Consider the following 55,455-nt stretch of genomic DNA (forward strand, 5'->3'; position numbering starts at 1 on the left):
CGGCTCTACCGGGCCGAGGATGGGCAGGAGCGGATGCGCCACGACCTGCACGCGGCTCAGCGGTCGGAGGCCCGCTCCCGGCACGAGGTGCAGCGGATGGACGCCGACCTCCGGCTGACGAAGAAGGCCCTGATCGAGACCACCTGGGACCTGGTGCAGGCCCGGCACCGGCTGCGGGTGCTGGAACGGGTGGGGGCATGACCATCACCGAGATCCTGAACCTCGCGGAGGCCAAGGAGCGGGAGAAGGCCCTGCGCGAGTGGAACGAGTGCCTGACCGACGTGGTGCTGGGGGTGACGCGGGCACACCAGACCAGCGGGGCGCGGCAGCCCACGCGGGTCGTCTACCGGGCCTACGGGCTGTGGGAGATCCGGTGCGGTCGCCGTGACTTCGGGCTGGTCGGTCCCTCCGAGCACCTGGCGAGCGTCATGCAGCACTGCGCCGAGTCCGGTTGGCGGGTGGAGCGCGAGGCCCCCAGCTGGTGGGACCGCCTGACCGGGCGCCCGGCGGGTTGGCGCGTGGGGGTGATGCCGTGACCCTCCAGGCCATCACCCTCGCTCAGCCCTGGCCGCGCATGATGCTGCTCGACGATCAGCCCAAGCGCATCGAGAACCGCGAGTGGACGCCTCCACGCAAACTGATCGGTGGGTATATCGCCCTGCACGGCGGCCGTCTCCCGAAGAGCCCGAAGGACTTTGCCGACTGCCGAGCGACCATGGACTGGGTCAACGACCGCATCTGGGGCGGCGAGGAAGACCCCACCGACTGGCTCTCCGACGAGGACATCACGGCCCTGTGCGTCCCCGGCATCTACGCGGTCGCGCGGATCGCGGAGGTGGTCACCTCCAGCGACAGCCCCTGGTTCACTGGAACCTTCGGCTGGGTCCTGACCGACTTCGTGCCGATCACCCCGGTGCCGTGTAAGGGCAGCAAGAACCTCTGGCCGGTCGAAGACGAGCTGCTCGCCAAAGTGCGCCGGGCATGGAAGGCGGCCAGGACGGGCACCGCCGCGCCGGTGGACGAGGTCACCCCCAGCCCGGCGGAATCTCGTCCACTCGTGGCGACCGGGGCCGACCTGCGGATTCCCGGCCTCTTCTGCCCGGGGACGCCGCTCGCCGTCCTGCCCCCGGACACCCGCCAGCGCCACGGCCTGGAGCAGGGACGGCTCTACGGCCTGCCGGTCGCCGGGGACTGGGTCACGGTGCGCCGCGAGGGCGACGCCTACGCCTGGTGCTCGCGCCGGTCGGGCGGGATGGGCCAGGGCAGCCGCGCCCAGTTCGAGGCGTGGCTGAGCAGTCTCCGGGCGGAGGTGGCGGCGTGAAGGCCGGGTTGGAAAGCAACACCCCCAGCGGGGGACTGGCCCGCGTGGCCGGATCCAACCCGGTCTGGCCGCACGGTGGGGACATGGCCACCGAACTCCCCACCACCCTTCGCGTGCAGGCGAATCCCGAACGCGTTACACTGGCGACCAACCCGGCGGCTGCAACCGAGCACAACAGCCAAAGGGCCACCCCCCGGTGCGCGAAGTTTGGCGACCAAACGCATTCGAGGGGTGTACATCAAAACTCTGAGTTGTCTTTCGGCGTGGGCACGCCGAAGGCATCGGCCTGTGCCCAGGATACGCGCCTGGGCATGCCCGGTCAACGGACCGGGAGGGTACGCCGTACCCAGGGACGCGCAGGAGTGCAGTCGTGAGCACGGCCAAGGGGCGCCAGGAGCGCCAGGTTCAGATCGACACCAGTGAAATGAATGTCCTGTTCGTCCACAGCGCATTGGACGACTACCCCCTCACGCCCGAGGAGTTCCGACTCTACGGGCACATCGCGCGGCGGGCCAGCAGCGGGGCCGCCTACCCCAGCATCGAGAACATGGCGAAGGCCTGCCGGATGCACCCCGACACGGTCCGCCGCTGCCTCGGCAACCTCGTGACGTACAAGCTGCTGGAAGCCCACGAGCGCAAGGGCCGGACCACCCTTTACACCCTGACCAAGTTCAGCCGCTGGGTGAAGCCCGAGGTGGTCCTGGCGATCCAGGCCAAGCAGGAGGCGGAGGGCAAGGCCAAGCGTGCCGAGAAGAAGGCCCGCAAGCAGCAAGCACAGACCAACCCCCCCGAAACGGAGGGAGGGGTCCGTCAGGAAGACGAGACTGCAACCCCCCCGAAACGGAGGGAGGGGTACCCCTCCGAAATGGAGGGAGGGGACCCCCCCGAAACGAAGGGAGACGAAGGTAACCCCCTAAGGGAATCCATTGAAGGAAGTGGTGTATTAGACGTAGTAGGTGACCCGCGCGAGGACGCGCAGCCCGCTGCCGCGCCGGTGGCCGAACCCAGCCCAGACCCGCGCACCACCTTTTCGGCTTCGCCTTCAACAGATGAAGCCATGCCACTCACTCCCGCCCTGGGGACCCTGATCACCTCACCTGCGGTCGTCCCGGGCGTGGCCGTGCTCGAACCGCCTGTCGGCGGCGCCGCTGACGCGGCGGAGGACGAGGACGCCATCTCACTGGAGGAATTCGAGGGGCTCCTCGAACGTGGGAAAGGTCAGGCTACCGACACGGAAAATGTTCCGGGCGGCGGCGCGGCGGGCGCGGCCCCGGCGGTGGAGGCCCCGCGCGGCGCCCTGCTGCCGCCTGTGGCCCTCGGCGTGGCCCATCTGGCCCCCGTGCCCCGGGACGAGCTGCTGAGCCGTCCTGTGGCCTCGCTGGACAGCGAGCAGATGCGGACGATCCGGACGATGGTGACCGGCAAGCTGATCCGCGACGGGTTGCTCGATCAGCTCACGCCGACGGGGGGACTCTCCCGCGAGGACTGGCTGCGCTTGACGCTGGAGGAGCTGGACCTGGTGAAGCGGGCCGCGCAGGCGGACGCGAAGGCGAAGATCGGCGGCTTCACGACCCGGGTGATCGACGGCCTCGACCGGATGATCGGCGGCGGGCAGCAGGCGAAGGCGCAGCCCGCAGGGGTGCATGGGGGCGGGGCGCTGGCCCCGGCGAAGAAGCCCGAGGTGGACACGACCCCCGAGGAAGGCCGCTACCGGGTCGGGGCCTGCTGGCGCTGTAAGAAGACCGGGCGTGAGGTGAGCATCGTCGGGACGGTGGAGGTCAGGAGCCGCAATGGGGTCGGGGCGCGCTACGTGCTCAGCGACGAGCAGCAGTTGCCCGCCCTCAACCTGGTGCTCGGGTACGAGTTCGTGGGGTCCGCGTGAACCGCCGCGCCCCCCGGATCCCGAAGTACCTCGGCACCTACCCGGCGCACCTGGCCACGGCGACCGAGCTGGACGCGCAGGGCCTGAAGGCCGGGACCGACACCCCGGTGGCCCTCCTCGAGTACCGCGAACCGGGGCGCTCCGGCACCTGCGGCCTGTTCGAGCGGGCGGCCGCCGTGCCCCGCGAACGGGAGGCGTCGTGAGCGCCCCAGTCGTCGATCACGTGCCCGAAGGCCTCGCCACGAAGACCACGCTGCTGAAGCAGGGCCTGCGTCCGGGCGGGGAACCGGCGGCCACCTGGCGCTGGTACAAGCACCGGGGTGGGGACAGCGGCTGGCAGAACACGCCCCTGTTCCGCATCGACGAGGCTGTGCCGCCCACCCCCGAGGAACTCGATCAGGAGCGCGCGGCCCGTCGCGAGGGCGCCCGTGCCCGGCGGCAGGCGAAGCGGGATCTGGAGGCGGCCGTGCTGACCCGCTACCAGGGGCACCACGCCGAGACCGTCGCCCTGTTCCGGCAGTGGGCCAGGTCCCCCGACGCCGTGGTGCTGGACACCGAGACGACCGGCCTGGAGGGGCACATCATCGAGATCGCGGTGTGCACCGTGGCGGGCGAGGTGCTGCTGAACACACTGGTGCGCAACGCGGTGCCCATCGAGGAGGGCGCGCAGCGGGTGCACGGCATCACGGAGGAGATGCTCCGGACGGCGCCGACGTTCCCCTTCCTCGCCCCGCATATCCGGGACGTGGTGCGGGGCAAGACGGCCCTGATCTACAACGCGGACTTCGACTTCCGGCGCCTGCGGGCCACCCGCCGGGCGCATGGGCTGGAGAAGGGCGTGCTGGGCCGCTCGGCCACCGCCTGCGTGATGGAGGCCTACGCGGTGCTGCACGGGGACTACGACCCGGAGAGCGGGGACTACACCTGGGTGAGCCTCGCCCGCGCCTGTGGGGCGATGGGCGTCACCCCCCAGGGCCAGGCGCACCGGGCGGCCGGGGATGCCCTGACCACCGCCGCCCTGATTCGCGCGGTCGCAGGACGTGACTGGCCAGTGCCGCAGGTCGCGCCGCCGGGGATGCTGGCCGAGATCCTGGAGCGCCGCTAGACCCTCCCCTCCCCCCCATCAGCCCCTGATCATTCCCGCTGCGTAAACGTATACGTAAACGTTAGACTGACTGCACTCCTATGACCGACGCTGCCCCTGCCCCCTGGCTGATCGCGCTGCTGCGCGAGCTGTACCCCCGGCGACTGCCCCGGCTGCCGCTCGTGACGGTGCGGCTGTGGGTGGCGGCCGTGCAGATGGACCCGGTGAGCCGGGAGCACGAGGGGCAACCCGACACCCCGGATGGCTGGGGTGAGCTGTTCATCGGCGAGGTGTTTGAACTGGTGCCCCAGGTGTACGCGGACCGGCCCGGGCAGCGCGCTCTCCCCCACTGGCGGTGGGTGTGACCCGTCGCCGCGCTGCTTTGGGACCCGTGCGCCACAAGTACGGGGCGGTCGCGGTCGAGCGGGAGGGCATGCGGTTCGACAGTGGTTTGGAGGGTTCCTACTTCGACCACCTGCGCCAGCTCCAGCAGGTGGGTGAGGTGGTGGGCTTCCTGCGGCAGGTGCCCTTCCACCTCCCCGGCAACGTGCGGTACGTCTGCGACTTCCTCGTCTTCTGGGCGGACGGCACCGTGACCTTCGACGACCCGAAGGGCAAAGAGACGGACCTGTACCGCCTGAAGCGGACACAGGTCCAGTCGCTCTACCCCTGGGCGACGGTGCGTGCCCTCAAGCGGGTGCGCGGCGCGTGGGTGGCCTCGTGAGGTTCAGCCCCGGCGACCGCGCCGCACCTCGCCCAGCATCTGGTGCCACTGGGCCTGCGTCTCCGGGTCGCGCAGCATCCGCACCAGGGCTTCCAGGGCGTCTTCGGTGGTCACCCGCCGCACCCGCAGGTGGGTCTCGGCGTCCATCTTCTGCCGCTGGAACTCGCGAAAGATGCTGTCCGGCACCCGGCCGCCCAGCATGCGCATCTCTTCGGGGACCGGAGCGTCCACGGGGGCCGGGGCCGGAGCGGGAGTGCGCGACGCGGGGGCAGGCTCTGGGGCCTGTGGCTGCTGGGTCGCGGCCACGAGGTCGGCGAACTTGTTGGGCTTGCTCATGCCTGCCCGCCGATCGCGAGCAGCTCGCGCATGACCTTGCGGTAATCCTCCCAGGCCATCTTGCCCGGCGTGCTGCCTACCCGGTGCACCAGGGTGCCGCCGCCGCTCGCGTGCCGGAAGGCCACGGTGTCGCGGATGGTCGCCTCCAGCACGTGCAGCCCCGCGCCCTCCAGCGCCGCGCGGGCTTCGGCCGTCGCCTGCCCCTGCCGGGTATCCATCGTGAGCAGCACCGCCGCCCGATCTCGGGGCACGCCCGCCTGGTCCAGGACCTGCACCGTCTGCATCAGGCCGCTGACCGCCTGGGCCTCCGGGATGGCCGGAAGCACCAGCACGCTGCTGTGCCGCCCCAGGGTGCTGATCTCCTGCTCGCTGGGATCCGCCTGCGAGTCGATCACCGCCGCGTCGTACTGACTGACCGCCATCAGCCCGCCCACCCCGTCGACCTCGAAGGGCATCTGCCCGCTGCGCGCCCAGGTCGTCGCGTACCCCCGGTCGTCCCCATCGATCAGCAGGGTGCGCCGCCCGCTGTAGGCCAGGTGGGCCGCGAGGTGAATGGAGGTAGAGGTCTTGCCAACGCCACCTTTCCGTCCCACTACCGCCACACGGAAATTACTGCCTGCAATCATGCAGGCAACATAACAGGCAGCAAAATCTCTCTACGCCAATCTCTACATGTAGGTATGTATACAAATCTACAGAGGCAGGCATGACAGGCGGAGGTCAGGCCTGCCATGCCTCCCTGCTGTGGCGGCCTGCCTTCCGGCACCACCCCCACGAGGCCGCCGAGTACCGGCCCTACCGCCCCTGTGCCGACACGCTGCGCCCCGCCTTCGTGGGACGGCAGGCGATGAGCGTGTCGGGCCGCCTGCTCACCGCCCCGGACGCCCGCTGTGATCACTGGGCGAGCAGGGGAGAGGAGACCCCGTGACCCGCAAGGAACGTGTCCGCCCCGCCTGCGCCGCCCGCCACGCCGTGGAACAGGCGAACGTCCGCACCCTGCGCCGCGAACTGGGGCGCGCCGCCCGGGTCACCCCCGACCCGCAGGAGGCGGCCCGCCTCGCCGCCGGACGCACCCGCCTCCTGATCGGCTTCGTGCCGCTGAACGACCGCACGCCGCACTACCTGTGCGACCTGGGCCTGACCCCGCCTGGGGAGGAGCCGTGAGCCGCCTCCCCCTCAGCCTCGACGACCTGCTCGCCCACCTCGAAGACGAGGGCTGGGGGGTCAAGCTGGTGAGTCAGCCGACCCTGGGCGGCCGGTCCTACAAGGCCTCGGTCTGGCGGACCGACGAGCCGGGCGTGATCGCGGCCAAGGAGCGGGCCGGGTCTCCCCAGGCCGCTCTGACCCTGGCCCTGGAGGAGGCCGAGGCGCGCCGCCGTCGCCTGCGCAAGGGGCGGGCCTCCCGCGCGGGGGAGGGGAGAGGGTGATGGCCGTCCTGGCGCCGCTTCCCCGCTTGCAGACCAGTCCCTGCCCGCACTGCGGCGCTCCCCTCTCTCTCGCCTCGCCTCAGGACGGCGAGCGCGGCCGCTGCGGGACGTGCCGCCAGCCCACGCTCTGGTTCCGGGGAGCACTCCACATCGCCGAGCCGATCGGGCTGCCGAACGAAGGCGACGAGGCCGTCCTGTTCGCCTGCCACCTCTACCACTGACCCCTCTGGAGACGCCATGCACCCGTACTCGAAGACCACCCTTTCCATCAGCGCCGACGACGGCCAGACCTGGAAGGACGTGCCGTTCACGACCTCGAAGGTCAGCGACCCTGGTGGGTTCTGCATGGACACCGCCTGGCAGATCGGCCGCACCTTCAGCACCAGCGGGACCGTGTCGATGAGCTTCACCCTCCCCACCCCCCGCCCCCTGCCCCGCAGCAAGGCCAGCGCCCGCCTGCGCCGCCGCTGACCTCCTCCGCCCTCTCGCCCTCCGGAGACCTGCCCTTGCCCCACCACCAGCCCCTGCCCGACACCTACCGCCTGCTTTCCGTTCTGTCGGGCATCCCCCTGAAGACGGTCCCGGCCCTGAAGCTGGCCGGACTCTGGACCCAGGACGACGCCGCGCCCATCACGGACGCCCAGCGCGCCCTGCTGCGGCAACTGACGACCGACGGGCGGGTGCGCTGGGTGACCTGGGGGCCGGACGGAGAGGGCTACGTCCTGACCGGTTACGGGGAGGCGGCCCTGGACGTGTACCACCAGCGCTACGGCCCGGCGAACGCCCCCCGGCGCGGCCCGGCGCTGGCGAGCGTCATCGAGGCCCGGCTGCTGGAGGCCCTGACCGTCACCCCGCAGGCCCCCGCGCAGGTGCTGGTGGCCGCTGGGCTGCGCCCCCCTGGGAGCACGGACCCCATCAGCCCCACGCACCGCACCATGCTCCTGGGCCTGCTCGCCCAGGGTCTTCTCGCAGCTACCCGGTCAGGCCTCGATGTGGTCGGCCCCGATCAGGAACTGCGGCGCACCGAAGAGGGGACCGCCGCGCTGGAGGCGTACCGTCAGCAGCACGAGCCACACCGCGAGAAAGCGCAGGCCCAGCCGTGAAGCCCGAGCGCACCGAATTCAACGACGGGCAGAACTGGAAGCGGCAGGCCGACGCCGAAGCCCGCACGGTCGCCCGCCGTGAGGCCCACAAGCCCCGCAAGGTGCTCCCGAAGCGCCTGACCACCCTGGCTCCTGGCGACGTCGTCTGGTACCAACCCCGCGACTCGGCCCGGCCCCACGCCCACGAGCGGGCCACGGTGCGCCGCGCTCCCCGCCCTGACGTGCGCACCCCCAGCGTGCGGCTGGAATTCGCGGACGGCACCCTGCTCACCGTGCCCCTCAGCCAGGTCAGCCGCGTGGAGCCCCGCCCCGACCCCGCCCCCCTGATCGACGAGGCCCGCCGCCTCCCGAGCTGGAGGAAGCTGGTCGCGGAGGTCGAAGAGGCGGACCACTGCGCGGCCACCAGCGAGCCGCACGCCTGCACGTTGAGCCAGGAGGCCGAGCAGCGTGCCCGGCAGCTCGCGGGCATGGTCGCTCCCCGCCACACCCCCGCCGCCGCGAAGACCGACCTCGCCCGGCTCCTGCTCGAAGCCGCCCGCGCGGACGTGGCCGCCGCCGCCCTCCGCGCCGCTGGCCGCGCCGGTCACGTGCCCCCGCCGCCCCGCCATCTGCCCGTCCCCACCGACGAGCTGGCCACCCTGCGCCTGACCCAGGACCAGCGGGCGATGGTCAACCGCATCGCCCTGAGTCTCCACCGCCGCTACTTCCTGTCCGACCGCGAGCTGCGCGCCCTGAGCGAGGACGACCGCGAGCAGGAGCGCGTGCGTGGACTGATCGGCACGTTCATCGGCCGCGCCCAGCAGGACGCCGGACTCGCTCCAGTCAAGGACACGGGCAAGGGCAAGGGCAGCGAGCTGCACGCCCAGGCGCACGACAGCCTCGCGCGGGCCTACCCCCTCGCCCTCGAAGCCTGCCAGGCCCTGATTGCGGGCAAGGCGGACCACGCCCTGACGCTGGCCCTCCAAGTGCAGGAGCTGCGCCTCACCCACGTCGCCGCCCGCCGCGAGCTCGACCGCGCCCGGGTCAAGCACCACACCGGCCGCTACTTCCACGGGGACGTGCTCTCGGTCCGCGAGGAGCACGTGGTCCTCGACGAGGACGGCGAGTTCGAGCGTTACGAGGGCATGACCCAGTACTACGTGCGGCTGATCGTGCTGTACGCGCCGGACGGGCACAGCGTCCTCGTCGCCAACACCGCCGAACTGGAGAGCGTGACCGGCACCCGCGTCCCGCCCCAGGCCTGGGCCTCCCTCTGCCGCTGGATCGAAGACCTCAGCGAGCGCGCCGGAGGTCGCAAGCAGGGCCGCCGCCACGAGGACGACGGGCACCTGATCTACCAGGACCACGACGGGCACCTGGAACTGCGTCCCACCCTGGAGCGGTACCCGGATCTGCTGCTGGCCTTCGAGGTCCTGCGCCGGGCGCTGACCACCACCCTCCAGGCCCAGGACATCACCCCGCCCGAACTGGGGGACGCGCCGGAGCCGGGCTTCCACGCGCCGCCCGATCCTGCCCAGAAAACAGGGGGGCTTGACAATTCGTCCCATTAATTCGCTTAATTTTGGTCAAGCTGCACCACGTCTACCCAATGCCTGAGCGCCCCTGCCTTCCCGGTGGGGGCGCTTTCGCGTGGGGCCTGCCCGGGTGCCGCAATCCACCGCTGGAGGTTCAACTTGAAGAAGTACTTCTACGCTGCTGCCACCCTCGCCCTCTCGCTGCTGTCCGGTGCCGCGCATGCCGTCTGTTCGTGTTGTGGACTGGCTGTGAGCCGCCGCGAGTACTTCGAGGCGCCGATCGCGGTCCTGACCGCCTTCAACGAGCTGCGCCGGCGCGACCTGCTGCTGGGCCGGATGCCTGAGCAGGCCGCCCCCCGCGAGCAGGCGACCCGCGTGACCCGTGACCAGCGCCCCACGCTCCGGAGCTTCACCCTGCCGCGCACCGACTTCGCCTTCCCCGGCTGAGCGATGGCCCTAGGGTTCGCCCGGCACCCCAAGCCGGGCTGTACAGGTTGCGCGCAGGGACGCGCTCAGGACTCCAAATCCAGAGAGGCCCGGCTCGACACCGGGGCAACCTGCCAACCGACTGGCCCGGCCCGCTAGCCTGAGCCGGTGACCAGCAAAGCCGAGAAGAAGCTCGCCGCCGACCCCCTCCGCGACGCCGCCCAGGGCTACCTGTGGGTGGACGGCGAGTTCGACGACATCTTCGTCAGCTACGTGATGGCGTTGCAGGCCCGTGCGCGGGACGCGGACGATTGGGGCATCGTGGCGACCACGGCCCTGGGCCGGGAGCTGTTCCTGGCCAACGCCAGCTTTCCAACCGTGGAGGCGGCCACCGCCTATGCCGAGCAGCTCGCCGGGGTCATCAAGGACCGGCTGCAAAAGCACCCCCCGGCCTGGCTGGAGGGCATCCCGCCCATGAACTGATAGCCCCGCCCGCAGCGCCCGCCCTTACCCGGCGGGCGTTCGCTTTGGCGTGGGCAGGGGTGGTGCACGGCGCGGGGCGGAGGTTGGCCACCGACTGTGCACGGCGCGGGGCGGAGGTTTCCGCCAGCCCACAACAAAGAACCCCGTGGTGGTGCACGACGCGCCGCCGCACAGCGCAGGGGCAGGAACTCCCGTGCATTCCACCCAAAAGGAGGTGACCCCTATGAGCCGAAAGTCGTCCAGCCCCCGCAACCCTAAGGAGCACCGCGCCGCCCCGGAACCCTCGCGTGACGTGACTCACCGCCCCCGTGTGGAGAGCAAAACCCGCGTCAAGCCGCTCCAAGACGGCACCGACCCCACCGAGGGCGGGAAGTACTGCGGCTCAGGCCTACGTGGGAAGCCGGGCCGCCATTGCCGCCAGCCTGCCGGGGCCGGGACGGACCACCTTGGCGAGGGCCGGTGCAAGCTGCACGGGGGGCTCACGCCCATCCGCCACGGGCGCTACAGCTCCCTGACCACCCGGCCGAGGCTGCGCGAGCTGCTCGACCGGCTGGAGGGGGACCCCGACCCCCTGAATCTGCTGCCTGAACTCCAGCTTCTGCGAGCACTGGTGCTGGACTTTATCGAGCGCTACGACGAGATGAGCCAGGCCCTGATCGCCTGGCACCTCAGCTTCGACAAGGAGTTTCAGTCTGACTGGGCCGATTGGCTGGAGGATGAGCGTTTCCGGCTCCTGGACGGGGGAGCACCGGACGACGGCGGGGCCGAAGACATGCCCGACCCCATGAGCTACCTGCCCAAGCGGCCCTTGCAGATCGTGGACATCGCAGCGGCAAGCAGCATTGCGGCGCAGATCGGGCAGATGGTGGACCGCATCAACAAGCTGCGCGAGGACAAGACCTTCTCCATGACGACCATCGGCCGACTGTACGAGGCGATGGGGGCCGACCTGGAGCAGAGCGCGAGGGAGGTGATCACCGATGACGGCATCCGCGAGACGCTTCTCGACACCGTGGAGCAGCGATGGAAGCTTATCCAGCTCAGCAGCCTCACCGGGGCACGCCCTCGCGGGGGCGCGGACTAAGGCCAGGAAGTCCGACTTCCGCCGCTACCAGCGGGAGATGGTCCGCTTTTTCCGCGATGTGTTCGGGCTGGAGCCGTGGTCCGGGGAGAACGGCACCGCCGGGCAGCTCGAAATCCTCCAGGACATGCAGCAGAGCATCCGTGATCAGCTCGACGGGAAGGAGAACGTGCCGTTCATCTTCCTGGGCGAGGCCGCGCACGGCCTGGGCAAGACCTTCGTGCTGGAGGCGGGCACCGCCCTGTTCTTCCACGAGTGCTTCCCGCCCGCGCCGGGCGAGTCCAGTGTGGTGCTGTCCACCGCGCCGACGGCCACCCAGGTCAACGACCTGCTGTGGAAGGACATCCGCAAGCTGATCGAGATGGCGGCCGAGCGGGGCTACAAGGTGGGTCAGGGCATCCTTCCCAGCGAGGCCCGCATCAACAAGTCGGGCACGCACTTCGCCGTGGGCCGCACCACCAGCGACAGCGGCGGCAAGGGCGCGGAGCGATCGCAGGGGCAGCACAACACCTATCAGGCCACCCTCTTCGACGAGGCCGAGGGCGTGCCGGACTTCTTCTACAACGGCATGAAGCGCCAGTTCACCGGCAACCGCGTGAAGCTCTGGGTGCTGATGGCCAACCCCAAGACCCGCACCAGCCGCTTCCAGCGCATGAAGCAGCAGCGCGGCGTGAAGGTCTACCGGCTGAGCCTGCTGAACTTCCCCAACGTGGTGCATGGCCGCGAGATCGTGCCCGGCGGGACCAGCCGCGAGACCTTCGAGGACTGGCTCTTCGACTACGAGGACTTCGGGGCGCACCCGATCGACGCGGACGACCCGGCCCGCTACACCTTCCAGACCCCCTGGGAGATCACCGGCCCGGACGGCACGGCCTACCCGCCCGGTCAGTGGTGGCTCCCCCAGCGCGGCTTCCTGTACGGGGCGCTGGGCATCCCGCCGGAGGGGGGCGACGGGGACACCTTCATGACGGCCAGCCAGTACGAGGCCGCGACCCAGCGCCCGCCCCGGCCGAAGACGACCAGCCTCGCCCGCATCGGGGTGGACGCGGGCCGCTTCGGCAAGGACAGCGGCAAGGTCTACCTGGACCTCGACGGGAACGTGCAGCTCGTGGGCACCATCCAGTCGAAGGACGGGTGGGCCTACTTCCGGGTGATCCTGAAGGCCGCGCAGCTCGCGGCGGCGGCCGGCTACACCGAGGTCAGCATCCGGGTGGACGGCGGTGGTGGGTACGGCAGCTCGCCGATCGACATCTGCCGCGCCAGCCAGGAGCTGAAGGACCTGTTCCAGCGGGTGACCCTGCACGAGGTGCACTTCAACGGGGAGCCGCACACCCCGGAGAAGTACGCGGACCTGATCACCGAGCTGTACGCCCTGGCGGGACAGACCATCGGGACAGTCAGCCTGCGCGGCACCAGCCCACGCACAGAAGAGGACCTCACCGACCGCAAGTTCGGGTACGCCGTGAAGAACGTGGACGGGGTGCGCCGCGAGGTGAGGCAGCTCGAAGCCAAGGAGAAGTTCAAGAAACGCCACGAGGGCCGCAGCCCCGACGACGGGGACGGGTACGTGCTGGCGGTCGCGCCGGAGTTCGTGTTCGTGACGACCAGCGATGACCCCTCGGCCCGGGCGGTGGCCGCCGCGTTCCGGGGCGCTGCCCGGAGGAGGACCCCGTGAACATCCTGCAAGCCGCCCGCGCCCTCTTCGGGGGGCAACCCCCACCCAGCGCCCCCGTCAGCAACGCCGCACAAGCGGCCGCCCGCAGCGTCCGCGCCCGGCTCCAGCGCGACCCGAATGGCCGCGTCAGCCGGGACCCGAACGACCTCGCGGGGCTGCTCAGCTTCTTCGAGGACCACCTCGCGGGCTACCCCGGCGACAGCCGCCGCCGCATCGTCACCGTCCTGCGCGCCCTCGCGGAGAGCGACGACGACGTGAGCGGCAGCCTGGGTGACCTGCAATCGCTCAGCGGCGCCGGGTTCACCCTCGACTACACCGGCGGGGCACGGGCCGTGAAGGCGGCGGAGGCCGAACTCACCGACTGGATGGGGGTCAACTGAGCAAAGGAACAGCGGATTACTTTAGTAACCAAGACTACAATTTCGCAGATATTGTGCAAGCCAATGCCACCAAGTCAAGCTTCGCAATAGGGTTTCGTGGTGCGGAAAATACGTGTCCTCCGCACAAACGGAACGGACTCAAAAACAACCATTTCCGCTGGATCGCAGTTCGGTGGGCCGAAGTGTGTATCAGGTGTGGCCGCACGACACCGCCGGGCTGGTGATGCTGTACCTGCGCCTGACCTTGCAGGGTACGCAGCGCTCTCGGGCCTTTGTCATCGAGCCCCCCTAGGGAGTGACGCCCCTTCAGTTCTGGGGCGGCGGCTCACGCCAATGGGCAACGAACGTGCTCTGCTGGTGGTCCGCAATGTGACACTTGATCAAGAGTTGAAGGCCACGGCGTCCTTTACGGAGCAGCACACCGCCCCCAGCGGGAAGCAACCAGGATCAAACATGCGCCAGCAGGACTACGCTGGACCGCTTGACCGTGACAACCTGAACCGGGTGAAGTGACTGCTCAGGCTCTCCGGGGCAGCGTGAACCCGAAGGTCGCCCCACCTCCCAGCGTGCCCTGCGCGAACACCGTGCCGCCATGCCGGGTGACGATCCGCCGGACGTTGGCCAGGCCCACGCCGGTCCCCTCGAACTCGTCGGCGCGGTGCAGGCGCTGGAACACCCCGAACAGCTTGTCCGCGTAGCGCGGGTCGAAGCCCACCCCATTGTCCCGCACACAGATGGCCCAGGCGTCTGGACGTTCCTCCGCCCAGACTTCAATCACGGCCTGACTGTTCTTGCGGGTGTACTTCAGTGCGTTGGACAGCAGATTCGCCAGGACCTGCCGCAACAGGTCCTGATCCCCCATCACCAGCGGCAACGGGGCAATTCTCCAGGTGCTATGCGGCGTCCATACCTCCGGTGCCAGTTCCGCCTGGACATCCGTCACCAGGGTGCCCAGATCCACCAGCCTGAGATGCAAGGGTTGCCGTGAGGTGCGGGACAGGTCGAGCATCGCGTCAATCAGGGTATTCATGCGCTGTGCCGCCTGATCAATCACCGCGAGGTAGCGGACCGACTTCTCGCTGAGCTGATCCCCCAATGAGGTCCGCAACAGGGTGTTGAACCCCGCGATGTGCCGCACGGGGGTCCGCAGGTCGTGCGACACGCTGTACGCAAAGGCTTCAAGTTCCTCATTGGCGTCACCCAATGCCTGGGTGCGGACGTCCAGCGTATCCCGTTGCGAGGTCAACTGCTGAATATGCTCAGCCCGCTCCAGCGCCAGGGTTAGGCTCCGCAGCGTCGTCTCCAGCACCGCCTTGTCGGTCCCGGTCCAGGCCCGCTGACGAAACAGACCAATCCCAAAGATGCCGATGGGTGTTCCCTGGACGAACAGGGGCAGTGTCACGACCGCCTGAATATGCTGCACCACCTCCAGCGGGGTATCCGCGCCTTGCAGGTACACGTCCTGGTAGAACGGCTGCCCCGTCGTGAATGGGAGAGCCAAGGTGGGGCGGTCTTGCGGCAGGCCCGCCTCGACCAGGGCTTGCAGCGCCGGGTGGCCCAGATCGCCTACCTGCGCTCTCATCCGCCACAGGCCGTCTTCGAGTTCGTAGTACACGGCGTACCCGGACGGCAGCAACTTGAGCACAATTTCCTGGGCACGCTGAATCAGGGTGTACCGGTCCGTTTCGGAGACCAGATCGCGCGACAGCTGCGCGAAAGCTTCCAGGGCCTGATTGCGGCTTTCGGCCTCGGCCTTCTGTGCCCGCAGGGCGCTGGCCTGTTCGGCGCGTTCCAGGGCGAGATTCAAGCTGCCCATCACCGTTTCAAGGAGTGCCCGGTCGGCACGCGACCACTGCCGCCCGCGAAGGAGAGCGAAGCCCAGCACCCCACGCGGTTGCCCCCCCACTGAGATGGGCAGGGTCACCGTGGCCCCCGGGTACGCTCCACTGCCCGTGAGCTGGTCGGCGGCGTGGTCGTAGACCTCCTGGTAGTAGGCCTCCCCGCTGCGCCACGGAATCAGCAGATTCGGGGTCGCCTCAAAGGCCAGGCCCGCGCCCACCTGGGCCTGGAGTTCGGGGGTGTTGGTCTGGCCCACCTGCGACCGGATGACCCACAGCTCACCTTCAGGCTCGTAATACTGCGAGAAGCCGTCCGCAAGCAGCTTCAGCACCACCTCCTGCGTCTGACGAACCAGCCCCAGGGGGTCGCTCAGCACGCTCAGGTCCTGGGTCAGGTCACTGAACGCCTCGAGCATCTTCGTGCGCGCCTCGAGTTCGGCATTCTGCTCCCGTAGGGTTTCGGTGAGCCGGGCGCTGTGCAGGGCGCTCGCCACCTGACCGCTGAGAAGCTGGAGGAAATCTCGGTAGGGGTCGTCAAGGTGTTTGCGGGGATTGAGGCCAATCACCAGCAGACCCAGGGGAGAGACCTCATTCGGATGGGCGAGCGGGAGCCGGACCATCCGGGTTACGGGTTCCGGCCAGGGCCGGACGGTGAGGGGAGGACTGGGCACCACCTGGGCCTCCCCCAACGGCGTCCAGGCTTCGGGGGGCGTGTTCAGCAGCGTGGTCTGCGCCTCATTCAGCCCCGCCGAGGCCGACAGGGCCAAACCACCATCGGCACTCGGCAGGTACAGCATGGCGAAGGGCAGGTCATGGGGGTGGTCCTGCGTGCTCTGCATCACTGCTGCGACGACCTGGGACGCTTCCGTTGCGCCCAGGAGATGAGCCGTGAGGCCCGCGAGGATCTTGGTGCGGCGCGCCCCGAGGACCCGCTCGGTGGTCTCGTTGACCGTGGCGAGCATTCCTTCGACCTGGATCTCGCCGTGGACCGGGGTATAACCGACGTCGAAGTAGCACTCTTCCAGGTAGCCGTGGCGAGCCAGGGGGACCAGAAGATCCACGAAGGCGACGCTCTCGCCACGCTCCAGCACGGCGTCGAAGTAGGGCTTGAGGCTGGGGTAGCCGTCATCCCCGAAGATGTCGGCGGTCCGGCACCCCAGCGCTCCTGGATGCTTGTCAGCCCCCAGGACCGGGCGATAGGCGTCGTTGTACAGGGCGATCAGCTCGTGGGTCCAGCCGAGATACATGGGTTGCTGGGAAACGAGCATCAGCCTGACGTAGGTCCGCAGCGGTGCAGGCCAGGTTTCGGGTGACCCAAGCGGGGTGCTGGCCCAGTCGAACGCCTGCATCCGGGCACCCATCTCGCCCCCACCGTCGAAGAGCGTCCCGTTCACGGGGGGTGCAGGGCCGCCTTCCGGGGTGCGCATGCCCGGTTTTTAGCAGGTCCGGGCATCTTCAGATCGGGGTCATCCCACTTCTCCCACCTCGATGAGGAAGACGTCAAGATCAACGTGGAGGCGTGGCTTCGGCAGCGCGGCATGCAGGGTTCACCAAGCCCACTCGGACGAGTCTTTCCCAGGGAAAACCTTGCAGAGAGAACAAAGAGCACTTTTCCTGCGGGCCGCCGACCGTGTGAGCCAGAACCTGTGGGCCAATGCCTCCCCGCCACCTCGACAGCAGCGCTGCTCCGACGCACGGTGACACCGCCCTAGCCGGGCTGGTGAGACGCACAACCGGATCTCCCGGACCGCTGCTCCCGTGGGGCGGAGACTCCGCACGCGCGCCAGCTCTGGCCCGGCGTTGTTTCCACAGGACGCTCAAGAGGGGAGGCCGTGGTAAGGACGATGTTAAAAATGACCAGCAGGGGCGGAGCGTGGAGGGACTCCTGGGGGGACATCTGGCCGGGCGCTCGTGGGCAGGCGCGGCGCCCCCGCAGGTGGGAGTCTCCCTGACCACCTTCTTTCCTGCCTGAAGCCCTCTTGTCTGCTGTGCGGCAGAGGTGGCAGCATTTTCAGGGTGAAGCTGCCCCTCGTCTCGTCTATGCCGCGTCCCCTGACCCTGATCCTGCTGCTGTTCGGCATGATCGGCACTGTCGTCCTGAGCGTGGGGTGGTATTTCGCGGACGCGCTGGTCTGGGCACCCCCGGTCCGCAGACGGATTCCGGCTACCCGTGTTCTGGGACTCCAGGGCGATCAACAAGCCCCGGACCTCGACGCCCGGACTGCACAGGCGCAAGCTCCCCGGCTGACCCTGACCCGCAACCCGGCCACCACCCGGCCCGGCGTGCTGGGGCTGGAATGGGACGGCCCGGCAGGCCGACAGGCCTTTGCCCAGCTCGGCCCGGTGCTGGCGCAGACCCGCCGCACCGTCACCCGCGCGGTGCAGTGGCAGGAAGCGGCGCTGGCGGTGGGCCAGGAGGTCCGCCCCAGCACGGTGGGGCTGGGCACGCCCGCGTCGCGGGGCCTCAAGTACCAGGACGTTCTGGTGCCCGCCGAACACGGCCCGATGCCCGCCTGGCTGGTGCCGGGCGGCCCTGATGGAGAAGTGGCGGGCACCGACTGGGTGATCGTGACCCACGGCTACAAGGGGCTGCGGCAAGACGCCCTGCGTATCCTGCCCGCTTTTGCCCGGCTGGGCCTGTCCAGCCTGACCATCACCTACCGCAACGCCCACGGCGCGCCCAGGACGCCCCAGGGAGTCTACCGGCTCAGCGCCGAGGAATGGGAGGACCTGGAAGCCGCCGTGCGCTTTGCCCAGGTCCAGGGCGCGCGGCGGTTGCTGCTGATGGGGTTCAGCATGGGAGGCGGCATCACCCTGGCCTTCTTGCGGTACAGCGCGTTGGCCCCCTTGATCTCCGGGGTGGTGCTGGATTCCCCGCCGCTGGAGTGGCGTTCGCTGATCCGTCACTTCGCCCGGCGGTATTACATGCGGCCCTTCGCGCGCTTGGTCGAGCAGCTGACGGTCCTCAAAAGTGGACAGGACTTCGACGCGGTCGATCACCTGAGCGTGATGGACCGCTTCCAGACGCCCATGCTGCTCTTTCACGGCAGCGCGGACCGGACCGTGCCGGTGGCGCATGTGGAGCGCTTCGCCCACGCCCGGCCGGACATCGTGGAGTATCACCGGGTGGAGGGGGCCGAACACGTCCGGCCCTGGAACATGGACCCCGAGAGGTACGAGCAGGCCTTGACCCGCTTCGTTCAGCGGGTGCTGGCGGACTAGCACGTCTGAATGCGAGACGTAGCGCAGCAGGAATAGGCGTTTTGAATGCCCTGCACGCTCCCTTCTAGGGTCACGGCACAGATCGATCCTGACTCGACGCCAAGGGTGCGGAAACGAACGTTTCCGCACTGGCCGTGATGCCCTGAATGAAAGAGCTTCCTCGCGTTGCAAAACCCTGTTGCACAGCCTCGGGCAATGGCAATAGGTTCAAGCAACCCCAGGAGGCCCCATGCACATCGGTTACGCCCGTGTCAGCAAAGCCCAGGATCAGGACACCGCCGCGCAGCTCCGCGCGCTCAAGGACGCCGAGGTGGCGCGCGTGTTTACCGAACACGCCTCCGGTGGCCGCTGGGATCGCCCAGAACTCCACAAGATGCTCGACCAGCTCCGCGAAGGGGACGTGGTGGTCGTCTGGAAGCTGGACCGGCTCAGCCGCAGCCTGAAAGACCTGCTCCACCTGATGGAAAAGATCGAGGCCGCTGGGGCAGGCTTCCGCAGCCTCACCGAGGCCATCGACACCACCACGCCCGCGGGCCGGATGATGATGCAGATGGTCGGGGCCTTCGCCGAGTTCGAGCGGGCCATGATCCGGGAACGCACCAAAGCGGGCCTCGAACAGGCCCGCCTCGAAGGGCGCACCGGTGGGCGCAGGCGCAAACTGACCGCGAGGCAGGAGCAGGAAATCCGTGAGTCGGTGGGGTCCGGGCGGCACACGGCGGCGCAGTGCGCCCGCCTGTTCGGCGTGCATCCCAGCACCGTCAGCCGCCTGTTACAACGAGAGACCTGACGGCCATGCCCGTCGAATTCCTGACCGATGAGCAGGCGGCACGCTATGGGCGCTACCAGGGTGATCCCACGCCTGAACAGCTCACCCAGTTCTTCTTCCTGAGCGAAGCGGACTTGCGCCTCGTCACCGAGCGCCGACGCCCCGAGAATGAACTCGGGTTCGCGGTGCAACTCGGCACGCTGCGGTTTCTGGGCACTTTCCTGCAAAACCCCTTGGACACGCCCTCGGTGGTCGTGACGCACCTCGCCCAGCAGTTGCGGGTCGAGCCGGGCGAGTTCAGGAAGTATGCGGTTCGCGCCGCGACCCGCCACAGTCACCGTCAGGCCATCATCGCGGCGCTGGATTACCGCGACTTCGACGGCTTCCAGGCCTTCCGCCTGACCCGCTGGATCTACGCCCAGCTCGCGCTGAGCGCCAGCCGCCCAAGTGTCCTCTTCGATCTGGCGACTGCCCGCCTGATCGAGCAGCGCATCGTGCTGCCCGGAGTCACGGTGCTGGCCCGCCTGATCGCCCGGGTCCGCGAGCGGTTCACCGCTCGCACTTTCGAGGGACTCAGCCAGCGCCTCAATCCGGCCCAGAAAGCCGCGCTGGGCGCCCTGCTGGTCTTGCCGGAAAACGACTGGCAGACGCCGCTGGAAAGGCTGCGAACCCCGCCGACGCACATCAGCACGTCGGCGCTCTATCAGGCCATTCACCGCATTGAGCAGATTCGGGCCGTCGGCGTCGGCACCGTTGACCTGAGTGACGTGCCGGAGTCCCGGCAGGCGGTCCTGGTACGCCACGCCCTGACCGTGCGGGCACAACTGATCGAGCGACTGGGGGAGGATCGCCGCCTGGCGACCCTCCTGGTCTTCGTGCAACATCTGGAGCGTACGGCCACCGATGACGTGCTGGATATGTTCGGCAGCGTTATGAACGACCTGGCCCTGCGGGGCGAGGCCAACCGCAGGCGGGAACGCCTGCGTTCCCTGCAAGACCTCGACCAGGCCGCGTTGCTGCTCCGGGAAGCGGTGGCGGTGCTCCTCGACCCGGACGTTCCACCGGAGCAGGTGCGCTCACTGGCCTTCGAGCGTCTCGGGGAAGCTTCCTTGCGGGCGGCCACCCTGACCGTACAGGAACTCGCCAGCCCGGACGACGATCCGGCTCCGGAGGCCCTGAGCGGTGCCTACGCCACGGTGCGGCGCTTCCTGCGGAGTTTCCTGCTCACCGTGCCGCTCAGCGGCACGGCAGGCGCTAAACCCCTGCTGGACGCCCTGGGCTTCCTGAAGCGCATGGACGAACCGGGAGGCGGCAAGCCGAAGTGGACGGCCGCCCCCAGGGACTTCGTCACCAAACCGTGGGAACGCCGGGTCTTTCCGCAAAAGGACGAGGTGGACCACCAGGCATACACGCTCTGTGCCCTCGACCGCTTGGGGCAGGCTCTGAAACGCCGGGAAGTCTTCGTGGAGCGCAGCGAACGCCACGGTGACCCCAGGGCAGAACTCTTGCAGGGCACCGCCTGGGAAGACGTGCGGGACGACGTCTGCCGCGCGCTGAACCGCTCACTGGAGGTGCGTGGGGAACTGGACATGTGGCGGCTGGAGCTGGACAGTGCCTACCGCGAGGTGGAGCAGCACCTTGCCCAGAACCAGTCGCTGACGCTCACAGTGCAGGACGGTCAACCTCAACTGAGGTTGACCGCACCAGAAGTGCTGGACGACCCACCGAGCCTCACAAAGCTGCGGGCGCAGGTCGCGGCGCGGTTACCCGTGATCGACTTGGCCGAGTTGCTGATGGAAGTCCACGCCTTCACCGGACTGGCCGACGCATTCACCCATGTCGCCGACGGTAAATCCCGGGTGAGCGACCTGCCGCTGAGCGTCTGCGCCGTCCTGCTCGCTCAGGCCTGTAACATCGGCCTGAAAGCCGTGGCGAGGCCGGACGTTCCGGCCCTGACCCTGTCCAGGCTGTCGTGGGTGGGGCAGAACTACGTGCGGGCTGACACGATCACCGCCGCGAATGCACGGCTGGTGAACGCGCAGGATGACCTGCCCCTCGCGCGGGCGTGGGGCGGCGGGGAGGTGGCCTCCGCCGACGGACTGCGGTTCGTCGTCCCGGTTCGCACCATTCACGCCGGTTGGAACAGCAAGTATTTCGGTGCCCAGCGCGGCGTGACCTACTACAACTTCACCAGTGACCAGTTCACGGGCTTTCACGGGATCGTGATTCCGGGGACGCTGCGCGACTCGCTGTACATCCTGGCGGGCCTGCTGGAACAGCAGACCCGCCTCAATCCCAGGGAGATCATGGCCGACACTCACGGCTACAGTGACGTGGTGTTCGGCTTGTTCGCCCTGCTGGGGTACAAATTCAGCCCGAGGCTGGCCGACCTCCCGGATCAGCGCTTCTGGCGACTTGACCGGGAAGCGGATTACGGAGCGCTGAATGACCTGGGCCGCCACACTCTGAATGAGCGGCTGATCGCCGCTCACTGGGAGGACATGCTCAGGCTCGCTGGGTCACTGAAGCTCGGCAAGGTGGGGGCGACCAGCGTGATGCGGACGTTACAACGTGGGGGAAGCCTGTCCAGCCTGGGCCGCGCCGTGGCCGAACTGGGGAGAATAGAGAAGACCCTGTACCTGCTGAACTATGTCCATGACAAGGCGTACCGGGCGCGCATCCTACGGCAGCTCAACCGCGGCGAGCAGCGCCACAGCGTGGCGCGAGTGGTCTTCCACGGACACAAGGGGGAACTCCGCCAGCGGTACCGGGAAGGCATGGAGGATCAACTGGGTGCCCTCGGCCTGGTCGTGAATGCCATCGTGCTCTGGAACACCCGCTACCTGGATGTGGCCCTGACGGAGCTGCGACAGGCTGGCGAACCCGTGCTGGAGGAGGATGTGGCCCGCCTGACGCCCCTGCTGCACGAGCATGTGAACATGCTCGGGAAATACGATTTTACCCTGCCGGAAGAGATTGCCCAGGGCCAGCTCCGACGCCTGCGTGATCCGAACACCCTGGAGGCTTACCTGGAACAGATCGAGTTGTGATCCGGGTTGCTAGAGTAATCCGCTGTTCCGGCTCTCAGGTGACCCCGGATGCTGCGTCTCTTCCCGGAGGGCGGCGGGCTCCAGGGCCTGATCAGCAACCAGGTGGGGGAGATCGCCCTCGCCGGGGCCAGCAGCTGCGAGTGGTACCCGGAGCGCAGCCGCCGGGGGGTGGCGGGCGTCGTGGTGGTGCCCGCCGAGGAGGTCCGCATCCGGCGCGACCCCGGCACCCAGGCGCTGGTCTACCAGCAGTTCGCCCCCGGCAACTACGTGACCCTCAACCCGCGCACCTACCTCTACGCCGCCCCCCGCACCACCGGCCGCAGTCCCTACGGGGTGCCGCTCTTCGTCGCGGCCCTCTTCGCCCTGGACCGCAAGCGGCAGCTCTCGGACGCCGAGCAGCGCGTCATCAACCTGATGGCCCGCAGCGCCCTGGTGCAGGCCAAGGTGCCCATCCCCACCCCCCAGGAACTGGGCTGCACCAGCGAGGCGGACCCCGCCTACCCGGACGCGGTGGCCGAGTTCTTCTCGAACGTGGCCGACACCATCGTCAGCAGCAGCGAGAGCGGGGTGTACATCGGGCCGGACAAGACCGACATCTCGGTCGTGCCCATCAACCAGACGGCGGCCGGTGCCCCCGAGATCACCAAGGGCAACCAGAAGCGCGTGTGGAACGCCCTGCGCACCCTGCCCTTCATGCGCGGCGAGATGGACTCGACGACCCAGGCCCTGGCCCAGATGACGGTGCCCATCCTTCACGCGCAGGCGGCGAGCATCAACCAGACGCTCGCCCGGCAACTCGAGTTCGGCGCCAACCTCCACCTCAGCCTGCGGGGCATCCCGGCCCAGGCCTGGGTGCGCTTCACGCCGCCGGTCAGCCCCTTCCAACTCGACGAGGCGACCGCGCTGCTGCGCCGCGCCGAGGCTCACACCCGACTCGCGGCCCTGTTCGGCCCCGCCTGGGCACCCGCCGCCATGCGCGAGTTCGACGTGGTGGAGGGCGACGCCGAGCGGGCACCGGACTGGTGGCAGCCCGGAGGCGCCCTCGCCCCCACCCCCCCGCAAGGAGACCCCCCATGAGCAAGCACCGCGCGGCCTTCTCGCTCGCCCTGACCCTCACGGCCGGGGCGAGCGCCGCTTTGCCCGACGGCCACCTCGACCGCATCAACGCCCTGCAGGCCAAGCGGGGCAAACCCAACCTCACCGCTGAGCAGGTGCTGGTGCGCCCGGTGCGCCTCTTCGGCAACCGCCTGACCAGTTACTACACCCGCTGCCCCGACCCGGACCTGCGCCTGCTCGCGGCGCAGATCAACGATGCCGGGGGACCGGCGCTGAGCGCCCACGTTACCGACAACACGCCGCTGGGCAGCTTCTACGCGGCCGCGGTGACCGAGGGGGACTACGCCCCGACGCCGGACCTCGGCGAGCCGCAGCAGGAGCTGTGGCTGGACACCTGGATGTACGTCCTCAACGACGAGGAGGGCCAGCGCCTGGTCAGCCTGATCGACGGCGGCGTTATCAACGAGGCCAGCATCGGCTACTGGTACGAGAACGCGGTCTGCTCGATCACTGGGGGCAGCTACTGGTCGAGTCCCTACTACGCGGGGCGCACCTACGACATCACCGACCCCGAGACGGGGGCCGTGACCACCCGGCTGTGCTTCATCTGGACCACCGGCAACGTGCAGTTCAGCGAGGGCAGCCTCGTCTACCGCGGGGCCTACCCCGGCACCAAGGTGGGTGGCGATGCGGCCAGCCCCAACATCCTCGCCGCCAGCGCGGGCCGCATCAGCGCGCCCGCTCCCCAGACCCGCTTCCAGCTCGCGGCCAGCAAGGACCTGCAGGCCGTGTTCGAGAAGGCCCCTGCCCACCCGGGTGAGGGCACGCCCCCTGCCCCGCCGAGCACGGCGGACACGAAAGGAGAGGAAAGCGTGAAGCTCCGCCTCAAACTGCCCGACGGCTCGGTCAAGGAGATCGACGCCACCCCCACCGACGCCCAGGCCCTGCTCGACGGCCAGATCGAGGGTGCCCAGACGCGCGGCGCCCAGGCTCGCCTGGAGGCCCACGCGGCGGCCCTGGGCCTGGAGCCCAAGGACGTGACCGACGCGCGGCTGCAGCAGCTCGCGCAGGAGGCCAGCGATGGCCGCCAGTACCGCGAGGACCTGCTCACGGAACTGCACCGCCTCTCCCTGGCGGTGAACGGCAACGACGAACAGGGCCGCGCCGCCGCCGACCGCGCGAAGAAGGCCTTCGGGCGGCTGGACCTCGTGGACATCCGCGACGAGGTCCAGCGCCTCACGGCCCAGCGCGACGCGGGCCTCCCCGGCGGCCGCCTCAGCCAGGACGCCCCTACGGACGCCGCCTCCGCGCGGCAGGCCCCCGCGGACCTCGACGCGGTCTGAACGCCCATCCCCCGGCCTGACGCCTTCTCGCCCACCCCCCAGGAGACAGCATGAAATTCAACGGAGTCGAATACGCCGGGCAGCACAACACCGGCCTCACCTTCACCCTCGACGCGGGCGCCGCGATCGGCGACGCGGTCGCCCAGACGGCCGCCGGAGCGGCCGGGCGGGGCGCGGCCGACGCCCCCCTGCTCGGCAAGTGCGTGAGCAGCGAAGCCGACGGGAAGGGCACCGTCTTCACGCGCGGCGTGATCGTCGTGCCCTGGACCGGCGCCGCCGTGTTCGGTCGCCAGAAGGTGGGCGTGGACGGCGCGGGCAAGGCCAAGGTCGCTGCTGCGGGCCGCGAGTGCCAGGTGCTGGGCGTGGACGCCACGGAAGGCCTCGCCGCGATCGACCTGGGCTGAGGCCCGCCGCCCCCGCCGCCCTTCGCCCGCCTCAGACCCCCGCCCCCGGGCGGGTTTTTTCGTGCCCCACAAGGAGCCCCCGCATGACCAAGATCACCAAACTGGGCCAGCTGGAGATCGGCCTCTACCAGGACGCCGCTCGCCAGGGCCTGACCCTCAGCCAGTACCTCAACGAGCTGTCCCGCAAGGGCGACATCGCCGAGGACCTCGTGCGCCCCGACGCCCGCAACAGCGCGGGCGAGCCGGTGGACGCCTTCAAGCAGCTGCTCGCCGCCGCCGGGGTCCGCACCAAGGGCGAGTTCGCGCAGACCGGGGACGCTTTCCTGAGCAACCCCAACAACCGCGTGCTCTTCCCGGAGTTCGTGGTGCGCGAGTACCGCGACGCCGAGCGCGACGCGGTGAACGTGCTGCAGATCAGCGACCTGGTGAGCGTCCGGGTCGGGATCGACGGGGCGGCCTACCGGACCGGCGTGATCACCGCCGGGCAGGAGAAGGACCTCGAATTCGGGCGCGTGGCGGAACTGGGCGAGATGCCCGTGTACACCATCAAGCTCAGCGAGAAGGCGGTGAACGCCTACAAGTACGGCGGCGTGCTGCGCATGAGCTACGAGGCGGTGCGGCGCACCAAGCTGCCCATCCTCAGCCGCTACATCGGCAAGATCAGCCGTGCCCAGGCCCGGCGCAAGGTCAAGCAGGGCCTCAACGTCGCGCTCAACGGCGACGGCAACAGCAACCCTGCGCCCGCGAGCGCGGCGGCGGCCGGAAACACCTTCACCCTGGCGGACATCATCGCCCTCCAGATGGACGGCCTCGCCAACGGGGTGCAGTTCGGGGTGATCACGGCGGACACGGCCGACCTCGCGGCGGTGCTCAACCTCGACACGTTCACCGGGGCAGCGGCCACGGCGGCGGGCGCGGACTTCCGCGACAACGGGGTGTGGCCGCGCATCCTGGGCATGGCGCCCCGCCTGGCGATGGCCGACAGCGCGCTGCAGGGCAGCAAGAAGCTGCTGGGCATCGACACCGCCAACGGCCTGGAGGAGTTCTACGAGAACGGCAGCGAGATCGTGGAAAGCGAGCGCCTGATCACCAGCCAGTTCGAGAACGTGGCGATCAGCGAGAACGTCGGCTACGCCAAGCCCGACGTGCAGGCCTTCCGCACCAAGGCCCACGCCTAAAGCCCGGCGGCCCTCCGCCCCCCTCCCCTGACGTCCGCTCGCCCCCTGCGGCGGGCGGAAAGGAGCCCCTCATGGCAAAAACAGACACCATCTCGGACATCAAGGCCGCCAACGGTCAGGATGTCCCCGACTCCCTGACGCAAAAGCAGCTCGACGAACTGCTGCCCCTCGCCCAGAAGGGAGAAGAGGGCCTGACCGACTTCCAGGCGAAGCTGACCGAGTTCACCGGCGGGAGCACGTCCACGGCTCCCAAGACTTCCGGCGAGAAGCAGATCAAGGTGCGCGTGAACGCGGCCATCGCGGCCTACGGCGGGGAATTCACCGACCCCGACAGCCGGGCCGTGATCGGCAAGGACGCGGTGTCGGTGCCGCACACGGCGTTCGTGCGCGAGAAGCTGCGCAGCGAAGAACTCGTCGAAGCGGGGTAACCCGTGGACCCGGTGACGCCTGAGCAGGTGCCGCAGCTGCTGCCCGGGGCGCCCCAGCCGGAACAGCAGCACCTCACGCTGGCCACCCTCTGGGCGCGGGGGGAACTCGCGGCGCGGCGGGTGGACCTGGGCGCGCTGACCGGCGATGCGGAAGTTGCGGCCCGCACCGCGATCGCCGCCAAGAGTCTGGCCTTGAAAGCCGGAATCGGGGGGGTGATCGGGCTGTCCGGGAAGGCGGGGGCTTCCAAGATCAAGGTCGGCCCCATCGAGGTCACCCTCGCGGCCCGGGATGCGCATGGGCAGGCGCAGGTGGCTCAGACGGAATGGGAGGTGCTGGCGGGGCAATTGTTGGCGCTGGCGGTGCCTGCTCGGCCCCTGCGCGGCGCCTTCTCAGGGGTGGCCAGGTGATCACCACCGCCGACATCCAGGAACTGACCCGCCCCGAGCTGGATGAAGTGTTCGAGGCCCTGGGCCAGTCCGTGCAGGTCCTCCGCACCGCCCCCGTCCCCGACGCCCCCCCGCCCGACGTGGACCTCTCCGGCGGTCTGGTCCTCGCGCCCCCGTCCTCCGTCGCCCCGCAGGGCCAGGGCGCCGCCTACCCCGCCTATGGTTACCAGCTCGGCACCCGCGAGCGCCAGGAAAAGGGCATCGGCTCGGACCTCCCCGTCCCCGTGTGGGAGGTGCTGGTGCACCACTCCGCCCCGCTCGACGAGCCGGGGTTCAGCCTGGTGCTCACGGGCGGCGGCCTGCCCGCGCCCCTGCCGCTGGAGGTGATCGGCGACGCCGAGGACCTCGGCACCGTGCGGGTCGCCTGGCGGCTGCTGTGCCGGGCACCGGGTGCCCGCCATGCCGTTTGATCTCGACCCGGCCTTCGACCGCGAGATGGACGCGCTGTTCGACCGCGCGGACGAGGCGATGGCGAAGGCGGCCGTGGCCTACCTCGTCAACGTCATGGACCGGGCCGGGACCGGGCAGAAGTGGCCGGGGCTGCCCAACACCAGCTCCGCGCCAGGTCAGTACCCGGTGGTCCAGTCCCGCGCCCTGATCGAGTCGCTGGACGCCCGGCGGCTGGGAAGCGAGTGGCACTTCGGGAGCTTCAACGCGCCCGACGAGGCCTGGGCGCTGGAGTACCCCAAGCCGGAAGGCTCGCCCATCGACCGGAAGACCCCGCACGGCGCCCGGCCCTGGCTCAGCAAGCTGCTGGGCGACCCGGAGGCGCACCGGGCGATCTGGGACGCCCTGGACTCCACCCTCGGGAGGTAAGCCTCTGACCCTCGACCAGCTTCTCTACGACCTGGGGATCAAGCTCGGGCGGGACACCGCCGGGCAGGTTCTCAGCAACGCGCCGCCCGACCCCCTGCCCCCCGTGGGCACGATCTACGCGGTCACGCAGGACCAGCAGGGCAGCGCGGACGTGACCACGACCACCGGGCAGGTCCGCCTCCGCCCCATTCTGGTGGGCCTCTACGGGGCGGCCCCGACCCTGGCGGGGCGCAATCAACTCGCCATCCTCCTCGCCTGGCTGCACCACCGTGCCCGCGAGGTGGACCGTCACCCTGGCCTGCAGGTCGTCGACTGCACCAGCGCCGATGACCTGCCCCCCACGCTCGACAGCCAGACCCGCCAGCACTACGCGCACATTCGCTTCTATCTCCGCTACCAGCAAGGAGTCAGACCATGACCGGACCCAGCACCCAGAAGGCCCTCCCCGAAGCCCTGCCCGCCGACAACACTCCCAACACCTACAGCGGGAACGACTGGCACCTCTACCTGGTGGACGCCGAGGCCGACGCGATCCGCGAACCCGCGACCGTGACCACGACCGCCGCCGCCGCGACCGGGGCCACCACCCTCGCCGTCGCCGCCCTGAACGCGCCCATCGCCGACAACGCGGTGCTGGACTTCGGCGGGGTGGACGTCACCGTGACCGAGCCTGCCGCCGCCGGGGCCACCCAGCTCACCGTGGCCGCGCTGACCGGGCCGCTGGCCCAGAACGCGCGGGCCACGACCGACGGCACCCTGACCGAGGTGCCGCTGGGCGAGCAGTTCAACCCCGACATGCCCAGCAGCGAAGAGACGATCCAGGTTCACGGCCGCACCACGCCCATCCGCGTGGTCAACGGCAAGGACCTCACCATGACGGTCCGCACGGTCGCGGGCATCACCGACCCCGTGGTGCAGCGGCTGAAGAACCTGGGGCGCCGCCTCAGCCCCAACAACAAGGTCCGCATCGTGCTGAAGACCGCCGACGGCTACGCCATCCTCGCCACGGTCAATGTAGCCGGGAAGCCCACCGCCGCGCCCAGCCAGTCCCAGCGCTGGGAGTTCACCATGAACCTCTCGGGCGATATGTACGACGCCGACCTCAACGACGCGAACCCCACCTGGACGCCCATCGGGCGCTGAGTCGGGCCGTGAGCGCCAATCTTTTGGCGTTCGGACGCAGGGGGGCCACCCGGCCCCTCCTGCTTCTCTACGCCCCCGAGTTTCAAGGTCCCCGGATCACCGCCCCCGCCTACTCGACCCTCTACCCCGTCACCGCCCGCTCGGAGACGCTGCGGGAGATGGAGCGGCATGGCGAGGGCTGGCGCGTGAAGCGTGGCGGCATGCGCGTCCGGCTGCCCTGCTGTGAGGCCGGGCACCGGCTGCACCAGGGGCTGACCCTCACCAACACCAGAAAGGCCAAGGCCATTTGATATGACCCAGACGGATAGAACCCGCACCGCGCTCGCCGTGCTGGGTCAGCCCGACCGCACGTTCGCGTACCACATGGGGCCACTCGCCATTCCCTACCTCTCCCTGAGCTTCCGGGAGATGGACCTGATCGACGCCATCCCCACCCTGGAAGACCCCGAGGACGACACCCCGGAGTTCCGCACCCGCAAGCGCCGCGCCGAGTGCGAGGCGGCCTTCGAGCTGCTCTCGCGGCGGCTGGGGGCCAAGGGGCCAGGCAGCGTGGAGGAAGTGGCGCAGGTGCTCAACCCCGCCGACTTCTACGGGTGGGTCAACGACCTGATCGGGGGCGGCAAGGGGGAGCCGGTGGGGGAAGCGGACAGCCCCTGACCAAAAAAGTCCGTACCGATCTCCCCCAGGTGTTCAGCGACCTCCAGGCGCATGTGGACCCGCTGCGCGACTGGTACGGCACGCCTCTGGATCAGGTGTGGGCCGTCTACGAACGCTGGCGGGCCGGGGAGCAGCGGGCCTTTGCGCGGGCCGCGACCACCGGGCAGCTCGCCATGCTGGCGTTTGCTGGCAACGCGGGTGAGGTCGCCGACCGGATTCTCCAGTCCGGGGAGCGCCTCTCCGTCCCCGACCCGTACACCAGCCTGGACGGCACGGTGGCCAGCCAGATGCCCAGTCCGCACACGCCCTACCCGGTCGCGCCCGGAGTGGCGAAGGGGCTGGGAGAGGCCCTCGCGGCGGGGCTGCTGGTCGGCCCGGCGTGGTCCTCGTGGGGGGCGAGCGCGGAGGGGCTGCCGCTGTGCCGGATCTGGGGGCGGGTGGAGGCGGCGATGTAGCCTGAACCTCCTCATGACTACGGAAGACGTGGCCCAAGTTGACCCGGTTGTCCGCGTGCTGGACTTTGTGCAGTGCGTCAGGCAGAACGCTTTTTCCAAAAGGCCCGGCGTGGCGGTGCGAACGGATGGGCACGTCCTCTTCGGATATGCCGTCTGTGCTTGCCTGGGCCGCTCCTCCGAGGAACGGACGTTCACTCTCGAAGAACAGCTTGCCGACTACCGAACGCTCCTCATCATGTGTGCCAAGGCAGAGGGCTTTGTGACGGAGAAATCCCCGCCCAAGGCACTGGCGAGGAACCAGGGCGTTATTTACACCATCACCAAGGTCTTTCGAGCCAATACGGTCCAGTCCATCGCTGCGAATGTGGCGGCCGCCTTGCAGTCCGATCCAGTCGAGAGGCTCAAGCTGTTGTCTGACAACCTCGCTCATTTGGGAGAGGAAACCATGATCAGTAACCAGGAAATTAACGCGGTGATCGAGAGGCTGGATGACCTCGTGCGATTCGTTCAGGAATCCAGGCTCGACGATCGCCTAAAGGACGCGCTGCTGCGGACACTGGGGCTCCTGCGCATGGAGATGACCCGCGTGAATATCGTGGGTTCCGATCTCGTGGTCGATGAACTCGACCGCCTCCTGGGGCAGTCGGTTCGTGCGGCCATCACGCCTACGACAGGACCACAGCATCAGGACGGGGTCGAGGTCTTTCGGCGCTCTGTGGATATCGCGGAGACAGTCGGGAGGCTGGTGGACGTCGGGCAGAAGGTCTACCCCGTCTTGGAGCGGGGGGCCGAGTTGCTCCGTCAGCTTCCGTTCTGAATCTGGGGGTGGGTGGAAGCGGCGATGTGAGCTGCCCTCAAATCAGCGGCTCGTCTTGGTAGGGACGTTGTAACGTTGCCCCATGAAGCGTCTTGCCGTGCTTGCCCTACTTGTCCTGACTGGGTGTCAGCCCGGAGAGGACACAGGAAGTGATCAGGGTAAAGCGGTTGCGGAAGAGCAACAGGCAGCGCCCCCTCCTGCATCGGCCGCCGAACCGGGAGAGCCGGAGAGCGTCAGCGAGACGCCGGAACCTGCCAGCGAACCTCCCTACACCTCGACTGAGAAAATGGGTTGGGTGGGGACGCCAGGGGATATGAAGCTCGCTTGCGAAAACCAAATTTACAAGCAGTTTCGGCGGCAAACCTGCCTCCTTTTTGAGGGGGATGGCCCCACCATTGTCAGGACCACAGAAGGCTACGAACTTCCTGCCTTCATCGGAAATGGCGACCAGGTCGCCGATCTGACCTGCATCAGTACCAAACCGGCAGAGTTTGCCATAGAAGCTGGCCAAGGTTACACAATCGAGGACATTGAAGCGGTTCTGGCATCCGGCGCCCGGCCTTCTTCGGCCCTCGAAGATGAAGCGGCGGCGCTTCGCCCCCCGCTGAAAGTCAACTCCTGGCGCTGCGAAACGGATGGCGACTACGTCCGGTTTATCGGCGAGGTCGAGAATCAGTCAAGTGGTCCGCTGGAGAATGTCGCCGCCTATGCGGTGATGAGCGACGACAAGGGGATTCTGGCCAAAGAGGAGTCCCTCATTGACTTCAAGCTGCTTCGCTCGGGCGAGTCCAGCCCCTTTGAGGTCTTGGTGGACACCGGAGGCCGCTCCGGCAACTGCCAACTCACCTTCGGTGTTCTTTTCGGGGAGCCCATCGACGCTCAATTCCCGGAATGATCTGACTCAGACCCTTACAGCCGCCCTCCGGGGCGGTTTTTTCATGCCCTGAAAGGCGGTGCACCCCCATGACCAAACGCTCTCTCGGCCACCTCACCGCCACGACGGGCATTGACCGCAGCGGTTTCCAGCGCGATCGGCAGCAGCTCCTCCGCGACGCCGGGCAAACCCAGCTCAGCCTCACCCTGCGTGTGGACACCAAGCTGGCCAAGCAGGAGACGCGGCAGGCGCTCGCCTCGTTGCGCGGGGACGCGACGCAGGCCCTGACCCTCAGTCTGCGCGTCAAGCTGGACGATGCCGGGCTCAAGCGCCAGGCGGACCGCCTCCAGGGGCTGAACGACAAGGCCATCACCATGAAGCTCAACGTCGTCGGGGTTGCGGAGGCCACCCAAGAGCTGAACGCGCTGAAAGTGGTGACCTCCTCGATCAAGGGCGACTTGAACCTCCCCGTCCGTCTGGGGGGAGGGGGCACGCAGAGCACCGTGGCAGCGTCCCGCGAGCAAGCTGCCGCTGCCCGCGCTGCCAAGGCTGAGCACGACGCCCTGACCGCCTCTCTGCGGGCGCAGTCGGCCCAGATCGCGCTCAGCGCGAAGCTCTCCCTCCAGGCGGCCCGTGAGGACAAGATCCGCACCCAGCAGAGCATTGGTGGGCTGGAGAACGAAATGCGGGCGTACCGGGCGCTGTGGCAGGCCCGGCAGCTCGGCACCGACGAGGTCATCGCGGCGCAACGCCGTATCCACGAGCAGGCCCTGCTGCAAGCCGCTGCGGTGGACAAGACCTCGGACGCCTATCGCCGCCTGACCCAGGTGGCGGCCGGGGCTCAGCGGAACATCGATCAGGCCCAGGGGATCAACACCCCCGGCGGGTTTGCTGCGGGCATCAGCCAGGGGATCGTGCAGGCGCTGGGCAACCTCGGGCCGTTCGGTCAACTGCTGGAGCAGGTGGTCAACGCTGGGATGGCCGCGGCTCAGGAAGCCGCCCGCGAGGGCGCACAGGACGTGGGGCGCGACGCGGGCCTGGGGCTGACCAAGGGCCTGGGCGCCCAACGCGAGCAGGTCAAGCGCGCGGCCATGAACACGGCGAAGGCCGTCAAGGATGGAGCCGAGGAAGAACTCGACATCCACAGTCCCTCCCGCGTCATGCACCGCGTGGGGGCGTTCGCCGGGGAAGGCCTCGCGGACGGGCTCCTGAGCAAGAAGGCCGAGGTCGCGGCCGCCGCCAAGCAACTCGCCAACGCGGCTGAGACCAACGGGGCACCAGCGCTCAACACCCCAGGGGTAAGCGGCGGCGGGATGGGCGGAGTGGCCGTCGTCCCGGCCATGCAATCGGCGCAGGCGGGGCTGGGCAAGGTGGCGGCGCAGGCGGCCCTCACGACCGCCCTGATCGGTGGCACCGCGCTGGCCGTCGGCGCCCTCGGCGTGGGGTTCGTGAACGGCGCGAAGAAGGCGGCCGAGTTCGAACACGGGCTGGCCGAAATGAGCCTGCTGACGAACAAGCTGCCCGAACAGATGGGCGAGACGGGTCAGGCCATCCTGAAGATGACCGTCGACGTGAACCGCAGCTTCGGCGAGTTGAAGGCGGGGTACGAGGAAATCCTCGGCGCATCCGTTCGGGGCACCGATGACGACGCGGCCGTCCTGCGCTTTCTCCGCACCAGCGCCAGCCTGTCCAAGGTGGCCCGCACCGAAGTGAAGGTGGCTGCGGACGCCCTCACGAGCATCCTCAATGCCTACGAAATGGACGCCTCGCAGGCCGCGCAGGTCAGCGACATGCTGTGGGCCAGCATCAAGGCCGGTAAGGTCAGTCTCGATCAGGCGGCGGGCAGTCTGGGCGCGACGGCAGGCCAGGCCAAGGCCCTGGGCGTGCCGCTCGACGAACTGCTCTCGGCAATGGCCCTGCTGACCACCCGGGGCATCCCGGCCAGCACCGCGCTGGAGTACATCCGCTCAGCCCTGAGCAACGTGCAGAAGCCCAGCAAGGAAGCGGCCGCGACCGCCGACGACCTCGGAGTCAAGTTCAACGCCGCAGCGCTCAAGAGCATGGGACTGGTCAAATTCCTCGATCAGCTCGGGCGCGGCGTGGGGGACAACTCCGAGGCGCTCGCCACCATGATCGGCGACGTGGGGGGCCTCCAAGCGGTGCTGGGGCTGCTCAACGGGGGCCTCTCTGACACGGACGGCATCCTGCAAGACGTGCGCGAGAGCACGGGCGCCGTTGACCGGGATGTGGTCAAGCTCAAGGACACGGCGGTCGAGAACGCCAAGGCCTTCAGCGTCGCCTGGGAGCGTGCCCAGATCAGCTTCAGCACGGGTGTCCTGCCCATGCTCACCTCGGCGCTGACCTGGTCGACCGACTTCCTGAACAAGCTCGTCGAGATCAACGCTGAACTCAAGAAGATGGGCGAGGGGAAGGCCGCCTATGGAGCCGAAGCCTACGACCTCGACTCCTGGCTGGAACAGACCGGTCTCCGGCAATCGGACCTGACCCCCGCCGAACTTAAGCAGGTCAAGGACCTCCTGACGCGGATTCAGGCGCAAGCCAACCGGGGGGCACAGAACAGTGCCATGTGGGAGAACCTGGGCCTCCCCGGTGTGGCTGGGTTCAACGACCGGAACACGGCGCAGGCCATCGGGCAGTTGGGCGCCCAGCTGGGCGCGATTCAGGCCGCCGTGAGTCAGCGGGCACGGGTGCAGGGGCCGGAGCGAGGGGGTAACGCAGCAACAGATGTCTACGACAGCCCTACCAACTCGACCGAGTTTCAATCCGCCGTCGCCCGGACGGCCGCGCAGCTTCAGAAGACGGGGGTCCGCACCGCCGACGAGGTGGTCAACTATTGCGCCCAGTGGGTCAGGCTGACTCTCGGGAAAGCCGATCAGCGGGTGACCTCCTACGTCAACAAGCTGTTCCAAGCCGACCGGGATGGCGACCGCGACATAGATGCGCGGGATGCAGCGGCGGGGGCCAAAAACGCCGGGTTGCTGCGCCCCTACACCGGAGTGCAGAACCTCAAGCCGGGTGACGTGGTGTTTTACACCGAGAACGGCCAGAACCACACCGGCATCTATATCGGTGGAGGAATGGTGCGCGGGAACAACCGCGTGACCTACCAGCAAAACGGCGGGCGCTTCGGGCCGGGGGGAATCGCCTCGGGCGAGGCCCTGGACGCAGGTCGGGTCAACCCGGTGGGCAATGTCGCCATTGGCAGCCTGGGGCGCGTCTCGGGCTATATCAGCGCGGCAGACCTCGGCCGGGCGGCAGGCGTGACCGAGCGTACGGGGAGTGGGAGCCAGACCACCACCGGCGGCTCGAACAGGCCTCCCGCTCCTGTCACGGCCGAACAGATCATTCAGGCCCAGCGGTTCACCGCCGCCCTGGAGAAGGCGCAGGCGGCCCTGAAAAAGGACCCCGGCAGTGTCCCCCTCACCCAGGCGGTGATCAAGGCCAAGCGCGAACTGGACGGTTTCCGCAAGGCCAGCGAGGGCAATGCCGAGGCGCTGGACGCCCTCCAGAAACAAGGGGTCAAGACCTCCGGCACTTACATCGCCACCAGCGCCGATCTGCGCCAGTGGGGCAGCGAGGCACTCCGGCTCTACAAGGACCTGGAGAAGGCCGAAAAGTCGGGTAGCAGTGCGGCCGCTACGGCAGCACAGGCCCGTGTGGATGCCTGGATCGGGGAAAGCGAGGCCCGAAAGGCCGTGTTCACGGCAGAGGGCGCCGCGTACAAGACCCGGCAGCAAAATGCCGACGCTGCTGACCGCGACGAGACCACCCGCGCCCAGAACCGGGCAAAGACCCGTGCCGACCTCGCCAAGGCCCTGGAGCAGGGCCGGATCGGGGACGCCCAGCGGTATCTGGACCGGCTGAAGGCGGACCAGGCCGAAGCCATCGCTCTGGCCAAAGACGACGCGGCCAAGCGGGCGAAAATCATCGCCGAGACGGGACCGGCCATCCTCGCGGCCGAGGACCGGCTCATCAATGCCCGGCGGGGTCAGCGCATCCGTGAGGCCCAGCGGGTCGCCGACGAGGCGAAGAAGCTCCCTGGGGCCGACCTCGACGCGATCGAGAAGACCCGTGTGGCGGCCGTCCGCGAGGCCTACCGCGAAGCCGAGGCCGAACGGCGGAAGGCCCGGCAATCCCAGACCGCGGCCGAACGCTCGGCGGGCGAGGCGGCCACCCAGGAAGCCCAGCAGCGGGCCACCCAGCGGGCCGAGCTGGAGCGCCGCCTGAACGCTGACCTCGCGGCCGGTCGGTTGACCCAGGCCCAGGCCACCGTGGACAAGCTCCAGCAGGCCCTCGACACTGAGCTGGCAGCCCACAAGAACAATGCGGCCGAGCGGCTCCGGGTCGAGCAGGAACTGGGACCGAAGGTGCTCGCTGCCCAGAAGCGCGTGCTGGAGGCCCAGCGCGACGCAGCGGTCAGCGCGGCCCGCGCCACCGCCACCGCCGAGCGGGGCAAGCTGACCGCCGAGTACGGCAAGGGGAAGGAGCCCAAGGACCTCCTCGCCAAGATTGCCAGCACCGAGACCTCGGCCATCACCACCGCCGAGACCACCTTCAACACCCGGCTCTCGGCCCTCTACAGCGCGTCCGCCGAGCGCATCAACAGCGCGACCGCCGCTGTGCAGGCCAAGAACAAGCAGGCGGCCGAGCAGCGGGTACAGACCGAAAAGGAGGTGACCAGTCAGCTCGCCGCGATGAACCAGTCGCAGCGGCAGGAGCAGATTCAGCGGGAGGAGGACGCCCTGACCCGGCTGCGGCAGAGTCAGGAGACCCGACTCGCCGCGGTCAAGGGGAATGAGGCCGCGACCCTCCAGGTCATTCAGGAGACCTCGGGCAAGATTCGGGAGCAGGAAGACCGGCTGGCCCTGACCCGCCTCGTCGCCGCCAAGCGGCAGGCGGAGGAGGAAAAGCAGGCCCGCCTGGACGCCATCCCCAAGGGGGCGACGAAGGGGGAGCGCGACCGCCTGACCGCCGCCGCCGAGACTGAGCGGCTCGGCAAGGTTTCTGCCGCCTACCGGGCCTACTCCCTGGCGGTCAGCAAGAGCGCTCAGGACGCCGCCCAGGCGGTGCAGCAGGCCACCGAGCAGCAGACCCGCGCCGCACAGGAGCAGCAGCGACTCGCCCGCGAGAACGAGGCCGCCCTGCGCACCGTGTCCCGCGAGGGGCTGGAAGGGCGGCTCGCCGACGCCGAAGCCGCCCGCGACCGCGAGCTGGCGGCGGCCGAGGGCAACCTCGCTGAGCAGCTCCGGATCGAGACCGAGCGGGGGGCCGAGATTCTGGCCCTCCAGCGCCGCCTGGCCGAGGCCCGGCGCAACGAGGAGGCCGCCAGCCTGCGCGCCCAGGCGCAGCAGAAAAAGACCACCAACGCCGAGACCTTCAAGGGCGATCCCGCCCGGATCGCCGCCGAGGACGCGAAGGTGGACACCTGGCTCACGGGAGCGCTGGGCAACCTCCAGAGCCGCTTCTACGCCCAGATCGGGAAGGTGGAGGCCGAGGCCGCCGCCCGGCTGACCCGCTCCGGCGAGGCCCTCACCGCCGCCGAGGAGGACATCGCCACCGGCCTGCTCGAACAGCGGGAGCAGACCCTCCAGACCATCACCGAATCCACCACGGCCCTGTTTAACAGCGGGGCCGACTTCGAGGAGCAGGCGCGGGGCCGGGCCGACGCCATCGGCACCGTGGCGGGGGCCATCCGGCAGCTGACCGGGCTGAAACCCGATCAGGCCACCCTGGATGACCTCGCGGACCTGCCCACTCTCTACGACCGGATCATGCAGGCCGGGCTGGACCTGGAGGGGATGGACCTGACCAGCCTGGAGGCCCTCAGCGAATTGCTGGGCGGCTTCGTGTCGCGGGACCGGGACTTCCTGCCGGTCGAGCAGGCCCGCGAGTTCGCGGCAGCGCTGGAAGCGGCGGGGGGCACCGCCGACGAGCTGCGCGAGGCGCTGGCCATGCCCGAGGGGGACCGCACCCTGATCCTGAATGCCCGTCGGGCGATCCAGAGCGGGGACACGGACGTGCTCACCGGGGTGATGGAGAGCCTCGCGGGGCGCGACCTGAAAAGCAGCCCGGCCCTCGCCAACCTCCGGGCCGCCGTGGACGCGGCGCTGGCCACCCTGGGCGACCAGGCCGCCGCCCGTGCCCGCCGGGCGATGGAGGCGACCTGGGAGGGGCAGCGGGGCGTGGTGCAGGGCCAGCTCGACGACCTCGAACGCCGCGCCCCCCAGATGGACGAGGGGGCCGTCATCGAGGAGCGTGCCCGGCTGCAAGCCGACCTCGCCAGCATGGAGTGGGAAGCCCAGGAAACCCGCCTCTATGCCGAGGACGCCACCAACGAGGAGATCGCCACCGCCCGCGCGGCGTTCGGGCGTCGCCTGATCGGAATCGAGCAGACCCGTGCGGACGCCCAGGCGGCGCTCACCCTCCGGCGTGCCCGCGAGGTCGAAGACGCCCGCGCCGCGCTGGAACTCCAGGCCCTGGACAACCGGGCGGCCCTGGGGCTGATGGGAGAGGAGGCCCACCAGCAGGAACGCGAGCGGCTGCAACTGGAAGCCGCTGCCCGCCAGCGGGACCGGGCGATCAAGGACGCGGGGGAGGACGCCGCAAAGGTCCAGGCCGCCCGCGACGCCTACGCCCTGACCGAACTCCAGATCACCGGGCAGCGGCAGGCCCGCGCCCGGCAGGCCCAGATCGACGGGGCACGGGCCACCCAGGACGCGCTGCTCCACGAGGAGCAGACCGGGCTGGAGGTTCGCAAAGCCCGTGGGCTGGTGGGCGACCTCCAGTACGTCGAGGAGAGCGGGCGTCTGCAACTGGAGGCCCGCAAGGTTCAGCGCGACCGGGAACTGCAGGACGCGAAAGGCAACTGGGACCTCATGCTGGCCGCCCTGCGCCGCTACAACGCGGACAAGGCCCAGATCGAAGCCCAGACGGCGGCCGAGTCCGCCCGCATCCGGCTGGACCTCCAGCGGGCGGCGGAGGACGCGGCCGCCAACCTCGCCCAGGCCAAACTGGAAGAACGGATCGCGCTGGGGCAGCTCAGCGCCCGGGATGCCCAGGCGGCCCGCGAGCAGATGGAGCTGGACGCGGCCGAGCGGGCGCACGCCCGCGCCGTCGCCGACGCCAAGGGGGACGCGGACCGCATCAAGGCCGCCGACCTCGCCCTGGAAGCGGAGCGCACCCGCATCCGCACCCAGGGGGCGACCGACCGGCGCTCCATCGCGCTGGACGAGGCCGACTGGGAGATCGCGCAGGCCCAGCGGCGGGTCGACCGGTCGGGTGGGGTGAGTGGGAACCGGGCACTCCAGACCGCCCTGGCCCGCAAGCTCGAACTCACCCGGCAGCAGCTCTCGGAGATCACCGACCAGGACAGCCCCGAGTACATCGCGGCCCTGGGCCGGATGCAGGCCGCCGAGGACGCGCTGACCGAGGCCAAAGTCTCGCAGATCAACGTGTTCGGCAACTACGCCCAGCAGCTCATTCCCGGCCTCGTCGGGGCCATGCAGGTGCTGGGCGGGGTGGGGGAGGAGGTCGCGCAGGGCTGGGGCGAGTCGCTGGGCAGCATGGTCAGCGACGTGGTCAATTTCGCCACCCTGCTCGCCAAGGGGGACTACGTCGGGGCGGCCATCGCCGCCTTCACCTCCATCTTCACCGGCTTCGCCCGCCAGATGGCCGAGGTCCGCGCCGAGCTCAAGCGGACCGAGGAGTACGGCAAGCAGTTCCGCTTTAACGCCGACGGCTACGGCACCCGCGAGGTCACCCACACGAAGACGGGCTTCCTGTGGTGGGCGAAAAACGTCTACACCGAAGAGATCGACGAGCTGGGCAAGACGCTCGCCCTCTCCTTCGAGAATGCGGTCGTGAGCGGGGTGCAGAGCGGGTTCGCCGAGGCCGTGGCGAAGGGGGACGCCTCGATCCTCGAAAAGAGCATCACCACCAACCTCAAGGGCGCCGCGTTCCAGGGGCTGACCGAGGCCTTCCTGAACTCGGCCGGGGTCGCTGCCCTGCTGGGGCCCCTGGTCCAGAAGTTGATGGAAGCCTTCAAATCCGGGAACAAGGACCTGATCAACCAGGCCCTGGCCGACTTCAAAGCCGGGGTGGCCAGCATGCGCGGGGAGCTGGACGCCCTGGTGGAGACCGGGCAGGCGATCGAGGGCATCCTCGACCCGGAGGCGGAGGCCCGCCGCCAGGAGGAGGCCGCCCGCGACCTCGCGGACCGGCGCCTCAACACCGAGGAAACGCTGCTCAAGGCCCTCCACACCTCGGGGCTGATCGGCACCGAGGAGTACGAACGGCGCAAGCTAGACCTCGCCCTGGCCCGCATTCGGGCCGAGATGGAAGCCGCGCTCGCGGCAGAAGGGCTCACCCAGGAGCAGATCGCCGCCATCCGCGAGGGCTACGAGGCCCAGCTCGCGCTGACCCAGGCCGAGTACGACGCGCAGGTGCTGGACCGTGCCCGGCAGCAGGCGCGGGAGATCGCGGACCTGCGGCTGGGCAACGCCGAGCGCGGCCTCGAACTGGAGCGCCGCCGGGCGCTGATGGGAGCCTCCACCGAGGAGGAACGCCACAAGATCGAGGAGGACTACCGCCGCCGCCGATTGGAGCTGACCCTGCGGCGGCTGGAACTGGAAATGCAGGCCGCCCTGGAGAACGAGGAACTGACCCAGGAACAGATCGACCTGATCCGGCAGGAGCACGCGCTGGAACGTCAGTCGGCCGAGATGGAACTGGAGGAGTTCCTGGCCGACCGCCGCCGCCAGCTGGCCGAACGGGAAGCGGAGGAGGCGCGGCGCCGGGCCGAGGAACTGAAAAACGAGCAGGACAGCATCCTCAATGCGTGGTCGGGCGCGGGGGCCTCCGCGTTCATGGAGGGGCTGGAGACCCAGAATTTCGACGGTTTCTTCCGCAAGTGGAAGGGCGAGCTGACCAAGGCCACCATCCAGGGCATCGTCGAGGCCGAGATGGGCCGGATGGTGGCCGACGAGTTGCGCCCGCTCGCCGAGCGGTACCGGGCGGCGCTGAAGACCCAGGGCACCGCCGACGACCTCGCCGCCCTGCGCGACCTGCGCGAGGGGGTGCGGACGGTCGCGGACGGGGTGCGGCCCCTGTACGAGGCGCTGCTGCCCGCCTATCAGGACCTGAAAAACGAACTCGCGGACAACACCGAGGCCACCCGCGAGAACACCGACGCGACCCGGCAGGCCCAGTTCCAGCAGACCACGATGGTCACCGGCGTGCTCCCGCCCCCCCGGCGCGACACGCTGCGTGCCCGACTCACGAGGTAAGCCATGACCAGCACCACCATCGTCACGTTCAGCCGTCCGGGGGCGCTCCCGCACGCCACCGTCCGCTCCCGCGTGCGGATGGCGGACGGTCAGCCCGCCCTGATTGAGCAGGGCAGCTCCTTCGAGATCCTGCGCGGCAACCTGTGCGGCGCGGGCACCCTGCGCTTCACTGCCCCGCCCCGCTTCCGCCCCGGCGACTGGGTGCGCGTCTACCTGCCGGGGGACACCTGCCTGCCCGGCGATCCTGCTGACCACCCCCGCTACCTGGGGGAGGCGGTGGGGGAGCCCTGGGAGGTGGGGGAGGGGGAGATCGCGCTGCGCCCCCTGACCGACCGGGTGCTGAAAGCCGCGTGGCGGGGGGACGTGGTGGGCGGGGTGGTGCAGCCGTTCACCGCGCCGCTCAAGCCCTATTTCGAGATGGCGTGGGCACGGTGCCGCCTGCCGCCCGGCATCACGCTGGGGACCGTCTCGGAGAGCACCGCCACCTTCCGGTCGGTCAACCCCTTCGAGCGGCTCGACACCACGGTGCAGACGCTGCTGCCGGGGCTGCCCGGCGGCGCGGCCGGGGTCGACGCGCGGGGGCGCTTCCACCTGCTCGCGGCGCGGGACGAGGTGGCGGCGCACTTCTTCCGTGCCCGCAGCGACCGGCCGCCGGGCCGGGTGGACAACTACGCCAATTGCGTGCGGCTGCCCTACGCCCGCCCCGACGGGGTGGAGGCCTTCTTCGAGTTCCGGGCCGGGCTGGAGGTCGCGGTGTTCGGGGAGGCGTGGGCGGTGGAGGCGCTGCCCACCGGGCTGACGGTCCTTCAGGACAACCCCTACGCCGCCCTGGGCACGGCGACCTCCCTCACCCTCCAGCATCCCGATCTGCCGGAGTGGCAGGCGGCCCAGAACACCAACGCCCCGGTGTTCTCGCCGTCCTGGGGCGGCAAGCTGTCGCAAGGGGCGGACCTCGGCGTGCTCTACGGCACGGCGCTGACCCTGGCGCAGTGGGCCGACTCGGCGGTGCGGCTGCCCTTCAACCCGGTGACGGGGACGGGGGTGGTGGTGACGGCCCTGGAGCCCGGCCTTCAGCTCGAAAAGGTGATGGGCAACGTCACGAAGCCGGTGTCCCTGGGCCAGGGCGCCCCCTTTCATCCCACGGGGGGGCCGTGGCGTGAGGTGTTCGACAGCACGGCGGACCCCGCCCCCTATTCCGGCCCGACCCTCCTGCGGTACACGGTCGAGTCCGTCAACGCCTATGCCAACGCCAACGGGCGGCTGCCGCCTGGGTTCCGGGTCGGGGTGGTGGATTACCCTTCTCCCGGCGAGCTTGCCGTCACCGCCGCATCAAGCGCCAATCCGGTGTCCCGGCGCATGGTTCCGGCGCAACTGATCGCCGTTGACTTGGGAGGAGGGCACACGCGCTTTGAAGCCGTCCCCCGGCCTTTCGGCCTGGCCCCGAGCGTTCGCTTGACCCTGCCCGTCGCCCGGTCCTGGCGGGCGGGGGACGTGGTGACCACGGACGCGGCAGTCACGCGGGTACAGGCCGAGCTGAACACCAACCCGCCCACCCTGCTCGACCTCACGCGGGGCGAGGACGATGCGGACACGGGGCGGCGGGTCTGGGTGCTGCCGCAGGACTACCAGCTGTCCACGCTGATCGTGTCCGGCGACCCGGCGCAGATCGGCTGGATTGGCGTGCGCCTGGCCGATCAGGCGGGTCTGCTGGTCTACGCCACCGGACTGCTGCGCCACCGCGTGCAGCCGGTGCGCGGTTGGAAGGGGACGGTCCCCGACCTGCGCCGCCTGGACGTGGACGGGATGATCCGCTTTGACACCCCGGAAGGAGACGAGGAATTGGACTTTCAGAAGGCCACCTACGATCTGGGTGCCCGCGAGACCGTGTTGGAGGCCGGGACCCCCTGGCCCGCCGATGACGACGAGGCGATCGCCAACATGATCGAGAGCGTGGAGCGCAGCGTCCGGAGGGCCGGGTGACCCGGCACCGCTTTCCCGCCGACCTGCCCAGCCCCGCCGATGAGCGACCGCTGCTCACCTGGCTGGACCGGGACCGGGCGCCGCTGTTCCGGCTGCTGAAACTCACTGACGAGCACGAGGTCCGCATCCTGGAGGAGAACCTGCCGGGGCTGCGTCCGGCGGGGAACGTCGTGGCCCTGCCGGGGACTGGGGCGCAGGTGTACGCCGGATATGACGCCGTGCTGCCCGACGCCTACGGGATCACGGTGGGGGTGTGGGCGGGGACGCACCCGGGGGCGCAGACCCTGATGGACCAGGTGACGGACGCGGCCATCCGGACCCGGTACGTGCAGGAGGGGGCGCTGGTCCGGCCGGTGACCCGCTTCACGGGCATCGAGCGCGGCTGGCGCGGCGCGGCCGCCCTGGGCGCCACGGTGAAGGCCGTGTTCGCCCTGGCGAGCGCCTACCGCTTCCGGGCGCCCCGCTCGCGGGCCGTGCCGGTCGGGGCCGCGCAGACCCTGCCCATCCAGGGCCGCGCCCCCTGCGACCTGCGGGTGGAGATCACGGCGGGCAGCACTCCCGTGGTCAATCCGACCATCGACGGGGCGCTGGGGCGGACGCTGTGGGCCGGGACCATCCCCGCCGGGCAGACGCTGGTGATCGACGAGCTGGAGGGGGCCGGGGTCTGCGACCTCGGAGGGCTGGACCGCTCCACCAGCCTGTACGGGCCGCAGCCGCAGCTCACGCCGGAGCAGCCGGGCATCACCATCACGGCCCCAGGGGCCACGGCCCGGGTGACCTGGCAGGAGGGAGTGTTTTGACGAAGTTCATCCACAAGATCGACCGGGTCGGCTTCACAGGCCGACTCTTCGCTTATTTCGAGAGCCAGGGTGCCACTGGGCCGGAGGGAGTCGCGGGGCTGGGACGGGCGCAGGGGCTGCCGGTGGGCGAATACGACGCCGAGGGGTGGCTGAAGGCGGAAGGATTGGGGGGCGACTACATCGGTACCGCGTCGAAGGCAGGCGTGCACCGGACGCCGCCGCGACTGACCCTCACGGTGATGCAGGACGGGATGCCAGCGCTCTCGGACGCCTTCTCTCCCGTCGAGACGGCTGATGGAGTCCTCGACATCAACGCCGCCCTCCGCGCCGGTCGTCCCCTGACCACCACCCCCGAGCAACTGCGGGGCACGGCGGAACTGCTGGCCGAGGGGCAGACGCTGTTGCCCGAGCTGCGGCAAGCGCTGGCCGATACCGCGCAGACGCGGAATGAACTCGTGGACATGGTGACCACGCTGGGCCTGCTCGACCGTCTCAGCGACGTGGAGCGGTTCTACCAGGACCACGGCTACAGCGTGACCTCGGGTGACCGGGGCGGCACCCGCATCATCCGCGCCGCCCTGGGCGGCCCCCTTGCCCTGACCGACAACGGGGACGGCACCGTGACCCTCCGGGGTGACAGCGGCCAGTTTTACAGCGCCCACAACAGCGACGGCACCCTCACCGTCGGGAGGTACGCATGACACAAATTGAACTCGGCACCCTGCTCACCAAACCCGGCGCGGTCGAACTGATCGGGAAAGAGCTGGAGGCCCGCACCCAGGGCGAGAACCGTCCCAACCGCGTGCTCCCCCCCGTGCGCTACAAGCCCCACGCGGGCGAGCTGCTGCCGGTCACGCCGGGCACCTTCGACCAGACCACCACCAACGCTGGATGCGACATGGTGTATGACCGTCAGCGCGGCCTGAACACCATCATCTACGGGGCCTGGAACGGCACCGTGGGCGACAACAACAGCGGCGAGACGACCATCGGTCTGGCCTACAGCGACGGCCTGAGCAACTGGGCCAAACTGCCCGGCCCCATCCTGAGCAAAAACCCGTCGAGCACGGCGATTGACCGGGGCGGGGTGACGTTCCCGCAGGTGACGTACTGGGACGGCGTGTACTACATGTACTACATCGGGTTCGACGCACCCGGCTACGACATGGGCGACAGCGCCATCTGCCTCGCGGTGGCGACCGACGTGCGCGGCCCCTGGACCCGGCGCGGCCAGATTCTCAAGGGCGGTCAGCAGGGCCTTCCGAATGACCGCATCTGGCGGCCCACCGTGTTCCGGGTGGGACAGACCTGGTACATGGTGTTCAACTCCAGCAATGCGGGCACCGAGGAGCTGTGGCGGGCACGGGCGCCCCATCCCCAGGGACCGTGGACGGTGGAGGGCCGCACCATGCCGGTGAGCGCCGTGCCGTGGGCCAACGGGACCATCCTCAGTGACCCCGACGTGACCGTTTCGGGCGATCTCTTGCTGCTGCATTTCTGGGCTCTTGCGACCAGCGATAATGCCGGCAAAATCGGGTTCGCCACCTTGCCCATCGCGGACTGGCTGGCCGGGCGCACCACCTGGGCGGTGTACCCGGAGCCGACGATGGAGATGATTTTCGGGAGTCCCATCACCCGCCCGGTGACGTTCGAATATGACGGGCAGCGCCACATGCTGTTCTGCGGGTCGGGGACGCAGGCGGGGAGCAAAGAGACGATTCGGCTGGCGTCGGCGGCCCCGCGCATCGTGCCCGTGCTGAACGCGGTGGGCCGGGAGAACATGTACGGCGGCGTCGGGCTGTTCAATTCCGCGCAGCCCCTGTATGAGCTGCGGCTCAACCGCGACGAGTGCGGGGTGCGGCGTTCGTGGCAGGAGTGCCGCCTGCGGGGTCGGCTGCATGTGCGGCAGTTCGAGGGGTATGACCTGGCGGGGACGCGCATTCGGATCACGATGGAGGGGGGGACTCCCGTGGTGGACGTGGCGCTGAAATCCGGGCAGGCGGTGGTGGAGGTGGACGCCCGGTTGCGCGACATCGCCACGGTCAACCCTGCGGTGTACCTGTATGCAGTCGCCAGCCCCAGCGACTCACAGTTGATCGTGACGCAGGCGGCGCTGCGGGTGGAGAACCTGTAGCACACAGTAGCGGGACAGGAATCGGCCAGTTTCCTGCGCCAGATGGGGTAAAATAGCCACACCAAAGCCCCGCGCAGTTTGCGGCTGCCGGGGCGGTGGCGCGGCACACAGGAGGTGCAACGCATGACGAAGATAGAGGATGGGCTGACGCCAGAAAAGGTCCGTTGGTTGTTGGACGAATGCACGCCCGGCCCTTGGTATATGAGGCGGGGCGGCTTGGTCGGCAACCGCCTCATCTGCTGTGAGGCCAGAAACGGAATCGCGTTGGCCGAAACGGTCAAGCGCCCCTGGGAGAGCGCCGTAGAGCACGCGGATGCGGCTCTCATGGCTCTGGCTCCCGAGCTGGCCCGCGCTTATCTCCAACTGACAGAGGCGGACGAGGGCGGTAGGCGCGAACGGGCACAGGACGGGGAAAACCCGGCGACGGCTGAAGGCGTTACCGACTCCTCCTCCTCAGAACACTCGGACGAGGATGCTCTCGCCCTGAAGACCCATCACGAGCGGCTGGCTGCTGCCAGTCGGCAGGAAGCGCGGGTCGCTCCCAACGCCGCCGAGGTGCTGGAACTTCTTGCCCAGGCGATTGAGGCGCGGCGTGATCGTCAGAAGTGCGGCACGTCCTTTGACGATCTGGTGGAGCAATTGGACCCCGCCCATATTCGCTCTCTCATTCGCCCTGTCCGCGCAGGTGCTCGGGCGGTAATGGCTCTCCGCTAACCCTCCCGATACGTGCCGGTAGCGGCCCCATCATCGCCCACCTGCGACACACCTGAGTGATTCCGCTCCTGCCCCCGCCCCGCGCGGGGGCTTCCCCTTGCCCTGCCCAGGCCCCGGCCCTGGTGCGGCGACGACTGCCGGGAGAGAGACGGTGATGCCTCTGCGTACCCCTATCCGGGCCGCTGCCCTGCTGGTAGCGGCCCTCCTCACGTTTGCCCTCGCGGCCCTGATCGTCACGCCGCTGCCCCTGTGTCGGGCGACCGCTCAGCGCGTGGGCACCCATACCACCCCGCTCGCCCAGACCCTGGTGCGGGTCGAGATCGACCCTGCGTGCGTTAGGCCCAGGTACGCCGTGGTCCGCTATCGCACGGCCCAGGGCGGCGTTCTGCCCCCCATCGGCTATCTCATCCTGCGCCCTGGCTATCCCCGGCAGGACCGCTACTGGCTGCGCCCCGGCGGGCGCGTCGAGCTGAAACGCGACGGGGGCAGTTGGGTGACTATCTGGAGGTCCGGCACATGAGGTTCGGTAGACCCCGCATTCAGACCCCCGCCGGATTCGGCCTGATCGCCACCGGCATCGCGCTGGGCTGGCCGTTCGGTCGCCCCAGCTACGTCGCCCTGGAAGAGTGGGGCGGGCACACCTGGCCCTGGTGGATGTGGCCGCTGGTGTGCGTGCTCATCGGCACCCTGCTGATCAGCGCCCGGCGCCCCCGAGTGAGCATCCCGGCGCTGGCGCTGGCCGCGCTGCTGTACCTAGTCCTGGGAGCAGGGGTGGTGTTGAGCGTCGGCCCCGCCGTTGCCGTGGGGCCAGTGCTGGCCCTGTTCGTGACCTGCCTGCGGGCGGCCGTGGACCTCCGGGCGGATGTGAGGGCAGGGTCGTGACGCCCGGTGAGGTGCTGGCCTGGGTGACGGGCGTGAGCGGCGTGGCGATCAGCGCCTACACCCTGGTCGCCAAGGGCCGCGAGACGGCCTGGAGCCAGGCGACGGCCATCCGGGTGGAGCTGCAGAGCCAGATCGACGAGCTGCGCGAGCAGATCAGCTCCCGCGACACCGAACTCGCGGACACCCGCAAACGGCTCGCCGCCGTGGAGGGCCAACTCGCCACCTCGGCGCTGGAGCATCGCACCCTGCTCGACTTCGTGCGTGACGTGGTCGGTGGGCAATACGACCTCGATTGGTGCAAGCGGCGCGGGCTGGAACTGCTCGCGCGGCTGACGCCGAAAGGACCGACATGACCATCTGCAACCCCGTGCTCGAAACGGACACCATCCGCTACAGCATTCAGCCCGGCTGCGCGTTCCTCGACCCCGGCTACTACCCCGGCACCAAGCAGGCCCACAGTGGCATCGACCTCAACGACGTGCGCGGCGGGGACTCCGACCTGGGCAACCGGGTCCGGGCCGTCGCGGATGGTGTGGTCGTCGCGGCAGGCACATTCCCGAAGTGGGGTGGCATCGTCCTGATCCACCATCCCGACCTCGGCGTCTGGACCCAGTACGGCCACGTCTACGGCATCACGGTCCAAGTCGGGCAGGCCGTCCGCATGGGCGACATCGTGGGCCACATCGGGAAGATGGAAGGCGGCAAGGGCTGGGCGCACCTGCATTTCGAGGTCAGGCGCTCGCTGCTGCCACCGGACTTCTGGGCCTCGAATCGGTACAACACCCGCAGGCAGGCCACCGACTACATCCGCGAGCACTACCACGACCCCGAGGACTGGCTGGCCGAGCACGGGGCACTGCGGACGCTGGCCGAGGTGGAGGCCGCGCGGGGGGAGCGGCGCGGCGGCGGGGTGGTCGTCGATCAGCCCAGCCGAGCGGTGCCGTTGAACTGGTACCAGCTCCATGACGAGGCCATGCGGCCCCTAGAAGGTCAGTGGGTCAGTGTCGTCGAGAACACGAAAACGCGCGAGCGGCGCGTGGTGAAGGTCGGAGACGAGAAGCTCCGGAAAGCGGGGTTGATCTGATGGAACTCGTGAACCTGATCGCGACGGTGGCCGCGCTCGCAGGCCTGCTGCTGACGCTGGTGCAACTCTTTAAGGCCCACCTGGGGCTGAAGGGGCGGCGGGTGCTGCTGCTCAGCGCGGTCCTGGGGATGGTCCTGGGGGCGGTGTTCGCGGCGGGGGGGCTGATCGGCTTCAACTATCTGCCCGCGTGGCCGCCCCCGGTCGGTGGAGCGCTGCTCGGGCTGCTGTCCGGGCTGGTGGCGTCGGGGGGCAAGGATGTGGTCACGGGCCTCCAGAAGAACGGGGCGAAAGCGCGGGCGCAGGCAGAGGCGAAGTACAACCCGGTCCCCACGCCCGACAGCACGGCTGAGTGGGTGGATGCCACCCTGAACGACCTCACCGGGCGCTGACCCGTCGGCACCTGCCCCCCGCTTCCGGCTTCGGCTGGGGCGGAGGGGGCCTTTTTTGTGGCTAGGCGGGCGTAGCTGTATAAGGACCACGCACCCTCGGCCAATCCGATGCCCCTGACATGCTGTAATCCAACAATCATTACAGGGGGGCACATGGCGCACAGGAAAGGACATGTATGGACGGCCGGCAAACTCGATTTCCTGGAGCGGTATCTGCCTGCGTTTCAATTGGCCTGCAAGCAGTTCTGGCCGACTGAGTCCGAACCCGAGCACTCAAACACGTACTACGTTGATGGGTTCTCTGGGCCGGGAACCAACCAGATCGGCAGCAGTGTTCGTCGCGGCTCCCCTCTAATCGCTGCCTCTGTGAACCCCCCATTCCGGAAGGCGTACTTTGTCGAGAAAATGGTGCAGCCGTACCGACAACTCGTCGAAAACTTGCAGACGCCGGAGCTTTCAGACCGAAGCGACCGGATTGAGGTCACGCGAGGGGATTTCAACGCCTTAGTGGACCAAATTCTGGCGAGTCGGCGCCCGGGCCTTCCCACCTTCTTCTTCCTAGACCCCGAAGGCCTTGAGCTGGAATGGAGCACGGTGGAAAAAATCGGGCGTGCTGGCCGCGCGGACCTTTTTATCCTGATCTCCGCTGGGGGGGTGACCCGTTGCGCTGGTAGTCCGCCCACGCACGGCAGCGTCACGCGCTTTTATGGCCATGAAGACTGGCGGCCTATTGCCGACCACATGGATCCAGACCACGTGATTGGCCAGTCGAAGTTTGACGCGTTCGTGCAACTGTACCTGAAGGGCCTGCGCGGCCTTGGCTTTGATCACGTGGAGCGGTATCTCGTGGCCAAGAACAGCCAAAACAGTAGCATGCACGCCCTGGTGTTCGCGGCAAAGAATAGGACAGCGTTGAAAATTGCGGAGGACATTCTCCGCAAAATTGAGCATGAACAGCAGGGGGCTGCTCCGCTGTTCGATATTTAGGATGCTCCTGCTTAATCCGCCGCGACAGGCAGCGCTCTGGGCATCTGGCTCCATTCCATGCCATCAAGCAGGCGGCCCTTCGACTTCGGGCGCACCCCGCCCCACTGCTTATGGAAGAACGCGACGTCCGCCGCGATGCACTGATCGCGGATGCTCCGCACCCAGTCTTCTTCGATAGGCCGGCAACCTCGGCCAGACTCTCCACCCGTGATCACCCAGTGGATGCCTGTTAGATCAAGCTGGAGAGGGCCAAGCAGAGGTTCACAGGAAAGGAACCTTACCGAGGCGGGCACGGTACGCAGGGCGTCGATCCTAGTGGTGTACTTCTGTGTCTCGACAGACACCCCCACCCAGATGTGTTCAGGCCAAGGTAATAGGTGAGCCACCTCGGCCAGACGCTCAGCACGCTTAGTGAGAATCTGGAAATTGTGCTGGGGGCAGGCGGCCATGACCTCGAAAATTTGCCGCAGGTAGTCCAACGGCATCTGATCATGGAAGAGGTCACTCATGGAGTTGACGAAGATGCGGCTGGGCTTGCGCCAGCTACGCGGCTGTTGGAGCCGAGCCGGATGAAGCGTGAACTCGAAACCGTTCTGAAAATGGTTCGGGAAGCGCTTAGTAATTTCCAGGGCATAGCAGTGCTTGCAGCCGGGGCTGACCTTCGTGCATCCCGTAGTGGGATTCCACGTTTTGTCAGTCCACTCGATCCCTGTTGTTGTGCTTGCCATGTTTCACCCGTCCCATTCGTCTTCTAGCGTAACGCGTTCCGATGAGCTCTACTGCCTGCTGTTCACACCTACCTATTGCCGTACCCTCCCCCCATGCCCCCCGCCGACCTGACTGCCCCCGAGATCGCCGACCTGCTCGCGCAGGCCTATGCCGAGGACCAGGGCTACGGACATGACGGCCCCAGTGCAGAGGAGCGTACGGCCCTCGCAGATCGGCTGGGCTGCGACGAAACCCTCCGCGCTGAGGCCTGGGAGCTGCTGCGCGAGCAGGTGATCGACGAGGACGCGGCCGCCTACTGGCTGGACGTGGAGTTCATCGAGCCGTGTCCAGAGGGCTTTCGTCGCCAGGGGAATTGAGCCCACCGCCAGTAAGGAATCTGTCGGAGGTCGGTGGGTAGCGTACGGCCCACCATGGACGGACAGGCCTTCGCCGATAAGTGGCGCCACTTGGCTCCACAGATGTCGGAGCAGGCTGCCGCCCAGATGCACTGGAGCGATCTCTGCTCTGTGTTGCGCCGCCCTGCCCCAACCCAAGGGGAGTACGCCTCGGGCGAGTACGAGTTCGAGCGCGCGGTCCGCAAGGTCGGCACCGGGACCGCTGGCCGCGCGGACGTGTTCATGCGTGACCGGTTCATCGTGGAGTACAAGCGGGCGGGCTTGAACCTGGGGCCTGCCATGCAGCAGGCCTTTCTCTACGCCCGCGAGCTGGGCAACCCCCCACTGATCATGGCCAGCGACCTGCTGACGTTCCGCATCGCCACGAACTTCACGGGGACCCCGCCCCGCAACATCGACCTCACGCTGGACGACGTCGCGGTCAACCGGAGGATCGACGACGACCTAACGACGCACGAGGCCCTCCACGCCCTGTTCGACGATCCGGACCGTCTCCACCCCCGGCACGTCCGCGAGCGGGTCACCCGGAGCGCGACCGCGCAGGTCGGCGCCATCGCGCAGGCCCTGCGCCACCGGGGAGCACCACCCCGGCAGGCCGCCCACTTCGTCATGCGCCTGGTCTTCGCCATGTTCGCGGAGGACGTGGGCATGCTGCCGCGCGGCCTGATGGAGCGCGTGTTCAAGCGGGTACAACTTGCCCCGACCCTCAGCAAGGCGACCTTTGAGGAGCTGTTCCGGGCCATGCAGCATGGCGGCCCCTTCTGGGACCTGGACCTGCGGCATTTCAATGGGGGGCTGTTCGACGATCAGCTCGCCCTCGACCTCACCGCTGAAGAGGCCGCCCGCTTGATGGAAGCCTCCCGACTCGACTGGTCGAATGTCGACCCGGCCATATTCGGCACCCTGTTCGAGAACAGCCTGGCCACCGAGGTCCGGGCACAGCTGGGCGCTCACTTTACCGACGTGCGCGACATCGTGCGGATCACCGACCCCGTGGTCATGGTCCCACTGCGACGGGAGTGGGCGGCCGTCAAGGAGCAGGCCGAGGCGCTGGCGAAGACCAAACAGGGGAAGGCCGCCGCGCTGGGGGCCCTCCAGGCCTTCCACGAGCGCCTGGGTGGGGTGAGGGTGCTGGACCCGGCGTGCGGCAGCGGCAACTTCCTGGTGGTGGCCCTGGGCCAGCTGCTCGACCTGGAGCACGAGGTGCGTGAGCTGGCGCGTGACCTCGGGATGGGGGAATTCTCCCTGCCGCCGCGGGTGCATCCTCAGCAGATGCACGGCCTCGAGGTCGAAGCGTTCGCCCATGAGCTGGCGAGCGTGAGCACCTGGATCTCGTATTTCCAGTGGAAAGCGGCGCACGGGGGAGCGTGGGAAGAGCCCATCCTGAAGAAGCTGACGAACATCGAGCACCGGGACGCGCTGTTGACCCCCGAGGGGAGCAAGGCGCCCTGGCCGGAGGCGGAGTTCATCATCGGCAACCCGCCCTTCTTGGGCGGCAAGTTGCTGCGGAGCAACCTGGGGGACGAGTACGTCAGTCGCCTGTTCCAGGCTTATGGCGGGGAGGTGGCGCGGGAGTCCGACCTCGTCTGCTACTGGTTCGAGAGGGCGCGTCAGGCCTTCGGGGGTGGACTGACGCGCCGGGTGGGGCTCGTCACCACCAACAGCATCCGGGGCGGGGCCAACCGCCAGGTGCTTCAGCGGATTCAGGACACGGGTGCGTTGTTCAACGCCTGGAGCGATGAGCCCTGGCTGCAGCAGGGGGCCGCCGTCCGCGTGAGCCTGGTCTGCTTTGACGGGGGCGAGGAGACGGACCGGGAGCTGAACGGCCAGCCCGTCACCCGCATCAACCCCGACCTCACGGCGTCCACGGACGTGACCACGGCCAGGCCGCTGCCAGAAAACGCGGGCGTGTCCTTTATGGGGACCACCAAGGGCGGCCCCTTCGACATCCCGGGGGAGGTGGCGCGGCGCTGGCTGGCCCTGCCCAACCCGGACGGTGTGAGCAACGCGGACGTGGTGAAGCCCTGGGTGAACGGCATGGACCTGACGCGCCGCCCCCGCGATATGTGGGCCGTCGACTTTGCACTGATGCCGGAGGCTCAAGCCAGTCAGTACCTTGCTCCCTTCGAGTATGTCCGCGAGCGCGTTCTGCCTCAGCGGCGGGCTGGACGAGATGAACCCGGCAAGCTGAAGTGGTGGCAGCACCTCCGGCCGCGCCCTGAACTCCGCCAGGCGTTCACGGGCCTCTCCCGCTATATCTGCACCCCGCGTGTGGCCAAGCACCGCCTGTTCGTGTGGCTGCCCGTGGAGACGGTGCCGGACTCTGCCGTGATCGCCATTGCGCGGGACGACGACTTCACCTTCGGCGTGCTGCAATCCCGCGTGCATGAGGTGTGGTCCTTACGGCAGGGCACCGCCCTGGGCGTGGGAAATGACCCCCGTTACACACCGTCGACCTGCTTCGAGACGTTCCCTTTCCCTGTCCCCACGCCGGAGCAGCGGGCCGGGGTGGAGAAGTGGGCGCAGTATGCCGTGCAGATGCGCGATCATTTGCTAGCCCAGGACGCAAGGGCCACACTGACAGGGCTCTACAACTCGGTAGCGGAGTTGCGCCGCGCCCCGGAGAGCACCCACCCGGCCATGACCCTCCTGATGGCCCATGACCGTCTGGATGCCGCCGTCGCTGCGGCCTACGGCTGGGCTTGGCCCCTGACCGACGACGAGGTGCTGGCCCGGCTGCTGGCGCTCAACCAGGAACGCGCGGCCGCCGTCCTGACCTGAGCTAGCCTCCGGGCATGACCGACTTCCGTCCTGGCCATCCCCTGCCGTCTCTGGAGATCGACGCCAAGGAGCGCCAGCTCTACCACGCCCAGCGGGGGAGCGGCGCGTGGGCCACCATGCAGCGTGAGGAGGGCTCGTGGCAGTGGCGACAGCTCCACGGTGGAGGGGAAGCTGGATACGGGCGCGGCAGCTGGCGGGAGATGCAAGCCTGGCTGAAAGAGGTGCCCCATGCCTGACCCCGACCGTCACGCCCAGGCCAACGCCGATCAGGTCCGCCTGCTTCGCGAGGCCCTGAACGGCCAGGAGCGCGAGCGCCGACCCCGCTGGGCGCTGCCCGTGCTGGGGACCTCCGCCGCCCTCGGGCTGTGGCTGAACTGGGTGACGTGGCAGGACACGGGCATCCTGATCGCCGCCGGAATCGCGGCAGCCGGGGTGCTGACCGCCGCGTGGATCAACCTCCGGCAGTAGTCAGTTCGTGACCCGCTCGACGACCCCACCGGTCCACCCTTCGAGGGCATTGGCGATCCGCTGGCTGGACGTCTTGGCGTAGGTTTCGGTCGTACTCGTGCTGCTGTGCCGCATGTGCCGGGCCACCACGTACAGGTCCCGCGTGTCCTCCAGCAGCAGCGTCGCGCAGGAGTGCCGCAGCCCGTGCACCTGCCGCCGCTCGTACGTGACCCCGGCCATCAGGCACAGGGAGCGCAGGAGGAGCCGGACGGATTTGGGGTTGCGCCAGGGCAGGACGTGGTGCCGCCGCTCCTCCACGGGCACCCGGCTGAGGGCCTCGTGCAGTGCCGCGCTCAGGTGGATGCTCGCGGTCTTCCGGCCCTTGCCGGTCACCACCATGACCCGTGTCTCCAGGTTGACCCGGTCCCAGGTCAGGCTGACCAGCTCGGACATCCGCAGGCCCGCGTGCGCCCCGAGAAGGATGAACAGTTGCTCCCACGGATCCCCCACGGCCAGCAGCGCGGCGATGTCTTCCCGGCTGTAGGCCTCGCGCTTGTCCCACCGCTCGACCGTCTCCTGAGCCCTCGGCGTGTCGGCGATCGGGTCCGCCGTGGTCACCCCGGCCCAGCGCAAAGCACGGTAGAGAGCCTTGACCGCCGAGCGCCTCGCGTTGACCGTGCCAGGGGTCAGACCCTGCTTTCTGAGGTCCCGCAGGTACCCCACCGTGAGGTCGGTGTCGTGGTCCAGCAGCCGGTCCCAATCGCGCGAGATCACGTACCCCAGATAGAACCTCACGCCCGCGCGATAGCTCCTCAGGGTGTGCGGGCTGGTGTCCGACCCACCCCGCCCGTAGAGCATCAGGTTGTGGAGAGTGAGCGACACGAGGGTGTCCACGTCC

59 protein-coding genes (1 of these 59 only partly in view) are annotated in these 55,455 nt (G+C 69.0%); 54 read left to right on the forward strand and 5 right to left on the reverse strand.

Features of this window, described 5'->3' with window-relative positions; translation table 11 throughout:
* Positions 1-33 precede the first annotated feature (33 nt).
* The 8 genes from C3K08_RS18170 to C3K08_RS17355 all read left to right on the forward strand — a co-directional run bounded on the left by C3K08_RS18170 (position 34) and on the right by C3K08_RS17355 (position 5,011).
* Positions 34-201 carry a hypothetical protein gene (locus tag C3K08_RS18170; RefSeq protein ID WP_158680091.1) on the forward strand — a complete coding sequence of 56 codons (168 nt, stop codon included), beginning with the start codon at positions 34-36 and terminating at the stop codon, positions 199-201.
* Entirely contained in the window at positions 198-536 is a 339-nt protein-coding gene (locus tag C3K08_RS17330; RefSeq protein ID WP_104992691.1) for a hypothetical protein, read from the forward strand. The genes C3K08_RS18170 and C3K08_RS17330 overlap by 4 nt, the downstream gene beginning before the upstream one ends.
* Positions 533-1,321 (forward strand): hypothetical protein, encoded by a 789-nt coding sequence (locus C3K08_RS17335; RefSeq protein WP_104992692.1) that lies wholly within the window; start codon positions 533-535, stop codon positions 1,319-1,321. Before C3K08_RS17330 ends, C3K08_RS17335 begins: the two co-directional genes overlap by 4 nt.
* 370 nt (positions 1,322-1,691) lie before the next feature.
* Positions 1,692-3,203: a helix-turn-helix domain-containing protein gene (locus tag C3K08_RS17340; protein ID WP_104992693.1), complete on the forward strand. Its 1,512-nt coding sequence runs from the start codon at positions 1,692-1,694 to the stop codon at positions 3,201-3,203.
* Positions 3,200-3,406 (forward strand): hypothetical protein, encoded by a 207-nt coding sequence (locus C3K08_RS18175; protein ID WP_158680065.1) that lies wholly within the window; start codon positions 3,200-3,202, stop codon positions 3,404-3,406. The genes C3K08_RS17340 and C3K08_RS18175 overlap by 4 nt, the downstream gene beginning before the upstream one ends.
* Positions 3,403-4,308, forward strand: coding sequence for a 3'-5' exonuclease (locus C3K08_RS17345; RefSeq protein WP_158680066.1), 906 nt, complete (start codon positions 3,403-3,405; stop codon positions 4,306-4,308). The genes C3K08_RS18175 and C3K08_RS17345 overlap by 4 nt, the downstream gene beginning before the upstream one ends.
* 80 nt (positions 4,309-4,388) lie before the next feature.
* Entirely contained in the window at positions 4,389-4,652 is a 264-nt protein-coding gene (locus C3K08_RS17350; RefSeq protein ID WP_104992695.1) for a hypothetical protein, read from the forward strand.
* Complete coding sequence (locus C3K08_RS17355; RefSeq protein WP_234009298.1) at positions 4,649-5,011, forward strand: DUF1064 domain-containing protein; 363 nt, start codon at positions 4,649-4,651, stop codon at positions 5,009-5,011. The genes C3K08_RS17350 and C3K08_RS17355 overlap by 4 nt, the downstream gene beginning before the upstream one ends.
* Positions 5,012-5,014: 3 nt before the next feature.
* Here the strand turns inward: C3K08_RS17355 and C3K08_RS17360 are convergent, their stop codons facing one another.
* Positions 5,015-5,347, reverse strand: a complete 333-nt coding sequence (locus C3K08_RS17360) for a hypothetical protein (protein ID WP_104992696.1) — start codon at positions 5,345-5,347, stop codon at positions 5,015-5,017.
* Positions 5,344-5,973 (reverse strand): ParA family protein, encoded by a 630-nt coding sequence (locus tag C3K08_RS17365; RefSeq protein WP_104992697.1) that lies wholly within the window; start codon positions 5,971-5,973, stop codon positions 5,344-5,346. Before C3K08_RS17365 ends, C3K08_RS17360 begins: the two co-directional genes overlap by 4 nt.
* Before the next feature lie 80 nt (positions 5,974-6,053).
* Between C3K08_RS17365 and C3K08_RS17370 the strand changes: the two genes are divergently transcribed.
* From C3K08_RS17370 to C3K08_RS17425, 12 genes are all read left to right on the forward strand, one after another.
* A complete protein-coding gene (locus C3K08_RS17370; RefSeq protein ID WP_104992698.1) occupies positions 6,054-6,275 on the forward strand; it encodes a hypothetical protein in 222 nt (73 codons plus the stop codon).
* The gene (locus C3K08_RS17375) at positions 6,272-6,511 is read left to right on the forward strand and encodes a hypothetical protein (protein ID WP_104992699.1); all 240 of its coding nucleotides are present in this window, start codon (positions 6,272-6,274) and stop codon (positions 6,509-6,511) included. Before C3K08_RS17370 ends, C3K08_RS17375 begins: the two co-directional genes overlap by 4 nt.
* A complete protein-coding gene (locus C3K08_RS17380) occupies positions 6,508-6,774 on the forward strand; it encodes a hypothetical protein (RefSeq protein ID WP_104992700.1) in 267 nt (88 codons plus the stop codon). The genes C3K08_RS17375 and C3K08_RS17380 overlap by 4 nt, the downstream gene beginning before the upstream one ends.
* Positions 6,771-6,995, forward strand: coding sequence for a zinc ribbon domain-containing protein (locus tag C3K08_RS17385; RefSeq protein ID WP_158680067.1), 225 nt, complete (start codon positions 6,771-6,773; stop codon positions 6,993-6,995). The genes C3K08_RS17380 and C3K08_RS17385 overlap by 4 nt, the downstream gene beginning before the upstream one ends.
* Before the next feature lie 16 nt (positions 6,996-7,011).
* Positions 7,012-7,245 carry a hypothetical protein gene (locus C3K08_RS17390; RefSeq protein ID WP_104992702.1) on the forward strand — a complete coding sequence of 78 codons (234 nt, stop codon included), beginning with the start codon at positions 7,012-7,014 and terminating at the stop codon, positions 7,243-7,245.
* Positions 7,246-7,280: 35 nt separating this feature from the next.
* Positions 7,281-7,877 carry a hypothetical protein gene (locus tag C3K08_RS17395; RefSeq protein WP_104992703.1) on the forward strand — a complete coding sequence of 199 codons (597 nt, stop codon included), beginning with the start codon at positions 7,281-7,283 and terminating at the stop codon, positions 7,875-7,877.
* Positions 7,874-9,427, forward strand: a complete 1,554-nt coding sequence (locus C3K08_RS17400; RefSeq protein WP_104992704.1) for a hypothetical protein — start codon at positions 7,874-7,876, stop codon at positions 9,425-9,427. Before C3K08_RS17395 ends, C3K08_RS17400 begins: the two co-directional genes overlap by 4 nt.
* A 213-nt stretch (positions 9,428-9,640) precedes the next feature.
* A complete protein-coding gene (locus tag C3K08_RS17405) occupies positions 9,641-9,838 on the forward strand; it encodes a hypothetical protein (protein WP_104992705.1) in 198 nt (65 codons plus the stop codon).
* 147 nt (positions 9,839-9,985) lie between these two features.
* A complete protein-coding gene (locus C3K08_RS17410) occupies positions 9,986-10,300 on the forward strand; it encodes a hypothetical protein (RefSeq protein WP_104992706.1) in 315 nt (104 codons plus the stop codon).
* 223 nt (positions 10,301-10,523) lie between these two features.
* Positions 10,524-11,384: a hypothetical protein gene (locus C3K08_RS17415; protein ID WP_158680068.1), complete on the forward strand. Its 861-nt coding sequence runs from the start codon at positions 10,524-10,526 to the stop codon at positions 11,382-11,384.
* Between the two features lie 37 nt (positions 11,385-11,421).
* Entirely contained in the window at positions 11,422-13,056 is a 1,635-nt protein-coding gene (locus C3K08_RS17420; protein WP_104992708.1) for a hypothetical protein, read from the forward strand.
* Positions 13,053-13,436 carry a hypothetical protein gene (locus C3K08_RS17425; RefSeq protein WP_104992709.1) on the forward strand — a complete coding sequence of 128 codons (384 nt, stop codon included), beginning with the start codon at positions 13,053-13,055 and terminating at the stop codon, positions 13,434-13,436. Before C3K08_RS17420 ends, C3K08_RS17425 begins: the two co-directional genes overlap by 4 nt.
* A gap of 517 nt (positions 13,437-13,953) precedes the next feature.
* Here the strand turns inward: C3K08_RS17425 and C3K08_RS17430 are convergent.
* A complete protein-coding gene (locus C3K08_RS17430; protein ID WP_234009299.1) occupies positions 13,954-16,701 on the reverse strand; it encodes an ATP-binding protein in 2,748 nt (915 codons plus the stop codon).
* A gap of 589 nt (positions 16,702-17,290) precedes the next feature.
* On the opposite strand from C3K08_RS17430, the gene C3K08_RS17435 reads away from it, so the two are divergent.
* The 30 genes from C3K08_RS17435 to tcmP all read left to right on the forward strand — a co-directional run bounded on the left by C3K08_RS17435 (position 17,291) and on the right by tcmP (position 50,205).
* Positions 17,291-18,496: an alpha/beta hydrolase gene (locus C3K08_RS17435; RefSeq protein WP_234009300.1), complete on the forward strand. Its 1,206-nt coding sequence runs from the start codon at positions 17,291-17,293 to the stop codon at positions 18,494-18,496.
* A 229-nt stretch (positions 18,497-18,725) separates the two neighbouring features.
* Positions 18,726-19,283, forward strand: a complete 558-nt coding sequence (locus C3K08_RS17440) for a recombinase family protein (RefSeq protein WP_104992711.1) — start codon at positions 18,726-18,728, stop codon at positions 19,281-19,283.
* A gap of 5 nt (positions 19,284-19,288) precedes the next feature.
* Entirely contained in the window at positions 19,289-22,312 is a 3,024-nt protein-coding gene (locus tag C3K08_RS17445) for a Tn3 family transposase (RefSeq protein ID WP_104992712.1), read from the forward strand.
* Between the two features lie 48 nt (positions 22,313-22,360).
* Positions 22,361-23,389, forward strand: coding sequence for a hypothetical protein (locus tag C3K08_RS17450; protein ID WP_104992713.1), 1,029 nt, complete (start codon positions 22,361-22,363; stop codon positions 23,387-23,389).
* Entirely contained in the window at positions 23,386-24,711 is a 1,326-nt protein-coding gene (locus C3K08_RS17455) for a hypothetical protein (RefSeq protein WP_104992714.1), read from the forward strand. Before C3K08_RS17450 ends, C3K08_RS17455 begins: the two co-directional genes overlap by 4 nt.
* A 50-nt stretch (positions 24,712-24,761) precedes the next feature.
* Positions 24,762-25,115, forward strand: a complete 354-nt coding sequence (locus C3K08_RS17460) for a hypothetical protein (RefSeq protein WP_104992715.1) — start codon at positions 24,762-24,764, stop codon at positions 25,113-25,115.
* 83 nt (positions 25,116-25,198) lie between these two features.
* Entirely contained in the window at positions 25,199-26,293 is a 1,095-nt protein-coding gene (locus C3K08_RS17465) for a hypothetical protein (RefSeq protein WP_104992716.1), read from the forward strand.
* Positions 26,294-26,364: 71 nt separating this feature from the next.
* Positions 26,365-26,721, forward strand: coding sequence for a hypothetical protein (locus C3K08_RS17470; RefSeq protein WP_104992717.1), 357 nt, complete (start codon positions 26,365-26,367; stop codon positions 26,719-26,721).
* Between the two features lie 12 nt (positions 26,722-26,733).
* Entirely contained in the window at positions 26,734-27,129 is a 396-nt protein-coding gene (locus C3K08_RS17475; protein ID WP_158680069.1) for a hypothetical protein, read from the forward strand.
* Positions 27,126-27,578: a hypothetical protein gene (locus tag C3K08_RS17480; RefSeq protein ID WP_104992719.1), complete on the forward strand. Its 453-nt coding sequence runs from the start codon at positions 27,126-27,128 to the stop codon at positions 27,576-27,578. Before C3K08_RS17475 ends, C3K08_RS17480 begins: the two co-directional genes overlap by 4 nt.
* On the forward strand, positions 27,568-27,984 hold the full coding sequence (locus tag C3K08_RS17485) for a hypothetical protein (protein ID WP_158680070.1): 417 nt from the start codon (positions 27,568-27,570) through the stop codon (positions 27,982-27,984). Before C3K08_RS17480 ends, C3K08_RS17485 begins: the two co-directional genes overlap by 11 nt.
* Positions 27,985-28,087: 103 nt before the next feature.
* Complete coding sequence (locus C3K08_RS17490; RefSeq protein ID WP_104992721.1) at positions 28,088-28,402, forward strand: hypothetical protein; 315 nt, start codon at positions 28,088-28,090, stop codon at positions 28,400-28,402.
* Entirely contained in the window at positions 28,399-29,127 is a 729-nt protein-coding gene (locus tag C3K08_RS17495) for a hypothetical protein (protein WP_104992722.1), read from the forward strand. Before C3K08_RS17490 ends, C3K08_RS17495 begins: the two co-directional genes overlap by 4 nt.
* An 8-nt stretch (positions 29,128-29,135) precedes the next feature.
* On the forward strand, positions 29,136-29,417 hold the full coding sequence (locus C3K08_RS17500) for a hypothetical protein (RefSeq protein WP_158680071.1): 282 nt from the start codon (positions 29,136-29,138) through the stop codon (positions 29,415-29,417).
* A 1-nt stretch (position 29,418) separates the two neighbouring features.
* The gene (locus C3K08_RS17505; RefSeq protein ID WP_104992724.1) at positions 29,419-29,784 is read left to right on the forward strand and encodes a hypothetical protein; all 366 of its coding nucleotides are present in this window, start codon (positions 29,419-29,421) and stop codon (positions 29,782-29,784) included.
* A gap of 29 nt (positions 29,785-29,813) precedes the next feature.
* Complete coding sequence (locus C3K08_RS17510) at positions 29,814-30,239, forward strand: hypothetical protein (protein WP_104992725.1); 426 nt, start codon at positions 29,814-29,816, stop codon at positions 30,237-30,239.
* Positions 30,240-30,252: 13 nt separating this feature from the next.
* Positions 30,253-31,056 carry a hypothetical protein gene (locus C3K08_RS17515; protein ID WP_104992726.1) on the forward strand — a complete coding sequence of 268 codons (804 nt, stop codon included), beginning with the start codon at positions 30,253-30,255 and terminating at the stop codon, positions 31,054-31,056.
* 82 nt (positions 31,057-31,138) lie between these two features.
* Positions 31,139-31,951 (forward strand): hypothetical protein, encoded by an 813-nt coding sequence (locus tag C3K08_RS17520; protein WP_158680072.1) that lies wholly within the window; start codon positions 31,139-31,141, stop codon positions 31,949-31,951.
* A gap of 68 nt (positions 31,952-32,019) precedes the next feature.
* Complete coding sequence (locus tag C3K08_RS17525; protein WP_104992728.1) at positions 32,020-41,235, forward strand: hypothetical protein; 9,216 nt, start codon at positions 32,020-32,022, stop codon at positions 41,233-41,235.
* Positions 41,236-41,238: 3 nt separating this feature from the next.
* Entirely contained in the window at positions 41,239-43,215 is a 1,977-nt protein-coding gene (locus C3K08_RS17530) for a hypothetical protein (protein WP_104992729.1), read from the forward strand.
* A complete protein-coding gene (locus C3K08_RS17535) occupies positions 43,212-44,015 on the forward strand; it encodes a hypothetical protein (protein WP_104992730.1) in 804 nt (267 codons plus the stop codon). The genes C3K08_RS17530 and C3K08_RS17535 overlap by 4 nt, the downstream gene beginning before the upstream one ends.
* Positions 44,012-44,716: a hypothetical protein gene (locus tag C3K08_RS17540; RefSeq protein WP_104992731.1), complete on the forward strand. Its 705-nt coding sequence runs from the start codon at positions 44,012-44,014 to the stop codon at positions 44,714-44,716. The genes C3K08_RS17535 and C3K08_RS17540 overlap by 4 nt, the downstream gene beginning before the upstream one ends.
* Entirely contained in the window at positions 44,713-46,149 is a 1,437-nt protein-coding gene (locus tag C3K08_RS17545; protein WP_104992732.1) for a hypothetical protein, read from the forward strand. Before C3K08_RS17540 ends, C3K08_RS17545 begins: the two co-directional genes overlap by 4 nt.
* A gap of 123 nt (positions 46,150-46,272) precedes the next feature.
* Positions 46,273-46,863 carry a hypothetical protein gene (locus C3K08_RS18180; RefSeq protein WP_158680073.1) on the forward strand — a complete coding sequence of 197 codons (591 nt, stop codon included), beginning with the start codon at positions 46,273-46,275 and terminating at the stop codon, positions 46,861-46,863.
* Positions 46,864-47,017: 154 nt separating this feature from the next.
* On the forward strand, positions 47,018-47,383 hold the full coding sequence (locus C3K08_RS17555) for a hypothetical protein (protein ID WP_104992734.1): 366 nt from the start codon (positions 47,018-47,020) through the stop codon (positions 47,381-47,383).
* A complete protein-coding gene (locus C3K08_RS17560; RefSeq protein WP_104992735.1) occupies positions 47,380-47,745 on the forward strand; it encodes a hypothetical protein in 366 nt (121 codons plus the stop codon). The genes C3K08_RS17555 and C3K08_RS17560 overlap by 4 nt, the downstream gene beginning before the upstream one ends.
* Positions 47,742-48,098: a hypothetical protein gene (locus C3K08_RS17565; RefSeq protein WP_104992736.1), complete on the forward strand. Its 357-nt coding sequence runs from the start codon at positions 47,742-47,744 to the stop codon at positions 48,096-48,098. The genes C3K08_RS17560 and C3K08_RS17565 overlap by 4 nt, the downstream gene beginning before the upstream one ends.
* The gene (locus C3K08_RS17570) at positions 48,095-48,829 is read left to right on the forward strand and encodes a M23 family metallopeptidase (RefSeq protein ID WP_104992737.1); all 735 of its coding nucleotides are present in this window, start codon (positions 48,095-48,097) and stop codon (positions 48,827-48,829) included. The genes C3K08_RS17565 and C3K08_RS17570 overlap by 4 nt, the downstream gene beginning before the upstream one ends.
* On the forward strand, positions 48,829-49,218 hold the full coding sequence (locus C3K08_RS17575; RefSeq protein ID WP_104992738.1) for a hypothetical protein: 390 nt from the start codon (positions 48,829-48,831) through the stop codon (positions 49,216-49,218). The genes C3K08_RS17570 and C3K08_RS17575 overlap by 1 nt, the downstream gene beginning before the upstream one ends.
* Before the next feature lie 153 nt (positions 49,219-49,371).
* On the forward strand, positions 49,372-50,205 hold the full coding sequence (tcmP, locus tag C3K08_RS17580) for a three-Cys-motif partner protein TcmP (protein WP_158680074.1): 834 nt from the start codon (positions 49,372-49,374) through the stop codon (positions 50,203-50,205).
* Positions 50,206-50,216: 11 nt separating this feature from the next.
* Here the strand turns inward: tcmP and C3K08_RS17585 are convergent, their stop codons facing one another.
* Positions 50,217-50,933, reverse strand: coding sequence for a DUF5131 family protein (locus C3K08_RS17585; RefSeq protein ID WP_104992740.1), 717 nt, complete (start codon positions 50,931-50,933; stop codon positions 50,217-50,219).
* Between the two features lie 93 nt (positions 50,934-51,026).
* Between C3K08_RS17585 and C3K08_RS17590 the strand changes: the two genes are divergently transcribed.
* Genes C3K08_RS17590 through C3K08_RS18185 form a run of 4 tightly spaced genes read left to right on the forward strand, consistent with a single transcriptional unit; the run spans position 51,027 to position 54,578 of the window.
* The gene (locus C3K08_RS17590; RefSeq protein ID WP_104992741.1) at positions 51,027-51,290 is read left to right on the forward strand and encodes a hypothetical protein; all 264 of its coding nucleotides are present in this window, start codon (positions 51,027-51,029) and stop codon (positions 51,288-51,290) included.
* Positions 51,291-51,344: 54 nt separating this feature from the next.
* Entirely contained in the window at positions 51,345-54,110 is a 2,766-nt protein-coding gene (locus C3K08_RS17595) for a class I SAM-dependent DNA methyltransferase (protein ID WP_199777071.1), read from the forward strand.
* Positions 54,111-54,124: 14 nt separating this feature from the next.
* On the forward strand, positions 54,125-54,346 hold the full coding sequence (locus C3K08_RS17600) for a hypothetical protein (RefSeq protein WP_104992742.1): 222 nt from the start codon (positions 54,125-54,127) through the stop codon (positions 54,344-54,346).
* Complete coding sequence (locus tag C3K08_RS18185) at positions 54,339-54,578, forward strand: hypothetical protein (RefSeq protein ID WP_158680075.1); 240 nt, start codon at positions 54,339-54,341, stop codon at positions 54,576-54,578. Before C3K08_RS17600 ends, C3K08_RS18185 begins: the two co-directional genes overlap by 8 nt.
* Here the strand turns inward: C3K08_RS18185 and C3K08_RS17610 are convergent, their stop codons facing one another.
* Positions 54,579-55,455 carry the 3' portion of a tyrosine-type recombinase/integrase gene (locus tag C3K08_RS17610; RefSeq protein ID WP_104992743.1) on the reverse strand. It continues 68 nt past the right edge of the window, so 877 of the gene's 945 nt are visible here — the last part of the coding sequence; the start codon falls outside the window, past its right edge; its stop codon occupies positions 54,579-54,581. It lies immediately after the preceding gene.

It is taken from the genome of Deinococcus sp. NW-56 (assembly GCF_002953415.1).
GTDB lineage: Bacteria > Deinococcota > Deinococci > Deinococcales > Deinococcaceae > Deinococcus.

What these genes read in the sequence shown, in the direction of transcription:
- C3K08_RS17430 (WP_234009299.1), bottom strand. Translation starts at nt 16,701, where the DNA reads ATGCGCACCCCGGAAGGCGGCCCTGCACCCCCCGTGAACGGGACGCTC.
- C3K08_RS17570 (WP_104992737.1), top strand. Translation starts at nt 48,095, where the DNA reads ATGACCATCTGCAACCCCGTGCTCGAAACGGACACCATCCGCTACAGC.
- C3K08_RS17520 (WP_158680072.1), top strand. Translation starts at nt 31,139, where the DNA reads ATGAAGCGTCTTGCCGTGCTTGCCCTACTTGTCCTGACTGGGTGTCAG.
- C3K08_RS17600 (WP_104992742.1), top strand. Translation starts at nt 54,125, where the DNA reads ATGACCGACTTCCGTCCTGGCCATCCCCTGCCGTCTCTGGAGATCGAC.
- C3K08_RS17485 (WP_158680070.1), top strand. Translation starts at nt 27,568, where the DNA reads ATGCCGTTTGATCTCGACCCGGCCTTCGACCGCGAGATGGACGCGCTG.
- C3K08_RS17470 (WP_104992717.1), top strand. Translation starts at nt 26,365, where the DNA reads ATGGCAAAAACAGACACCATCTCGGACATCAAGGCCGCCAACGGTCAG.
- C3K08_RS17515 (WP_104992726.1), top strand. Translation starts at nt 30,253, where the DNA reads ATGACTACGGAAGACGTGGCCCAAGTTGACCCGGTTGTCCGCGTGCTG.
- C3K08_RS17365 (WP_104992697.1), bottom strand. Translation starts at nt 5,973, where the DNA reads ATGATTGCAGGCAGTAATTTCCGTGTGGCGGTAGTGGGACGGAAAGGT.
- C3K08_RS17575 (WP_104992738.1), top strand. Translation starts at nt 48,829, where the DNA reads ATGGAACTCGTGAACCTGATCGCGACGGTGGCCGCGCTCGCAGGCCTG.
- C3K08_RS17350 (WP_104992695.1), top strand. Translation starts at nt 4,389, where the DNA reads ATGACCGACGCTGCCCCTGCCCCCTGGCTGATCGCGCTGCTGCGCGAG.
- C3K08_RS18180 (WP_158680073.1), top strand. Translation starts at nt 46,273, where the DNA reads ATGACGAAGATAGAGGATGGGCTGACGCCAGAAAAGGTCCGTTGGTTG.
- C3K08_RS17505 (WP_104992724.1), top strand. Translation starts at nt 29,419, where the DNA reads ATGACCCAGACGGATAGAACCCGCACCGCGCTCGCCGTGCTGGGTCAG.
- C3K08_RS17530 (WP_104992729.1), top strand. Translation starts at nt 41,239, where the DNA reads ATGACCAGCACCACCATCGTCACGTTCAGCCGTCCGGGGGCGCTCCCG.
- C3K08_RS17455 (WP_104992714.1), top strand. Translation starts at nt 23,386, where the DNA reads ATGAGCAAGCACCGCGCGGCCTTCTCGCTCGCCCTGACCCTCACGGCC.
- tcmP (WP_158680074.1), top strand. Translation starts at nt 49,372, where the DNA reads ATGGCGCACAGGAAAGGACATGTATGGACGGCCGGCAAACTCGATTTC.
- C3K08_RS17465 (WP_104992716.1), top strand. Translation starts at nt 25,199, where the DNA reads ATGACCAAGATCACCAAACTGGGCCAGCTGGAGATCGGCCTCTACCAG.
- C3K08_RS17450 (WP_104992713.1), top strand. Translation starts at nt 22,361, where the DNA reads ATGCTGCGTCTCTTCCCGGAGGGCGGCGGGCTCCAGGGCCTGATCAGC.
- C3K08_RS18185 (WP_158680075.1), top strand. Translation starts at nt 54,339, where the DNA reads ATGCCTGACCCCGACCGTCACGCCCAGGCCAACGCCGATCAGGTCCGC.
- C3K08_RS17360 (WP_104992696.1), bottom strand. Translation starts at nt 5,347, where the DNA reads ATGAGCAAGCCCAACAAGTTCGCCGACCTCGTGGCCGCGACCCAGCAG.
- C3K08_RS17440 (WP_104992711.1), top strand. Translation starts at nt 18,726, where the DNA reads ATGCACATCGGTTACGCCCGTGTCAGCAAAGCCCAGGATCAGGACACC.
- C3K08_RS17545 (WP_104992732.1), top strand. Translation starts at nt 44,713, where the DNA reads ATGACACAAATTGAACTCGGCACCCTGCTCACCAAACCCGGCGCGGTC.
- C3K08_RS17445 (WP_104992712.1), top strand. Translation starts at nt 19,289, where the DNA reads ATGCCCGTCGAATTCCTGACCGATGAGCAGGCGGCACGCTATGGGCGC.
- C3K08_RS17555 (WP_104992734.1), top strand. Translation starts at nt 47,018, where the DNA reads ATGCCTCTGCGTACCCCTATCCGGGCCGCTGCCCTGCTGGTAGCGGCC.
- C3K08_RS18170 (WP_158680091.1), top strand. Translation starts at nt 34, where the DNA reads ATGCGCCACGACCTGCACGCGGCTCAGCGGTCGGAGGCCCGCTCCCGG.
- C3K08_RS17590 (WP_104992741.1), top strand. Translation starts at nt 51,027, where the DNA reads ATGCCCCCCGCCGACCTGACTGCCCCCGAGATCGCCGACCTGCTCGCG.
- C3K08_RS17330 (WP_104992691.1), top strand. Translation starts at nt 198, where the DNA reads ATGACCATCACCGAGATCCTGAACCTCGCGGAGGCCAAGGAGCGGGAG.
- C3K08_RS17460 (WP_104992715.1), top strand. Translation starts at nt 24,762, where the DNA reads ATGAAATTCAACGGAGTCGAATACGCCGGGCAGCACAACACCGGCCTC.
- C3K08_RS17415 (WP_158680068.1), top strand. Translation starts at nt 10,524, where the DNA reads ATGAGCCGAAAGTCGTCCAGCCCCCGCAACCCTAAGGAGCACCGCGCC.
- C3K08_RS17370 (WP_104992698.1), top strand. Translation starts at nt 6,054, where the DNA reads ATGACAGGCGGAGGTCAGGCCTGCCATGCCTCCCTGCTGTGGCGGCCT.
- C3K08_RS17560 (WP_104992735.1), top strand. Translation starts at nt 47,380, where the DNA reads ATGAGGTTCGGTAGACCCCGCATTCAGACCCCCGCCGGATTCGGCCTG.
- C3K08_RS17420 (WP_104992708.1), top strand. Translation starts at nt 11,422, where the DNA reads ATGGTCCGCTTTTTCCGCGATGTGTTCGGGCTGGAGCCGTGGTCCGGG.
- C3K08_RS17585 (WP_104992740.1), bottom strand. Translation starts at nt 50,933, where the DNA reads ATGGCAAGCACAACAACAGGGATCGAGTGGACTGACAAAACGTGGAAT.
- C3K08_RS17595 (WP_199777071.1), top strand. Translation starts at nt 51,345, where the DNA reads ATGGACGGACAGGCCTTCGCCGATAAGTGGCGCCACTTGGCTCCACAG.
- C3K08_RS17525 (WP_104992728.1), top strand. Translation starts at nt 32,020, where the DNA reads ATGACCAAACGCTCTCTCGGCCACCTCACCGCCACGACGGGCATTGAC.
- C3K08_RS17495 (WP_104992722.1), top strand. Translation starts at nt 28,399, where the DNA reads ATGACCGGACCCAGCACCCAGAAGGCCCTCCCCGAAGCCCTGCCCGCC.
- C3K08_RS17390 (WP_104992702.1), top strand. Translation starts at nt 7,012, where the DNA reads ATGCACCCGTACTCGAAGACCACCCTTTCCATCAGCGCCGACGACGGC.